This window comes from Curtobacterium sp. PhB142 (assembly GCF_004341255.1).
Classification (GTDB): Bacteria; Actinomycetota; Actinomycetes; order Actinomycetales; family Microbacteriaceae; genus Curtobacterium.
In genome coordinates, this window is record NZ_SLUT01000009.1 from 56,076 (window position 1) to 112,790 (window position 56,715).

54 protein-coding genes and 1 tRNA gene (2 of these 55 running past the window's edge) are annotated in these 56,715 nt (G+C 71.3%); 33 read left to right on the forward strand and 22 right to left on the reverse strand.

Translation table 11 applies throughout. The annotated features are described in order from the left end of the window. On the forward strand, positions 1-746 hold the 3' portion of the coding sequence (locus tag EDF31_RS16705) for an alpha-E domain-containing protein (RefSeq protein WP_165901469.1). Its footprint begins 148 nt before the window's first position; only the last 746 of its 894 coding nucleotides appear in the window; the start codon falls outside the window, past its left edge; the stop codon is at positions 744-746. 177 nt (positions 747-923) lie between these two features. On the opposite strand, the gene EDF31_RS16710 is transcribed toward EDF31_RS16705, so the two are convergent. Continuing rightward, positions 924-2,270: an MFS transporter gene (locus EDF31_RS16710; protein ID WP_347812695.1), complete on the reverse strand. Its 1,347-nt coding sequence runs from the start codon at positions 2,268-2,270 to the stop codon at positions 924-926. After that, the gene (locus tag EDF31_RS16715) at positions 2,267-2,677 is read right to left on the reverse strand and encodes a MarR family transcriptional regulator (RefSeq protein ID WP_111085532.1); all 411 of its coding nucleotides are present in this window, start codon (positions 2,675-2,677) and stop codon (positions 2,267-2,269) included. Before EDF31_RS16715 ends, EDF31_RS16710 begins: the two co-directional genes overlap by 4 nt. 94 nt (positions 2,678-2,771) lie before the next feature. Between EDF31_RS16715 and EDF31_RS16720 the strand changes: the two genes are divergently transcribed. Continuing rightward, positions 2,772-3,524 (forward strand): glucose 1-dehydrogenase, encoded by a 753-nt coding sequence (locus EDF31_RS16720; protein ID WP_131846960.1) that lies wholly within the window; start codon positions 2,772-2,774, stop codon positions 3,522-3,524. Between the two features lie 117 nt (positions 3,525-3,641). On the opposite strand, the gene EDF31_RS16725 is transcribed toward EDF31_RS16720, so the two are convergent. Both EDF31_RS16725 and EDF31_RS16730 read right to left on the reverse strand, forming a co-directional pair. Then, on the reverse strand, positions 3,642-3,911 hold the full coding sequence (locus tag EDF31_RS16725) for a hypothetical protein (RefSeq protein WP_123293687.1): 270 nt from the start codon (positions 3,909-3,911) through the stop codon (positions 3,642-3,644). Positions 3,912-3,922: 11 nt separating this feature from the next. Beyond that, positions 3,923-5,083 (reverse strand): inorganic phosphate transporter, encoded by a 1,161-nt coding sequence (locus EDF31_RS16730; protein ID WP_123937556.1) that lies wholly within the window; start codon positions 5,081-5,083, stop codon positions 3,923-3,925. A gap of 87 nt (positions 5,084-5,170) precedes the next feature. Between EDF31_RS16730 and EDF31_RS16735 the strand changes: the two genes are divergently transcribed. From EDF31_RS16735 to EDF31_RS16745, 3 genes are all read left to right on the forward strand, one after another. Next, positions 5,171-6,049 (forward strand): alpha/beta hydrolase, encoded by an 879-nt coding sequence (locus EDF31_RS16735; RefSeq protein WP_131846961.1) that lies wholly within the window; start codon positions 5,171-5,173, stop codon positions 6,047-6,049. A gap of 85 nt (positions 6,050-6,134) precedes the next feature. Beyond that, positions 6,135-7,184, forward strand: a complete 1,050-nt coding sequence (locus EDF31_RS16740; protein ID WP_131846962.1) for a biotin/lipoate A/B protein ligase family protein — start codon at positions 6,135-6,137, stop codon at positions 7,182-7,184. Positions 7,185-7,337: 153 nt separating this feature from the next. After that, on the forward strand, positions 7,338-7,667 hold the full coding sequence (locus EDF31_RS16745; protein ID WP_131846963.1) for a hypothetical protein: 330 nt from the start codon (positions 7,338-7,340) through the stop codon (positions 7,665-7,667). A 41-nt stretch (positions 7,668-7,708) separates the two neighbouring features. On the opposite strand, the gene EDF31_RS16750 is transcribed toward EDF31_RS16745, so the two are convergent. Next, a complete protein-coding gene (locus EDF31_RS16750) occupies positions 7,709-7,993 on the reverse strand; it encodes a GNAT family N-acetyltransferase (RefSeq protein WP_131846964.1) in 285 nt (94 codons plus the stop codon). A gap of 55 nt (positions 7,994-8,048) precedes the next feature. On the opposite strand from EDF31_RS16750, the gene EDF31_RS16755 reads away from it, so the two are divergent. After that, positions 8,049-8,939, forward strand: coding sequence for a site-specific DNA-methyltransferase (locus EDF31_RS16755; protein WP_207896266.1), 891 nt, complete (start codon positions 8,049-8,051; stop codon positions 8,937-8,939). A gap of 354 nt (positions 8,940-9,293) precedes the next feature. On the opposite strand, the gene EDF31_RS16760 is transcribed toward EDF31_RS16755, so the two are convergent. The 3 genes from EDF31_RS16760 to EDF31_RS16770 all read right to left on the reverse strand — a co-directional run bounded on the left by EDF31_RS16760 (position 9,294) and on the right by EDF31_RS16770 (position 14,234). Next, on the reverse strand, positions 9,294-11,783 hold the full coding sequence (locus tag EDF31_RS16760) for an MDR family MFS transporter (protein WP_279387372.1): 2,490 nt from the start codon (positions 11,781-11,783) through the stop codon (positions 9,294-9,296). Positions 11,784-11,929: 146 nt separating this feature from the next. Then, a complete protein-coding gene (locus tag EDF31_RS16765) occupies positions 11,930-13,174 on the reverse strand; it encodes a glycosyl hydrolase (protein WP_131846967.1) in 1,245 nt (414 codons plus the stop codon). A 13-nt stretch (positions 13,175-13,187) separates the two neighbouring features. Continuing rightward, complete coding sequence (locus EDF31_RS16770) at positions 13,188-14,234, reverse strand: LacI family DNA-binding transcriptional regulator (protein ID WP_111085521.1); 1,047 nt, start codon at positions 14,232-14,234, stop codon at positions 13,188-13,190. A 121-nt stretch (positions 14,235-14,355) separates the two neighbouring features. Here EDF31_RS16770 and EDF31_RS16775 point away from each other — a divergent pair, with 121 nt between their 5' ends. From EDF31_RS16775 to EDF31_RS16795, 5 genes are read left to right on the forward strand one after another with little or no spacing between them, the layout of a single operon-like run. Next, the gene (locus tag EDF31_RS16775; protein WP_131846968.1) at positions 14,356-15,645 is read left to right on the forward strand and encodes an ABC transporter substrate-binding protein; all 1,290 of its coding nucleotides are present in this window, start codon (positions 14,356-14,358) and stop codon (positions 15,643-15,645) included. A 30-nt stretch (positions 15,646-15,675) separates the two neighbouring features. After that, positions 15,676-16,614 carry a sugar ABC transporter permease gene (locus EDF31_RS16780; RefSeq protein WP_123293696.1) on the forward strand — a complete coding sequence of 313 codons (939 nt, stop codon included), beginning with the start codon at positions 15,676-15,678 and terminating at the stop codon, positions 16,612-16,614. Positions 16,615-16,647: 33 nt separating this feature from the next. Next, positions 16,648-17,502 carry a carbohydrate ABC transporter permease gene (locus tag EDF31_RS16785; RefSeq protein WP_123293697.1) on the forward strand — a complete coding sequence of 285 codons (855 nt, stop codon included), beginning with the start codon at positions 16,648-16,650 and terminating at the stop codon, positions 17,500-17,502. Next, a complete protein-coding gene (locus EDF31_RS16790; RefSeq protein ID WP_131846969.1) occupies positions 17,499-19,820 on the forward strand; it encodes a glycoside hydrolase family 3 N-terminal domain-containing protein in 2,322 nt (773 codons plus the stop codon). The genes EDF31_RS16785 and EDF31_RS16790 overlap by 4 nt, the downstream gene beginning before the upstream one ends. Further along, a complete protein-coding gene (locus EDF31_RS16795) occupies positions 19,817-21,091 on the forward strand; it encodes a glycoside hydrolase family 125 protein (RefSeq protein WP_243650108.1) in 1,275 nt (424 codons plus the stop codon). Before EDF31_RS16790 ends, EDF31_RS16795 begins: the two co-directional genes overlap by 4 nt. A gap of 39 nt (positions 21,092-21,130) precedes the next feature. Here EDF31_RS16795 and pgm read toward each other — a convergent pair whose 3' ends face one another. From pgm to EDF31_RS16830, 7 genes are all read right to left on the reverse strand, one after another. Beyond that, positions 21,131-22,750 carry a phosphoglucomutase (alpha-D-glucose-1,6-bisphosphate-dependent) gene (pgm, locus tag EDF31_RS16800; RefSeq protein ID WP_131846971.1) on the reverse strand — a complete coding sequence of 540 codons (1,620 nt, stop codon included), beginning with the start codon at positions 22,748-22,750 and terminating at the stop codon, positions 21,131-21,133. Between the two features lie 104 nt (positions 22,751-22,854). Beyond that, the gene (locus EDF31_RS16805) at positions 22,855-23,100 is read right to left on the reverse strand and encodes a hypothetical protein (RefSeq protein ID WP_131846972.1); all 246 of its coding nucleotides are present in this window, start codon (positions 23,098-23,100) and stop codon (positions 22,855-22,857) included. A 59-nt stretch (positions 23,101-23,159) separates the two neighbouring features. Further along, entirely contained in the window at positions 23,160-23,822 is a 663-nt protein-coding gene (locus tag EDF31_RS16810; protein WP_123293702.1) for a methyltransferase domain-containing protein, read from the reverse strand. Next, the gene (locus tag EDF31_RS16815) at positions 23,819-24,451 is read right to left on the reverse strand and encodes a DUF2064 domain-containing protein (RefSeq protein ID WP_131846973.1); all 633 of its coding nucleotides are present in this window, start codon (positions 24,449-24,451) and stop codon (positions 23,819-23,821) included. Before EDF31_RS16815 ends, EDF31_RS16810 begins: the two co-directional genes overlap by 4 nt. Continuing rightward, entirely contained in the window at positions 24,448-25,233 is a 786-nt protein-coding gene (locus EDF31_RS16820) for a glycosyltransferase family 2 protein (RefSeq protein WP_323742915.1), read from the reverse strand. The genes EDF31_RS16815 and EDF31_RS16820 overlap by 4 nt, the downstream gene beginning before the upstream one ends. 298 nt (positions 25,234-25,531) lie before the next feature. Further along, on the reverse strand, positions 25,532-26,602 hold the full coding sequence (locus tag EDF31_RS16825; RefSeq protein WP_131846974.1) for an NAD-dependent epimerase/dehydratase family protein: 1,071 nt from the start codon (positions 26,600-26,602) through the stop codon (positions 25,532-25,534). Then, positions 26,599-27,570 (reverse strand): MTAP family purine nucleoside phosphorylase, encoded by a 972-nt coding sequence (locus EDF31_RS16830; RefSeq protein WP_131846975.1) that lies wholly within the window; start codon positions 27,568-27,570, stop codon positions 26,599-26,601. The genes EDF31_RS16825 and EDF31_RS16830 overlap by 4 nt, the downstream gene beginning before the upstream one ends. 105 nt (positions 27,571-27,675) lie before the next feature. Here EDF31_RS16830 and glp point away from each other — a divergent pair, with 105 nt between their 5' ends. The 7 genes from glp to EDF31_RS16860 all read left to right on the forward strand — a co-directional run bounded on the left by glp (position 27,676) and on the right by EDF31_RS16860 (position 33,855). Further along, on the forward strand, positions 27,676-28,902 hold the full coding sequence (glp, locus tag EDF31_RS16835) for a gephyrin-like molybdotransferase Glp (RefSeq protein ID WP_131846976.1): 1,227 nt from the start codon (positions 27,676-27,678) through the stop codon (positions 28,900-28,902). A 119-nt stretch (positions 28,903-29,021) separates the two neighbouring features. Continuing rightward, positions 29,022-29,450, forward strand: coding sequence for a cyclic pyranopterin monophosphate synthase MoaC (moaC, locus tag EDF31_RS16840; RefSeq protein ID WP_243650113.1), 429 nt, complete (start codon positions 29,022-29,024; stop codon positions 29,448-29,450). Continuing rightward, the gene (locus EDF31_RS20075) at positions 29,447-29,959 is read left to right on the forward strand and encodes a molybdopterin-binding protein (RefSeq protein ID WP_165901471.1); all 513 of its coding nucleotides are present in this window, start codon (positions 29,447-29,449) and stop codon (positions 29,957-29,959) included. The genes moaC and EDF31_RS20075 overlap by 4 nt, the downstream gene beginning before the upstream one ends. Beyond that, on the forward strand, positions 29,956-30,417 hold the full coding sequence (locus tag EDF31_RS20080; protein WP_165901472.1) for a molybdenum cofactor biosynthesis protein MoaE: 462 nt from the start codon (positions 29,956-29,958) through the stop codon (positions 30,415-30,417). The genes EDF31_RS20075 and EDF31_RS20080 overlap by 4 nt, the downstream gene beginning before the upstream one ends. A gap of 34 nt (positions 30,418-30,451) precedes the next feature. Beyond that, positions 30,452-31,075 (forward strand): hypothetical protein, encoded by a 624-nt coding sequence (locus tag EDF31_RS16850; RefSeq protein ID WP_131846978.1) that lies wholly within the window; start codon positions 30,452-30,454, stop codon positions 31,073-31,075. Positions 31,076-31,150: 75 nt separating this feature from the next. Beyond that, on the forward strand, positions 31,151-31,549 hold the full coding sequence (locus EDF31_RS16855) for a PLDc N-terminal domain-containing protein (protein ID WP_131846979.1): 399 nt from the start codon (positions 31,151-31,153) through the stop codon (positions 31,547-31,549). A 434-nt stretch (positions 31,550-31,983) separates the two neighbouring features. Continuing rightward, positions 31,984-33,855: an ABC-F family ATP-binding cassette domain-containing protein gene (locus EDF31_RS16860; protein WP_123293713.1), complete on the forward strand. Its 1,872-nt coding sequence runs from the start codon at positions 31,984-31,986 to the stop codon at positions 33,853-33,855. 6 nt (positions 33,856-33,861) lie between these two features. Here EDF31_RS16860 and EDF31_RS16865 read toward each other — a convergent pair whose 3' ends face one another. After that, positions 33,862-34,302 carry a VOC family protein gene (locus EDF31_RS16865; RefSeq protein ID WP_131846980.1) on the reverse strand — a complete coding sequence of 147 codons (441 nt, stop codon included), beginning with the start codon at positions 34,300-34,302 and terminating at the stop codon, positions 33,862-33,864. Between the two features lie 10 nt (positions 34,303-34,312). Continuing rightward, a complete protein-coding gene (locus EDF31_RS16870) occupies positions 34,313-34,807 on the reverse strand; it encodes a MarR family transcriptional regulator (protein ID WP_123340195.1) in 495 nt (164 codons plus the stop codon). A gap of 79 nt (positions 34,808-34,886) precedes the next feature. Between EDF31_RS16870 and EDF31_RS16875 the strand changes: the two genes are divergently transcribed. After that, a tRNA-Gln gene (locus tag EDF31_RS16875) sits at positions 34,887-34,958 on the forward strand. A gap of 174 nt (positions 34,959-35,132) precedes the next feature. Here the strand turns inward: EDF31_RS16875 and EDF31_RS16880 are convergent. The 3 genes from EDF31_RS16880 to EDF31_RS16890 all read right to left on the reverse strand — a co-directional run bounded on the left by EDF31_RS16880 (position 35,133) and on the right by EDF31_RS16890 (position 38,415). Then, positions 35,133-36,383 (reverse strand): sugar ABC transporter permease, encoded by a 1,251-nt coding sequence (locus EDF31_RS16880; protein WP_131846981.1) that lies wholly within the window; start codon positions 36,381-36,383, stop codon positions 35,133-35,135. A gap of 53 nt (positions 36,384-36,436) precedes the next feature. Further along, the gene (locus tag EDF31_RS16885) at positions 36,437-37,201 is read right to left on the reverse strand and encodes an ATP-binding cassette domain-containing protein (RefSeq protein ID WP_131847029.1); all 765 of its coding nucleotides are present in this window, start codon (positions 37,199-37,201) and stop codon (positions 36,437-36,439) included. 104 nt (positions 37,202-37,305) lie between these two features. Then, positions 37,306-38,415 carry a substrate-binding domain-containing protein gene (locus EDF31_RS16890; protein WP_131846982.1) on the reverse strand — a complete coding sequence of 370 codons (1,110 nt, stop codon included), beginning with the start codon at positions 38,413-38,415 and terminating at the stop codon, positions 37,306-37,308. Between the two features lie 215 nt (positions 38,416-38,630). Between EDF31_RS16890 and EDF31_RS16895 the strand changes: the two genes are divergently transcribed. The 10 genes from EDF31_RS16895 to EDF31_RS16940 all read left to right on the forward strand — a co-directional run bounded on the left by EDF31_RS16895 (position 38,631) and on the right by EDF31_RS16940 (position 50,791). Further along, positions 38,631-40,109 carry a sugar porter family MFS transporter gene (locus EDF31_RS16895; RefSeq protein WP_131846983.1) on the forward strand — a complete coding sequence of 493 codons (1,479 nt, stop codon included), beginning with the start codon at positions 38,631-38,633 and terminating at the stop codon, positions 40,107-40,109. Between the two features lie 21 nt (positions 40,110-40,130). Further along, positions 40,131-41,162: a LacI family DNA-binding transcriptional regulator gene (locus EDF31_RS16900; RefSeq protein ID WP_165901473.1), complete on the forward strand. Its 1,032-nt coding sequence runs from the start codon at positions 40,131-40,133 to the stop codon at positions 41,160-41,162. 119 nt (positions 41,163-41,281) lie between these two features. After that, positions 41,282-42,511 carry a Gfo/Idh/MocA family oxidoreductase gene (locus EDF31_RS16905; protein ID WP_279387371.1) on the forward strand — a complete coding sequence of 410 codons (1,230 nt, stop codon included), beginning with the start codon at positions 41,282-41,284 and terminating at the stop codon, positions 42,509-42,511. Beyond that, the gene (locus tag EDF31_RS16910; RefSeq protein ID WP_131846985.1) at positions 42,508-43,410 is read left to right on the forward strand and encodes a sugar phosphate isomerase/epimerase; all 903 of its coding nucleotides are present in this window, start codon (positions 42,508-42,510) and stop codon (positions 43,408-43,410) included. The genes EDF31_RS16905 and EDF31_RS16910 overlap by 4 nt, the downstream gene beginning before the upstream one ends. Continuing rightward, on the forward strand, positions 43,407-44,462 hold the full coding sequence (locus tag EDF31_RS16915) for a Gfo/Idh/MocA family oxidoreductase (protein ID WP_131846986.1): 1,056 nt from the start codon (positions 43,407-43,409) through the stop codon (positions 44,460-44,462). The genes EDF31_RS16910 and EDF31_RS16915 overlap by 4 nt, the downstream gene beginning before the upstream one ends. A gap of 59 nt (positions 44,463-44,521) precedes the next feature. Then, on the forward strand, positions 44,522-45,532 hold the full coding sequence (iolG, locus tag EDF31_RS16920; protein ID WP_131846987.1) for an inositol 2-dehydrogenase: 1,011 nt from the start codon (positions 44,522-44,524) through the stop codon (positions 45,530-45,532). Beyond that, on the forward strand, positions 45,529-46,416 hold the full coding sequence (locus EDF31_RS16925) for a sugar phosphate isomerase/epimerase (protein ID WP_131846988.1): 888 nt from the start codon (positions 45,529-45,531) through the stop codon (positions 46,414-46,416). The genes iolG and EDF31_RS16925 overlap by 4 nt, the downstream gene beginning before the upstream one ends. A gap of 92 nt (positions 46,417-46,508) precedes the next feature. Next, complete coding sequence (gene iolB, locus EDF31_RS16930; RefSeq protein WP_131846989.1) at positions 46,509-47,348, forward strand: 5-deoxy-glucuronate isomerase; 840 nt, start codon at positions 46,509-46,511, stop codon at positions 47,346-47,348. Positions 47,349-47,372: 24 nt separating this feature from the next. Then, positions 47,373-49,289, forward strand: a complete 1,917-nt coding sequence (iolD, locus tag EDF31_RS16935) for a 3D-(3,5/4)-trihydroxycyclohexane-1,2-dione acylhydrolase (decyclizing) (RefSeq protein WP_131846990.1) — start codon at positions 47,373-47,375, stop codon at positions 49,287-49,289. Next, a complete protein-coding gene (locus EDF31_RS16940) occupies positions 49,286-50,791 on the forward strand; it encodes an NAD-dependent succinate-semialdehyde dehydrogenase (protein ID WP_131846991.1) in 1,506 nt (501 codons plus the stop codon). Before iolD ends, EDF31_RS16940 begins: the two co-directional genes overlap by 4 nt. 53 nt (positions 50,792-50,844) lie before the next feature. Here EDF31_RS16940 and EDF31_RS16945 read toward each other — a convergent pair whose 3' ends face one another. Together EDF31_RS16945 and EDF31_RS16950 are read right to left on the reverse strand one after the other, a co-directional pair. After that, positions 50,845-51,615, reverse strand: coding sequence for an IclR family transcriptional regulator (locus EDF31_RS16945; RefSeq protein WP_131846992.1), 771 nt, complete (start codon positions 51,613-51,615; stop codon positions 50,845-50,847). Further along, positions 51,608-52,393, reverse strand: a complete 786-nt coding sequence (locus tag EDF31_RS16950) for an IclR family transcriptional regulator (protein WP_131846993.1) — start codon at positions 52,391-52,393, stop codon at positions 51,608-51,610. Before EDF31_RS16950 ends, EDF31_RS16945 begins: the two co-directional genes overlap by 8 nt. 114 nt (positions 52,394-52,507) lie before the next feature. Here EDF31_RS16950 and EDF31_RS16955 point away from each other — a divergent pair, with 114 nt between their 5' ends. The 4 genes in view from EDF31_RS16955 to EDF31_RS16970 are tightly spaced (at most 46 nt apart) and all read left to right on the forward strand, a layout consistent with a single transcriptional unit that may run on beyond the window. Beyond that, positions 52,508-53,398 carry a transketolase gene (locus EDF31_RS16955; RefSeq protein ID WP_131846994.1) on the forward strand — a complete coding sequence of 297 codons (891 nt, stop codon included), beginning with the start codon at positions 52,508-52,510 and terminating at the stop codon, positions 53,396-53,398. Continuing rightward, positions 53,395-54,345, forward strand: a complete 951-nt coding sequence (locus EDF31_RS16960; RefSeq protein ID WP_131846995.1) for a transketolase C-terminal domain-containing protein — start codon at positions 53,395-53,397, stop codon at positions 54,343-54,345. Before EDF31_RS16955 ends, EDF31_RS16960 begins: the two co-directional genes overlap by 4 nt. Beyond that, the gene (locus EDF31_RS16965) at positions 54,342-55,385 is read left to right on the forward strand and encodes a PfkB family carbohydrate kinase (RefSeq protein WP_131846996.1); all 1,044 of its coding nucleotides are present in this window, start codon (positions 54,342-54,344) and stop codon (positions 55,383-55,385) included. Before EDF31_RS16960 ends, EDF31_RS16965 begins: the two co-directional genes overlap by 4 nt. Positions 55,386-55,431: 46 nt before the next feature. Next, positions 55,432-56,715 carry the 5' portion of a phosphoenolpyruvate carboxykinase (GTP) gene (locus tag EDF31_RS16970; RefSeq protein ID WP_131846997.1) on the forward strand. The gene runs 558 nt beyond the window's last position, so only the first 1,284 of its 1,842 coding nucleotides appear in the window; it begins with the start codon at positions 55,432-55,434; the stop codon falls past the right edge of the window.

Here is a 56,715-nt window from a genome sequence, read left to right on the forward strand (position 1 = left end):
CGGTGGTGGGGACCGCCGGACCGGCGAACGACGCCGACCGGTCCGCGACCATCGACGCCCTGGCGCTGGACCGCCACGAGCCGGCGTCCATCGCCGCCGCGGTCGCCGTCGCGCGGGACCACGCCCGTCGAGCCCGCGAGGTCGTCTCGAGCGAACTCTGGGACTGCCTCGACGTCACCCGTTCGCGCATGCCGCGCAAGATCGCCCCGGGCCGCGCGCACGAGTTCCTCGGCTGGGCTCGGGAACGCAGCGCCCTTGCGATCGGCGTGGTCGAAGGGGACGCCAGTCGCGACGAGGTCTGGGAGTTCTTCACCCTGGGCCGCTCCCTGACCCGGGTCGCCTCGACCGCCCGGCTGCTCGCCTCGGGGTTGCTCGAACCGGACTCGGTCACCTCGTGGACGGCGGCGCTCCGGTCCTGCGGTGCGGGCGAGGCCTTCCTGCGTGGCCGGGACCACCATCCGGTGCCGGACGACGCCGCGGCGTTCCTGCTCCTGGACGAGCACAGTCCGCGGTCGCTGCGCTTCACCGTCCGACGGGCCGCCGAGTGCCTGGCCGACGTGGCTCCGTCCTGCGTCGCAGAGGAGGTCGCGGCGTTCTCCGCCGCCCGCGACCGGCTCGAGGCCGTCCCGCCGGACGCAGCGCTCGGCGTCGTCGGCGATGCCGGCGACCGGCTCGCGGCCGCTGCGGACCGTGTCACCGCGGCGCTCGACGAGCGCGTCTTCGCGGTGACCGAACCCGCGCACTGATCGCGGCCCTGGACCGGACCGGCGACGGCCGGGAGGCCCGTGGCGGGCCCGACCCGTGCCTCCCGTCCGCCACGCGAAAGCGTCAGATGCCCGCCAACAGTTCGCGGAGATCTGTCGCTTTCGCGAGGTGGACGCCACCGCGTCGCGGAGATCTGTCGCGTTCGCGGAGTGGACGCGTCAGACGGCGCTGGAGCGGTCGGCGACCGCCTCTTCGCGCTCGAGCTCCTGGCGGAGCGAGGCGCGCGAGGCGCGAGTGCCGACCACCGGCATCGCGTGCGTGACCGCGAGGTGCAGGCGGGTGTCCGCGTCGTACCGGAGTCGGAGGCGTTGGAAGCGGACGAGCCAGACGATCGCGATGGCGAGTGCGACGAAGCCCGACGCCGCGCCGACCGCGATGGCCCAGCGGGGACCCCACGCGTCCGCGATGGCACCGACGATCGGGGCGCCGATCGGGGTGCCGCCGGCGAAGATCGCCATGTAGAGCGCCATCACGCGGCCGCGCATGGCGGGCTTCGTGGTGGTCTGCACCAGGGCGTTCGCGGTGGTCATGAAGGTCAGCGCCGCGAGTCCGACGAACACCAGGACGAACGCGAACGTCCAGTACGTGGGTGCGAGGGCGGCAGCCGTGCACGCCAGGCCGAAGCCCCCGGCGGCGAGCACCAGCGTGCGCATCCGCGGCTTGTCCCGGCGGGCGGACATCAGGGCGCCGAACACCGAGCCGATCGCCATCACCGAGTTGAGCAGGCCGAACTCGCCGGCGCCCTGGTGGAACTCGACCCGGGCCATGGTCGAGGTGAAGATCGGGAAGTTCACGCCGAACGTGCCGACGACGAAGATCATGCAGAGCACGACGATGATGTCCGGCCGGGTCCGCACGTACCGGAAGCCGGCGACGATCTGCCCCTTGCCGCGGCCGGCGTGCACCCGCTCGGCGAGCTGTGCGGGGTCGACGAAGCGCAGCGCGATGAGGACCGCCAGGAACGAGCCGGCGTTGATGACGAACACCCAGCCGGAGCCGATGGCGGCGATGAGCACGCCGGCGACCGCGGGGCCGATCAGGCGGGCGGCGTTGAACGAGGCGGAGTTCAGCGCGACGGCGTTCGCGACGTTCTCGCCCTGCACGACGTCGGAGACGAACGCCTGGCGGATCGGGGTGTCGAACGCGGCGACGATGCCGAGCGCGAGGGCGAAGCCGTACAGCGCGAGCAGCGTCGCGGTGTGCGTGAGGACCATGACACCGAGGCCCAGCCCGAGCAGGCCCATCAGTGCCTGGGTGAGCATGAGCATCTTGCGACGGTCGAAGCGGTCGGCGGCGAGGCCGGTCAGGGGGAGGAGCAGCAGCTGCGGGCCGAACTGCAGCGCCATCGTGATCCCCACCGCGACGGCGTCGTTGTCGGAGAGCTGGGTCAGGACGATCCAGTCCTGGGCGGTGCGCTGCATCCAGGTACCGACGTTCGACACCAGGGCACCGGCGAACCAGATGCGGTAGTTGCGTCCGGCGAGGGAGCGGAACATGGCGGTCACTGCTGGGCCAGCCTCCTCATGATCTCGGTGGCGTCGGCGAGGGTGGCGCGCTCGACGGGGGTGAGTGCGGCGAGCCGCGGGGTGAGCCAGCCGTCACGGCGGCGACGGGTCTCCTCGACGAACGCGGCTCCGGCCGGGGTGGCGCACAGGACGACCTTGCGGCGGTCGTCGTCGTGGCCGCCCTTGGACACCAGGCCACGCTCGACCAGCACCGCGATGGTCTTCGTCATCGAGGGCGGGGTGACGCCGTCCTGGCGACTCAGGTCGGCGAGGGTCATCGCACCGTCGCGGTGGAGCCGGGCGAGCGCCGCGAACTGGGCGTCGGTGACGGTCGTGTCGGCCTTCTGCGCGCGGAGCGTCCGGGACAGCCGGTTCACGGCGATGCGGAGGTCGGTGGCGTCGGTCACAGGTCGTTAGCCTAGCTCATTAGTTCAGTGAACGAACTGGTTTTCGGGTGTACCGTTGTCCTGGACAACAGGTGTTGTTCAGAGAGAAGGAATCATGTCCGAGTTCGAGGGCAAGGTCGCCATCGTCACCGGTGGTGGCAGCGGCATCGGCGAGTCCGTCGCGAAGGAGCTCGCCGCGGCGGGTGCCACGGTCGTCGTCACCGACATCAAGCTCGACGCTGCCCAGCGGGTCGCGTCCGAGATCACGGAGGCCGGCGGCACCGCCAGCGCGTTCGAGGCCAACTCCGCCGTCGTCGCCGACAACGAGCGCATGGTCCAGTACGCCGTCGAGACGTACGGCGCGCTGCACCTCGCCGTGAACAACGCCGGCATCGGCGCCGCCCCGCAGAAGATCGGCGAGTACGACATCGCCGCCTGGGACCGCGTCCGTGCGGTCGACCTCGACGGCGTCTTCTACGGGCTCCGCTACGAGCTGCCCGCGATGGTCGCCGCCGGCGGTGGCTCGATCGTCAACATGGCGTCGGTGCTCGGCACGGTCGGCATCGCGCAGAACGCCGCGTACGTCGCATCGAAGCACGCCCTGGCCGGCCTGACCAAGGTCGCCGCGCTCGAGTACTCGGCGCAGGGCGTCCGCACCAACGCCGTGGGCCCGGGCTTCATCGACACCCCGCTGCTCCGCAACGCCATGACGCCCGAGGCCATCTCGGCGCTGGAAGCGGAGCACGCCACGAAGCGTCTCGGCACCGACAAGGAGGTCGCCGCGCTCGTGCTCTTCCTGCTGAGCGACAAGGCCTCGTTCATCACGGGCAGCTACCACCTGGTCGACGGCGGGTACAGCGCCCACTGACGTCGGGCGCGTAGGCGTTCCGGGCGTACTTGGTCGAAACGGGCGTACCTGGTCGGAAGTTTCGACCAGGTACGCCCGTTTCCGCTTCCCAGCGCGGGGGCTATGGGAAGGAACGTGCTAGTGGAACTGGGGGATCGTGAGCCAGATGCCCGCGAGCACGGCTGCCGCACAGACCGCGAAGCACAGGACGGCGCCCGCCAGTGCTGCCGGCGGCGTGTGCCCGGACCGCGGGGTCTCCTCGGAGTACTGCGTGCGCTCGCCCCCGGTGTCGAGCGGCTGCCCCGTACCGAGCAGCCGCAGGCCGAGCGTGTAGACGAGCACGATGCCCACCGCGGCCACGAAGCCGACGCCCGCGACCAGGCCGATGCTCGTGAAGTCGATCTCCATCGTCGTTCCCCTCAGTTCTGCGCGCCGGCCGGCTGCGGCTCGGCCTGGTCGGTGGGTTCGGTCGATCCGGCGGCGACGTCGTCGTGCGAGATCGGCTTGCGCTTGGCGAGGACGTAGAACGTGAGCCCGCCGGCCAGGGCGAGCACCGCCACCAGCACGAGGCCGACCGCCGAGGTCGAGGCGAGCCAGGTCGCCAACCCGCCGACCACCGCGGCCGCCGGCAACGTGATCACCCACGCGACGACGATGCGGCCGACGACCGACCAGTGCACGTCGGCGAGCTTCTTGCCGAGCCCGGACCCGATCACCGAACCGCTGGTGACGTGCGTCGTCGACAGGGCGAAGCCGAGGTGCGACGAGATGAGGATCGTCGCGGCGGAACTCGTCTCGGCCGCGAAGCCCTGCGGCGACTGCACGTCGGAGATCTTCTTGCCGACCGTCTGCATGATCCGCCAGCCGCCCGTGTAGGTACCGAGGCCGATCGCGAGTCCGCAGGCCAGGATCACCCAGAGCGCCGGGCCGGTCCCGCTGTCCTGGTAGTTCGCGGCGATGAGCGTCAGGGTGATGACACCCATCGTCTTCTGCGCGTCGTTGGTGCCGTGCGCGAGCGACACCAGCGATGCCGAGACGGTCTGGCCGTGCCGGAAGCCCGTCGCCGCACCGTGCGTCGTGGCGTTCTTCGTGAGCACGTACGCCAGGTAGGTGGCCACCAGGGCGATGACCCCGGCGATGACCGGTGAGAGCAGCGCCGGCAGCACGACCTTCGACACCACCGTCGCCCAGTCCACCGAGTTCAGCCCGGCGCCGATGATCGATGCGCCGATCAGCCCGCCGAACAGCGCGTGCGTCGACGACGAGGGCAGCCCGAGGTACCACGTGGCGAGGTTCCAGAGGACCGCGCCCACCAGCCCGGCGAAGATCATCGTGGGGGAGATGTGGACGCCGTCCTGGCCCTCGCGGATGATGCCCTGCGAGACGGTCTTGGCAACCTCGGTGGAGAGGAACGCGCCGACCACGTTGAGGACGGCGGAGATGAGCACGGCGGTCCGGGGCTTGAGCGCCCCGGTGGCGACCGACGTGGCCATGGCGTTGGCGGTGTCGTGGAACCCGTTCGTGAAGTCGAACACGAGGGCCACCACGATCACGAGCACGACGATGACGAGGACGTCCATGCCGGGGACGGTAGGCCCGCCCCGAAGCCCCTGCGTGAACGCCGGATGAACAGGTGCTGGGTCACCCGGTTCTGCGAAGATGCTCACGTGCCCACCTTCTCCGCAGCGCGAGGCGACGCCTCGTTCACCGACGCCCACGGCGTCGAGATCGTCTACTCGACCTGGCGAGCGGCGCGCCCCAAGGGCATCGTGCAGATCGCGCACGGCGTCGGCGAGCACGGGCTGCGGTACGAGCCGTTGGCACAGGACCTCGTGCGTGCCGGGTACACCGTGCACGCGAACGACCACCGCGGGCACGGGCGCACCGGCCTCGGCCAGTGGGACGGCGACCACGCCAAGCTCGGTCGGCTCGGCCCCGGCGGACTGCGCGCCGCGATCGCCGCCGTCGAGCAGATGGGGGAGGTCGCCCGAGCGGACACCCCCGGCGTGCCACTGGTGCTGCTCGGGCACTCGTGGGGCTCGCTCATGGCGCAGCGGATCGTGAACAGCTCGTCGGAGTCGTGGGACGGGGTCGTGCTCTCCGCCACGGCCTACCGGCTGCCCGGCTGGATGAACAGCGGCGACCTCAACGCACGGCACGCGGGCTCCGGTCCGACCAAGTTCGAGTGGCTCACCCGCGACCGGAAGATCATCGACGCGATGTCCGTCGACCCGCTCGCCGTCGAGGCCGACGTCATCGGCCTGTTCGGGCTGCCCGACACACTCCGGCTGCTCGGGGTCCCGCGGCGGGGGATCCCGCACGACCTGCCCATGCTGCTGCAGGTCGGGTCCGACGACGCGCTCGGGGGGCCGCGGTCGGTCGAGCGGCTGGCGCAGGCCTACCGGCGGCGCGGACGACTGTCCGACGTCACGGTGCAGGTCTACGAGGGTGCGCGGCACGAGGTCTACAACGAGACGAACCGCGACGAGGTCGTGGCCGACCTGGTCGCGTGGCTGGACCGGGTGACGGCGCGCGCCGCGTCCTGAGACGGTACCGGCTGGCGGACGGGAGGCCCGTGGCGGCGCCGACCCGCGCCTCCAGTCCGACAGGTGGCGGGCGTAGGCTCGACGCGTGCACGGTGAGTACAAGGTCCCAGGTGGAAAACTGGTCGTCGTCGACCTCGACGTGGTGGACGGGAACATCCAGGAGTTCCGGCTCGCCGGCGACTTCTTCCTCGAACCCGACGACGCGCTGCCGCTCATCGACGAGGCCGTCAACGGGCTGCCGGCGACGACCGACGCCGCCGGCATCGCCGCGGCCGTCCGTGGGGCGCTCCCCGCCGACGCCGTGCTGCTCGGCTTCACACCCGAGTCCGTCGGGGTCGCCGTCCGCCGCGCGCTGTCCCGCGCATCGTCGTGGCAGGACTACGACTGGCAGATCATCCACGAAGGCCCGATCAGCCCGAACGAGCACCTCGCACTCGACCAGGTGCTGACCGAAGAAGTCGGCGCCGGACGCCGCGGTCCGACCCTGCGCATCTGGGAGTGGGACCAGCCCGCCGTCGTCATCGGGTCGTTCCAGTCGCTGAAGAACGAGGTCGACCCGGCCGGTGCCGAGAAGTTCGGCGTGCAGGTGGTGCGGCGGATCTCCGGCGGCGGCGCGATGTTCATGGACGCCGGCGCGATCATCTCGTACTCGCTCTACGTCCCCGCCGACCTGGTGCAGGGCATGACGTTCGCGGACTCCTACGCGTACCTGGACGAGTGGGTGATCGAGGCGCTGAAGTCCCTCGGCATCGACGCGTACTACCAGCCGCTCAACGACATCACCTCAGCCAAGGGCAAGATCGGCGGCGCTGCGCAGAAGCGCCTCGGCACCGGGTCCCTGCTCCACCACGCCACCATGAGCTACGACATGGACGGCGAGAAGATGGTCCAGGTCCTGCGGATCGGGCGCGAGAAGATGAGCGACAAGGGGACCACGTCGGCCGCGAAGCGCGTGGACCCGCTGCGCTCGCAGACCGGGCTGTCCCGCGCCGAGATCATCGACCGGCTGATCGGCACGTTCACGAAGCTGTACGGGGCGACTCCCGGCGCGGTGACCGATGCCGAGCGCGAGAAGGCGCAGGAGCTGGTGCGGACGAAGTTCGCGACGAAGGAGTGGCTCGAGCGGGTGCCCTGAGCGAGCTCGTGGTGGGCGGCCGGAGCAGAGGGGGGACGCTCCGGCCGCCGCTCGACCAGTGTGACGACCGACTCCATGAACCACACGTGCGGATCATGAGAATCCCCCGCGCGGCTGATGTCGTGGCCGGATCGTCCACGTAGCGTCGCTCGCGTGAACTGGTTGATCTTCCTGGGGGCGGTGGCCGCCGTGGCCGTCGTGGTGTGGATCGCCGATCGCGTGGGGTGGATCGACCTGTCGAACAAGTCCACGCGCAGCGGCGGATCCGGAGGCATCGGCGGGATGCTCGACGAGGTGTTCGCGCCGACCCGCCACGAGACGCAAGCCGAGTACGAACGGCAGTCGCGCCTCCCGAAGGAGGCACCGTCACCGGCGGACGACGACCACGACCTGCTCAGCGGCAGCGTGCTCATCAAGGTGCCGACGGTGCGGAGCGCCGGTCGGCACGAAGCGCGCGTCGGGACGCACAACCGGTCGTACTGAACCGCCGGCGGTCGCTCGCCGCTCGCCGCTCGCCGCTCGCGTCAGCGCGTCGTGAGTTCCTGGTAGTCCGGGTGCCGCTCGATCCACGCGTGGACGTAGCTGCACTGCGGCACGACCCGGAGGCTGCCGTCGCGCACGTCGTCGAGCGCGTGCTGCACGAGGATCGACGCGTGCCCGCCACCGCGGTGCGACGGGTCGACTTCGGTGTGCACGAAGCGGATCTCGTCGCCGTCGACCTCGTACGCCGCGAAGCCGATGACCTCGCCGTCCTCGACCAGGGAGTACTGCTGCTTGTCGGTGTCGTTGCGGACCTCGGGTGCTGCCATGCGGTGAGGCTACGCCGCGAGGCCGAGTCGCCGCTGGCTGCGCCAGAATGGTCCCGTGCACACGGGAGACGACCGAGGCCCGGACCGCGTCGTCCTCGGCGACGCCCTCGACGTGACCCCGGCGCTCGCCGACGGCACGTTCACCCTCGTGTACCTCGACCCGCCGTTCAACACGGGGCGGTACCAGCGTCGGCATGCTTCGTCCGCGGTACCCAGCGCCGACGGGCCGGTGATGGGGTTCCACGGACGGACCTACGAGCGGGTCCGCGGCGACCTGATGCGGTTCGACGACCGGTTCGAGGACTACTGGACGTTCCTCGAACCCCGACTGATCGAGGCCTGGCGACTCCTCACCACCGACGGCACCCTGTACCTGCACCTCGACTACCGCGAGTCGCACTACGCGAAGGTCCTGCTCGACGCGCTGTTCGGCCGCGAGTCGTTCCTGAACGAGATCGTCTGGGCCTACGACTACGGCGCCAAGTCCAAGTCGCGGTGGCCGACCAAGCACGACACGATCCTGGTCTACGTAAAGGACCCGTCGCAGTACTGGTTCGACTCGTCGGCGGTCGACCGCGAGCCGTACATGGCGCCGGGGCTCGTCACACCGGAGAAGCGCGAGCGCGGCAAGCTCCCCACCGACGTCTGGTGGCACACGATCGTGTCGCCGACCGGCAAGGAGAAGACCGGCTACCCGACGCAGAAGCCCGAGGGGGTGCTGCGGCGGATCGTGCAGGCCTCTTCGCGCGAGGGCGACTGGGTGCTCGACTTCTTCGCCGGCAGCGGGACGACCGGCGCGGTGGCGTCGGCGCTCGGGCGGCGGTACGTGCTGGTGGACGACAACCCGGCGGCGATCGACGTGATGCGGAAGCGCTTGCCGGGGGCGTCGTTCGAGGTGGCGGGTGCGGCCCCGGGTGGTCGCGCGGGAGCGGTGCCGGCGGGCTGACGGGCGGGGGCGCGGGGGCGCGGGGGCGGCGCGAGTGCGCGGCCGCGCGTGGGTACATGCGGGTGCATCGTGCGACGTTCCACGAGGTGATCGACGCGTGTCCTGTCGGAACATGCGCACGCACACGATGCGGGTGCATGCTGCGACGATCCACGAGGTGATCGACGCGTGGTTCGTCGGAACATGCACACGCACCGAGGGCGCGCGCAGTGCGACACCCTCGACGTCGTACGACATCGAGGTTGACGCAACCGCGCGCCCGCAACAGTTGCACGCGCGCAGAGACGACAAGGTCGACGTCGTGCGACGTCGACCTTGTCGTTCCGAGTCGGCAGGGCCGACCTGCGCCAGCGCCTACTCGGCCGAGTGCCGCCCGTGCGGGTGCGCCGCGTCGTCGGCGTCGTCCAGCCGGGAGGCCCGACTCGCCTCCGCAGCGTCGGCCCCGGTCGCAGGGGCGCCGGCGTCCACCACCGGGGCAGCGTGCGCAGCCCGGGTCCGGATGGCACCGGTCATCGTCGGGGGTTCGTCCACGGGCGCTGCCGCCGAGTGCGCGCCGTGCGTTGTGGCGTCGGGCAGGGGAGCACGGGTGTCATCCGTGGCGACGTCGTTCGGTAGCACCGACACGTCCGAGGATCCCACTGCGCGTGCTGACCGGGGCTGGGCGGGTACGTCGGGCGAGGTCGGCACCGAGTCCGACGACGCGATCGCGGCCGAACCCGATCCGGCGCCGGCAGCACCCGCGCCCGCACCGGCAGCCGCAGCGTCAGCGTCAGCGGTCCGTGCGGCGTCCGCCTGCTCCTGCAGCGCCGAGGTCTTGCGCAGCGGCGGCACCCGGAAGAACCAGGTCAGCACGAACGCGAGCAGGATCACCGCGAGGCCGACGTAGTACACGCGGACGGCCGAGTCGCTGAAACCGACCAGGAACGGACGGGTGAGTCGCTTGTCCGCGCCGTTCAGGAACGAGGTGTCGCTCGTCGCCGCGGAACCGGACGAGCTCGCACTCGAGTCGCCGCTCTTCAGCTGCTTGATGAGCGTCGGGGCGACCTCGTCGACGACGTTCTCGCGCTGTGCCTTGTCCGAGTAGTCGACCTGCAGCGTGCCGTCGACGACGGTCGCGTTCGCCTTGGCCGCAGCCGTCTCGAGGGCCTGCTGCTCGGCGGCCGGCTTGGCGTCGTCGACCTGCTGGGCGATGACGGTGTCGGCTGCGGCGGCGGGGAGCTTGCCGGCCGCGACCTGCTGCTGCACGGCGGCCGTGACCTGCTTCGTGACGGCAGCGTCGGCGGCTTCCTTCGCCTGTACGGCGCCGTTGTTCAGGCCGTCCTGCACGTTCTTCTGCACGGGATCGACGATCTTCGTCCAGATCTGGTCCATCACGCCCTTGTTCTCGGAGGCGTTCGCGACCGAGGGCGTGAGCGCGGCGTTGAGGGCGCTCTTCAGGTCGGTCTCGTTCTGCATCGCCGCGGTGATGTTCGTCGGCATCAGGGTGAACAGGACGGACAGCAGCACGGCGGTGCCCATGGTGCCGCCGATCTGCCGGAAGAACGTCGCGGCGCTGGTGGCGACGCCGATGTCCCGCGGGGACACCGAGTTCTGCGCCGCGAGGGTCAGCGTCTGCATGAGCTGCCCGAGCCCGAGGCCGATGCCGAACATGCCGAGCATCAGGAACCACAGGGGGCGGTCGGCGGTCAGGAACGTCAGGATCGTGAAGCCGATGGCCGTGAACGCCGTGCCCGTGATCGGGAAGACCTGGTAGTTGCCGGTCCGCGAGATGATCTGTCCCGAGGCGATCGACGAGATCATCAGGCCGAGCACCATCGGGAGCATCGCGAACCCGGACTCGGTCGGGGTGACGCCCTTCACGATCTGCAGGTACAGCGGGATGGTCAGCATCGCGCCGAACATGCCGAAGCCGACGAGCACGGACAGGATCGCGGACATCGAGAACACCCGCGAGCCGAACAGCTTCATCGGCAGGATCGCGTCGCTGCCCATCGCCCGTTCGACGATGATGAACGCGATCAGGCCGGCTGCACCGATGCCGTAGCAGGCGAAGGCGCCGGGGGAGCTCCAGCCCCACTCGCGGCCCTGTTCGGCGATCAGCAGCAGGGGCACGAGGGTGACGATGACGAGCGTCGCGCCCCACCAGTCGATCCGGGGCTTGCCGCGGTCGCCGAACTTCGGCAGGTGCAGGAACGTCAGCACCATGAACAGCGCGATGACGCCGATCGGCACGTTGATCAGGAACACCCAGCGCCAGCCGGAGATGAACAGCAGCTCGCTCGCGCCGGCGAAGACGCCACCGACGAGCGGGCCGATCACGGACGAGATGCCGAAGACGGCCAGGAAGTAGCCCTGGTACTTCGCCCGCTCGCGGGGGGCGAGCATGTCGCCCATGATCGCCAGCGGCAGGGACATCAGGCCACCGGCACCGAGACCCTGCAGCGCACGGAACCCGGCGAGCATGAGCATCGAGGTCGAGAACGACGCGGCGAACGACCCGACGATGAAGATGCCGATCGCCGTGATGAACAGCGGCCGCCGACCGAAGATGTCGGAGAGCTTGCCGTAGATCGGCGTCGTCACGGTCGAGGCGATCAGGTACCCGGTGGTGACCCAGGCCTGCTGGTCGAGGCCGTGCAGGTCGTCACCGATGGTACGGATCGCGGTGCCGACGATCGTCTGGTCGAGGGCTCCGAGGAACATCCCGGCCATCAGGCCGTAGATCACCAACAGGATCTGTCGGTGGTTCATCACGACGTTGGACGCCGTGGTGGGGGCCGCGGGTGCGGTCGCCGTCTGGGTCATGAGCAGGGTCTCCCGGTACCGATGCGCTGGCGAAACGATTTTTGCGCTGCCTGCAAAGTTACATCTGCCGCAAGTGCTCGGTTGCTCAGGAGCGGCTTCCTGTGTGGATCGGCAGTCACGGTACGCCCGGATCGCGGGCTCGGTGACGATCCCGGTTAATGGCCAGGAGGCCCGGCTCGGCCCCGTCAGACCGCTGCGGTCTCCACGACCCGGGTCACACCCCGTGCCGCCAGCGCCGCGGGGTCGGCTGCGGTCCGGCTCGTCACGACGGTCACGGCCTCACCGGCGGCGCGCAGGCGGTGCCAGCGCTCGAAGACGGGGCCGCCCGGCGCCAGGTCCGCCCGACGGATCGGCAGGTCGGCCGCGTCGACGTCGACCACGACGGCACTCGTGCGCGGGGTCGGGACCGGGGCGGAGCGCCGTGCGTCGGCGACGACCTCGGCGTAGCGCCGGCCGAGCGGCTTCACGCGGTTGTCGACGTCGAGCAGACCGAGCGAGTACTCCAGGTCCTTGAAGTCGCCCAGGTCGCGGGAGACGTCGTGGGAGCACCACCACGTGACCGCGTGGAGGCGTTCGGTCGTGAGGGCCGCCGCGACCGTGCGCTCGAGGAACTCGGGCATCTCGGACTCGGCGAGGTGCCGGTCGGGTGCCCCGACCTCCTGCAGCCAGACGGGCCGCTCGAGGTCGGTGGCGAAGGCGCGGGCGAGCTCGATCATCCACTCGGCGTGCCGGACGGACTCGTCGGAGAGTGCGCCGTACCGACCGGCCACCCCGTTGAAGATCCAGGAGTGCACGGTCGTGACGTCCCCGAGGCGGCTGGCGTGCGCTGGCACGAACGGGTGGCCGTCGCGGTACCAGAGGTGGTCGTTCTCGGAGTGCGTGACGACGTGTCGCGGGTCCTTGTCGCGGGGTGCGCCGAGCAGGGACTCGAGCCAGTGCGTCACCTGCGCGGTGTCGGCGGGCATCGCGGCGGGGTTCGGTGGCTGGAACTGGTTGAGCTCGTTGCCCAGGGTCAGCCCCGTGAAGTTCGGGCGGTCGCGCACCGCGTCGTACACGGCGGCGACCAGGGCGGCCTGCGCGTCGATCGCCGGCTGGTCCGTGAACATGTTGCCGTCGTGCCAGTTCACGAGCCAGGCGGGGACGAAGTCGAAGCCGGACATGTGCCCCTGGACGACGTCGACACTGGCGTCCAGCCCGAACTCGGCGGCGATGTCGACCACCAGGGCCACGTCGTCGAGGGCCCGTCGGCGGATGAGTGTGCGGTTCGGCTGCAGGGTCGGCCACAGCGGGAACAGCCGGACGTGGTCGAGGCCGAGGGTGGCGATCGCCTCGAGGTCGCGGCGGATCGCGGATTCCTCCACCGACTGCCACTGGAACATCCAGTCGGTCGAGGGCACGTAGTTCACGCCGAAGCGCGTGGCGGTGGTCATCGGTCTCCTTCGGTCAGGGAACGGTGGCGGCGGCTGGGGCGGGGCCGGTCGAGCCGCGGACGTGCAGGGCGCGCCCGCCGACCTCGGCATCGGTGACCTCGTCGCCGCGGACGAGTCGTTCGACCAGGGCGACGGCGGTGCGGGCGGACTCCTCGACGGGGGCGTCCAGGGCGGTCAGCGACGGACGCACGATCGACGAGACCCACGAGTCCTCCCACGCGACGACGGACAGGTCCTCGGGCACGCGGACGCCGAGCTCGGGGGCGTGCGCGATCACCTCGGCCGCGATCGCCTCGCCGTCCAGGACGATCGCGGTGGCGCGGTCCAGTCGGGCGAGCAGGTCGGCCACCGGGTCCTCGGCGTCGGCTCGCCACCCGAGCACGAGCGCGTCCACGCCCCGGCGCGCGGCTGCGGCGGTGAAGCGGGCGTCGCGGGCGCCGGTGTGCGCGAGTGCCGGGCCGTCCCCGACGCGGGCGATCCGGCGGTGGCCGAGCGAACCGAGGTGGTCGAGCAGGGACTCGGTCGCGTCGGCGTCGCCCACCGTGACCGCCGGGACGGTGCTGCCGGCGATCGGTGCGCCGAGCATGACGGCCGGGGCCGCCAGGTGCTGCAGCATCGGGATGCGGGGATCGTCGGTACGGACGTCGACGAGCAGGAAGCCGTCGACCCGCTGCTCGGTCCACCACTGCCGGTAGACGGCGGCTTCGTCGTCGGCCTGCACGAGGGTGACGGACAGCGACCACCCGATCGCGGCGAGGGGTTCGGTCAGCCCGGCGATCAGCCGCATCGTGAACGGGTCGCGCTGGAAGGTGTCGCGTGAGCGGGCGAGGACCAGTCCCAGGCTGTGCCCCGCGTTGCCGGAGAGCTTGCGGCTCGCCAGGTTCGGCCGCCAGTTCAGGTCGTCGGCGGCCTTGCGGATGCGGGCCGCGGTGGCGGCGGACACGTTCGGCCGCCCGTTGAACACGTGCGAGACCGCCGAGGTCGAGACGCCGGCGCGCTTGGCGACCTGCGCGATGGTCACGCGGCGTCGGTCGACGGCTCCGGCGGTGGTGTCGCTCATGCCGTCGAGCGTAGAGGCTTGACCACGTCGTGTAAAGCGGTATACGTTGCTCGTCACCTGAAGTACACCGCTGTACCAAATGCATCGCGATCGCTCCACCATCCACTGCCAGGGAGGCACCGTGACGGACGGCATCAGTAGGCGCACCCTCATCGGGGCCGGGCTCGGCGCCGGCATCCTCGCGCCGATCCTGGCCGGGTGCAGCGCCCTCACCCCGGCCTCGAGCGGCCCCGGCACGCTGAGCGTGCACACCCAGCTCAGCGGCGCGGTCGCGGGCGCGCAGACGTTCACGGACGTCGTCGCCGCCTACCGCCGCTGCACGGACCGCAAGGTCGCCCTGCTGTCGAACGGGTCCGACCTGCCGATCGTCTTCGAGACGAGTTCCCTCGCCGGCAAGGAAGCCGACGTCGCCATCGTGAACATGGTCGGGCGGACGTTGTCCTGGACGGGTGAGGACGCCACGATCGACGTCTCCCGGTACCTCGACGAGTGGGACCTGCGCGACAAGATCATCCCGGAGGCGCTCGAGGAGTGGACCGACGACCAGGGCCGGCTCCGGGCGTTCCCGTTCACCCGGACGAACTGGCCGGTGTCGTTCAACACGGCGCTGCTCGAACAGGCCGGTGTCAGCGAGATCCCGACGACCTCGGACGCGCTCATCGCCGCAGCCGACCGCCTGCGCTCCGCCGGCATCGGGCCGGTCACCGTCGGCGGGTCGGACTGGAGCGGGCAGAAGCTCCTCATGCAGGTGATCCAGGGGTTCGTGTCCCAGGGCGAAGCGGCGAAGGTCTTCTCCACGGGCAGGATCTCGGAGAGCGCCGGTGCGGTCCGCGGCGTCGAGCACTTCGTCGAGCTCCGCGACGCCGGGGTCTTCGTGGACTCGGTGCAGGGGTTCACCTCGGACTCCGAACTGACGCAGTTCACGACGCGCAAGGCCGCGATCGTCCCCGCGATGTCCTCCGCGCTGGCGCTGGTGTCGAAGGAACGCGCGAAGGAGGTCACCGTGGGCGGCTGGCCGGTCCCCTCGCAGCACGCGGCCATCGCGCACCCGAGCGTCATCAAGAGCTACAACGGGCACGGCATCTGGATCAGCGAGAACGGCCGGGCGAAGCTCGACCTCATCAAGCCGTTCGTGCAGTACCTGTACTCGTCGGCGGTGACGACCGAGTTCGTCCTCGACTCCGGCCGCGACATGAGCCGGATCACCGACACCGTCAGCCGTGACTTCCCGCTCGTCGCCCAGGCGTCGAAGCTCACCGACGACCAGGTCACCCCGGTGATGCTGCCCGACCTGCTCGTGCCCGACTCGGCGTACGAGCCGATGATCCGTGCGACCAGCCTGGCGTACGGCTCGGGCACCTCGGCCGACCGCATCATCGACCTCTTCGAGCGCGCCTACACGGCCGCCTGACCCACCCGACCCTGCGAGAAGGAGCTCCCCATGGCAGTGCTCGTCGAGGAACCACCCGTCCGGTCGGCGTCGACCCCGCCCGGGCCCGCCCGCCGCGGATCCCGCGCCGTCGGCAGCAGCCGCGGCAGCTTCCCGACCTTCGCGATCCCGGCGCTCGTCTGGTACGGCCTGTTCATGATCGGGCCGGTCGTCGCGATGATCGTGATCGCCTTCCTGAGTTGGCCCGGCATGCTCGTGTCGCCGACGTTCGCGGGGCTCGACAACTTCCGGGTGCTGTTCTCCGACGAGACGTTCTGGGCCGCGGTCCGGAACAGCACGGTGCAGATCGTGGTGGGGCTGCCGATCATGATCGTGCTGGCGTTCCTGCTCGCCTTCCACGTCGTGCAGAAGCCGCGCGGGCACAAGGTGCTCCGCTACCTGCTCTTCATCCCGGCGCTCATCTCGGCACCGGCCACGGCGATGATGTTCTACGCGATGCTCAACCCCGACGGCCTGGTCAACGGGGTGCTCGCGACGCTCGGCATCGGCGGCAAGGCCTGGCTGGCCGACCCCGCGACCGCCCTCGGCGCGCTCATCGTCGTCGACCTGTGGGCAGGCATCGGGTACTCGGCGGTGCTCATCGCGAGCCGGCTCGACGGCGTCGACACCGAGGTCGTGCAGGCCGCCCGCATGGACGGCGCCGGATCGTGGCGGCTGGCGTGGGGTGTGTACTGGCCGATCGCCCGCGACTTCATCGGGGTGGTGGCGATGCTGCAGTTCCTCTCGATGCTCTTCAGCTCGGCGCAGAACGTGCTCCTGCTGACCCAGGGCGGCCCGGGCACCGCGACCACGACGTTGTCGTACCTCGTGTACCAGAAGGCGTTCGTCGACACCGACCTCGGCTACAGCCAGGCCGTCGGCGTCGTCCTGTTCGTGCTCGGACTCGCCGGGATGTTCGTCATCCGCCGGGTCCTGCGCAAGACCCACTGACCGCCCCTGACCGACAGACCCCGGGAGACCACCATGGCGAAACCCACCGCCGGCATCCGGCTGCGTGACCGGATCGGCTCCATCACGAGCGGCACCGTGGCGTGGATCTACGCCGCCCTGCTGATCCTGCCCTTCTACTACTTCGTGGTGTCGTCGTTCAAGGACAACGACGGCATCTTCGAGTCCCCGTTGGCGCTGCCCGCGTCGTGGGACCTGTCGAACTTCACCGAGGCGATCCGCCAGGCCTCGCTCGGACCGGCCATCGCGAACTCGGCGATCACGACGGTGGCGGCCCTGGTGCTGACCCTCGTCCTCGCGCTGCCGGCGTCGTTCGCCCTCGCCCGGGCCACCGGCCGCGCCGGACGCATCGTCGAGGGACTGTTCTCGCTCGGGTTCCTCATCCCGTCGTTCGCGGCGCTGTTCCCGACGTTCCTGCTCGCGGCCGGGATGGGGCTGTTCCACACCCGGACGTTCCTCGTGCTCCTGTTGCCCGCGACCGCGATGCCCCTGGCCGTCGTGATCCTGACCCAGTTCATGCGAACGATCCCGCGCGAGCTGGAGGAGGCCGCGTCGATGGACGGCGCCTCGGCGTGGCAGGTGATGCGCCAGGTGTACCTGCCGATCTGCATCCCGGGCATCGCCACCGTGCTGCTGCTGAACTTCCTGTCGTTCTGGAACGAGTACCTGTACGCCCTGGTGCTCATCGGGCCGGACACGGCGCAGCGGACGATCCAGGTGGCGCTCCCGACGCTGAAGGTCGACGCCGGCACCGACTACGGGATGCTCATGGCCGGCACGCTGTTCACGCTGCTGCCGGTGTACCTCGTGTACTCGATCCTGCAGCGCCAGATGCAGCGCGCTCTGGTCTCCGGAGCGATCAAGGGATGACCGAGCACCAGACCGCGCACCCGACCGCGACCAGCCTCGACGTCCGCGCCCGCATCGGCCAGCTCAACCAGCGCCTGAAGGGCTGGGAGGCCGTCCGCTGGGTCGACGGCCGCCCGCGGATCACCGACGTCCTGCGCGCCGAGGTCGACCGGTGGGGCGGGATCGGCGCGGTCTACGGTGTGCTCCGCGCCGACCCCTGGTCCGGCGTGCACTGGGGCAACGGCATCCCACCCGAACGCTCCGCCGAGGCCTACGCCGCCGTGCAGGACCACGTCGTCGCGCACAGTGACGGCGGCGTCCCGACGCTCTTCGTGGAAGAGGTCCCGCACGGGCTGCAGGCCCTCGGCGGCACGACAGTGCCGGTGAACCTCGCCCTCGGCGCCGCGATGGACGAGCAGCTCGTCGAGGACCTCGCGGCCGCGGTCGCCGCCGAGGTCCGCGCCCGCGGTACCCACGTCGCCCTCGTCTCCGGGCTCGACGTCCTGCGCGATCCCCGGTGGGGTCGGAGCGAGGAGTGCTGGTCCGAGGACGCCGCGCTCGCCGCGATCATGGTCGCCGCCACCGTCCGGGGCATGCAGGGCGGCGGTCCGGGCCCGATCGACGACCGACACGTCGCGGTCGTCGCGAAGCACCTGGCCGGGCAGGGCGCCGGCATCGGTGGGCGGAACGGTTCCGGCGCCCCGATCGGCCGCCGTGAGCTCGCCGAGGTGCACCTGCCGCCAGCGCTCGCCGCGGCACGCGAACACGTCGCCGGGTTCATGGCGGCGTACAACGACGTCGACGGGGTGCCGTGCTGCGGCAACCGCGACCTGCTCACCACCACGATCCGCGACACGTGGGGCTGGGACGGGCTCGTGATGGCCGACGGCACCGCCATCGACCGGCTGCGCGACGTCACCCCCGACCCGGCCTCGGCGGCTGCGCTCGCGCTCCGTGCCGGGGTCGACCTGAGCCTGTGGGACGAGTCCTACACGCACCTCGACGGGGCACTGGACCGGGGCCTGATCAGCACCGGCGACCTGGACCGCGCGGTGGACCGGGTGCTCGCCCTGAAGCGCCGCGTCGGCCTGCTCGCGACACCGACAGCACCACCGGCGACACCTGCACCTGCACCAGCACCCGGCCCGGCCGAGAACGCCGAGCCACCGGAACGCGCGACCATCGCGCTCGCTGAACGCGCCGCTCACCGCGCCGTGGTCGCCCTGGGCGGAGCGCTGCCCGCGATCGCACCCGACGCCGTCGTCGCCGTGGTCGGCCCGAACGCCGACGACGTCGACGCCCTGCTCGGCGACTACTCACCTCCGCGGCCGCCCGTCGACCCCGGTGCGTCCACCGTCCGCTCCGCCCTGGAGGCCCGGCTCGGCCCCGCCCGGATCCGCACCGCCCGGGGCAGCGGGCTCCGACAGCCCCTGCCGGGCCCCGACGGGCTCCTCGCGGTCCGCACGGCGCTCCTCGGCGCCGACGTGGCGGTGGTGGTGCTCGGCGGCTCGAGTCGTCGCGCGTACGACGACGGCTTCGAGGACAACGGCGCCGTCAGCGGTCCGGCACCGGACACCACGAACGGCGAGGGGGTCGACCTGGCCTCGATCGCCGTGCCCGACGCGCAGCTCGACGTGCTCCGCGCCGCCCGCGAGAGCGGTCTGCCGGTCGTCGCGGTCGTCGTCGACGGTCGACCACGGGTCCTGAGTGAGGTGCTCGCCCTGGCCGACAGCGTGCTCGTCGTGCCGTTCCCGGGGCCCTCCGGCGGTCGAGCCGTCGCGGACGTGCTGTTCGGCGCCCCGGCCGAGGGGCGACTCCCCGCGACGTGGCCCGGCGCCGACGGCGTCCTGCCCGTGGCGCACGACGAACGCCTCGAGACGGCGCGCGGCTACGTCGACGTGACCAGCCGCTCGACCGTGACCGGTGCACCCGGGCCGGGTGGCGGGGTGGACGTCCGCCTGGCGGAGGGGAGCGACGCGGTGACTGCTGTGCGCCTCCTGGCCGGGGGCACGGTGACCGTCCCGGTGACGGTGCGCAACACGTCGGACGCACCCCGTCGGGTCTCGGTGCCCCTGTGGGGGCGGCGGCGTGAACCCGGTGTCCGTCCGCGGCGACGACGACTGCTCGCCCTGGTGACGGTCGACGTGCCCGCCGGTGGGACCGTCGACACCGCGTACGCGCTCGGACTCGATGCGCTCGGCACGTGGGACGCTGGTCTCCGGCTCGGTGCACGGCCGCTCGAACTCGACTGCTGGACGGACGACGTGCTCGATCCACCCGGGTCGACGCGGACCGGCCGCGTCACCGACGGACAGGAGTCAGTGCGATGGGTGTCGTGACGCAGACGCAGCTCGAGGAGATCACGCCGACGCTGGTGGCGGCCGCCGACCGGGTCCGAGCCGCGGTCGGCACCGAGGTCGGCGACCGCGTTGAGCGCGCGCTGGTCCGCACGCTGCGGGACACGATCTCGCTCGACGACGACGGCGCCTTCGTGATCACGGGGGACATCCCGGCGATGTGGCTCCGCGACTCGACGACGCAGATGACGCCGTACCTGCGGTTCGTGGCGGACGACCCGGCGCTCGCGGACCTGCTCTGGGCGGTCGTGCGGCGGCAGTTCCGGCTGATCGAGCACGACCCCTACGCCAACTCGTTCAACCGCGAGCCGAACGGCGCGCACTACGACCCCGACGACCTGAACGCCGACCCGCTGGTGTGGGAGCAGAAGTACGAGGTCGACAGCCTGGCCTACCCGGTGACCTTCGCGTACGCGCTGTGGCGGGCGACCGGGTCGACCGCGGTGCTGGACGAACGGGCGCACCGGGTGTTCCGCACGATCGTGGCGCAGTGGCGGACCGAACAGGACCACGACGCATCGGCCTACCGGTTCGTGCGCGACGGGGCGATCCCGACCGAGACCCTCGCGCGCGACGGCCGCGGCACCCCGGTCGCGGTGACGGGCATGACGTGGTGCGGGTTCCGCCCGTCGGACGACGCCTGCACGTACGGCTACAACGTGCCCGCGAACCTGTTCGCCGCCGAGGCGCTGCTCGCCGTCGCCGCGATCGCCCGGGACGTCTGGTCCGACACGGGCCTGGCGGACGACGCCGACGTGCTGCGCGCGAGCATCCTGGACGGCGTCCGGCAGCACGGCGTCGTGCCCGGGCCGGCGGGGGAGGACGTCTACGCCTACGAGGTCGACGGGCTCGGTGGTGTGCTGCGCATGGACGACGCGAACACCCCGTCGCTGCTGTCCCTGCCGTTGTCGGCGCCGTCGGTGCTCGACGACTCGGTGTGGGCGGCGACGCGGGACTTCGTGCTGTCACCGGCGAACCCGTTCTGGTTCAGCGGCACCGCGGCCGCCGGTGTCGGCAGCCCGCACACGTTGCCGCAGCGGGTGTGGCCGATCGCCCTGGCGGTCGAGGGCCTCGTGTCCGGGTCGCCGGCGCGCCGTCGGGAGCTGCTCGACGTGCTCGTGGCGACCGACGGCGGGACCGGCGACATGCACGAGTCGTTCGACGTCGAGGACCCGACACAGTTCTCGCGCCCGTGGTTCTCGTGGGCCGACGCGATGTTCTGCGAACTGGCACTGGCGGCGGCCGAGGACTGATCCTCGACCGCCGCCAGTGCGGGTCCTGCGGGTGGTCGGCTAGGCGCCGAGCGCGGCGTCCACGATCTCCTTGGCCTCGCGCTGCACCTGCTCCAAGTGCTCCTGCCCGACGAAGCTCTCGGCGTAGATCTTGTAGACGTCCTCGGTACCGGACGGTCGTGCGGCGAACCAGGCCTTGTCGGTGACGACCTTGACGCCGCCGACGGCCGCGTCGTTGCCGGGGGCCTTCGACAGCTTCGCGGTGATCGGGTCGCCCGCCAGGGTCTCGGCGGTGATGGCGTCGCCGTCGAGCTTCGACAGGCGTGCCTTCTGCTCCTTCGAGGCCGCGGCGTCGACGCGCTGGTAGACCGGGTCACCGAAGCGCTCGGTCAGCTCGACGTACAGCTGCGAGGGGGTCTTGCCGGTGACCGCGACGATCTCGGACGCCAGGAGCGCCAGGATGATGCCGTCCTTGTCGGTGGTCCACGCCGTGCCGTCGGTGCGCAGGAACGACGCACCCGCCGACTCTTCGCCACCGAACGCGACGGAGCCGTCGATCAGGCCGGGCACGAACCACTTGAAGCCGACCGGGACCTCCCACAGACGGCGCCCGAGCGATTCTGCGACGCGGTCGATGATGCTCGACGACACCAGGGTCTTGCCGATGGCGGCGTCGTCGCGCCAGGCCGGACGGTGTGCGTAGAGGTACTCGATCGCGACGGCGAGGTAGTGGTTCGGGTTCATCAGGCCGCCGTCGGGCGTGACGATGCCGTGCCGGTCGGAGTCGGCGTCGTTGCCCGTCAGGACGTCGAACTCGTCCTTGTGCGCCAGGACCGAGGCCATCGCCGAGGGGCTCGACGGGTCCATCCGGATCTTGCCGTCCCAGTCGAGCGTCATGAACGACCAGGTCGGGTCGACGTCCGGGTTCACGACGGTCAGGTCGAGCCCGTAGTGGTCGCGGATGAGGTTCCAGTACGGCAGCGATGCGCCACCGAGCGGGTCGGCGCCGATCTTCACCCCGGCACGCTTGATCGCGGCGATGTCGATGATGTTCTCGAGGTCGGCGACGTAGGTGTGCAGGAAGTCGTAGCGGTCGGGGGTGGCGTGCTCGGTGCGCTGCACCTCGGCGTTGCCGCCCTCGATGATCGCGTTCGCCCGGTTGGCGATCCAGCTCGTGGCGTCGCTGTCGGCGGGGCCGCCGTGCGGCGGGTTGTACTTGAAGCCGCCGTCGCGGGGCGGGTTGTGGCTCGGCGTGATGACGATGCCGTCCGCCGTGTCGGGGTTGCCGGCGCGGTTGTAGCGGATGATCGCGTGGCTCAACGCGGGGGTCGGCACGTAGCCGTTGTCGCTGTCGGCCAGGACGTGCACGCCGTTGGCGGCGAGGACCTCGAGCGCGGTGCGCTCGGCGGGGCCGGACAGGGCGTGGGTGTCGCGCCCGATGAAGAGCGGGCCGTCGGTGCCCTGCGACTGCCGGTACTCGACGATCGCCTGCGTGATCGCGGCGATGTGGGTGTCGTTGAAGGCGGAGTCGAGCGAGGAGCCGCGGTGGCCGGAGGTACCGAACACGACCTGCTGCTCGGCGACGGAGACATCGGGCACACGGTCGTAGTAGGCGGCGACGAGCGCGTCGATGTCGACGAGGTCGTCTGCGGTCGCGGGGGTGCCGGCGCGGTCGTTCATGGGTCCATCCTGGCATCGCGCACCCGGACGCGTCCGGCCGGCGCACAGCCCGGGCCGCAGAGCGCGGCCGGAGCCGTGTCCGCCGACCGGGTCGACGGCACGGCTCAGGCGGTGCGGAACGAGCCGGTCGCCGTGCGGAACGAGCCGGTGGCCGTGCGGGTGGAGGCGGTCCAGGTGCCGGGACGCGACCGCTGCACGTCGGTGAAGCGCCCGAGGCGTCCGCTGATCGGCGCACCCGTGTAGGTGCCGACCGAGTCGGTGGAGCGGGTGCCCGTGAAGGACCCGCGCTCGTCACGGCCGCGGAGTCCGGACACGAAGGTGCCGCCGAGCGGGAAGGTGCTGTTCGTCATGCGCTCGACCGTACGTGACTGTCTTGCACGATGCAAAACAAGTGCACGAACGTGCGTGATCAGGCCATGAGCTCGCAGAAGCTCCGGCCCGCGACCGTCCAGCTCTGCCGCGCCACGAGGCCGGCGTCTGCCGCGTGCCGGTGCAGCGCGTCGAGTCCGACCTCGGCCCAGGGGAACCCGGCGCTCTCGTGGCCGTCGGCGTCCACCACGCGGGCGGTGTACACCCGGTCGGCCAGCGGGTCGGGGTTCGTCTCGACGATCACCCGGCCACCGGCGCGGACGATCTCGCCGCAGCGCTCGAGCAGGGCGGCGGGGTCGCCACCGATGCCGATGTTGCCGTCGATGACCAGGGCGGTGTCCCAGTGGCCCTCGTCGGGGACCGCGTCGAACACCGATCCCTGGATCGCGGTGCCACCGGACCGCTGGGCGATCGCCACGGCCTCGGCGGAGACGTCCACGCCGAGTGCGGGGATGCCGCGGTTGCGCGCGGCGACGAGCATCCGCCCGGGGCCGCAGCCGATGTCGATCACGGGGCCGTCGGCGTCGTCGAGCAGCGAGCGGTCGACCCGGTCGGCCGCGGCGCTCCACCGGCCGACGTCCATCGTCGTGACGACGTCGGGACGGTCCGGGTCGGTCAGCCGGAGCCGTCCGTCCGAGCGCAGTGCCCGGGCGTACGGCTCGCCGCCGCCGGCGCCGAAGGAGACGGGTGCGTGCATGGTCATCGGAGACTCCCCGCGGTCTCGGCACGGAGTGCCTGGGTGAAGCCGGAGTCCGGCGCGAGTTCGGCGACGCGTTCGGCGTCGGGCATGGTGTCGACGTCGAGCAGTTCGCCGAGGATCCCGACGTCGAGGCCGGCGTCGGTCAGGCGTGCGAGCTGGACGGCGCCGGTGTCGTCCTGCGACATCGGGACGCCGCGGAGCAGGTCGCCGGTCGGGGCCTGCACGTACAGCGACCAGAAGCCGCCGTCCTCGGCGGGGCCGAACCACGCGTCGCGCTCGGGCCGGTCGAACACCGGGGCGAGCGCGTCCGTGGACACCTGCGGGGTGTCCATCCCGACGAGCAGCAACGGGCCGTCGATCGCGTCGAACAGGAAGCCGAGGCGCTCGTCGAGCCCGCCGCCGGGCTGGTGGAGGACGTCGAAGCCCTCGGCCGACTCCGGGACGACGTCGCCGTCGAAGAACAGCACGCGGCGCTCTGCGGGCAGGGCGCGGACGGTCGACAGGGTGTCGGCGAGGCTCGCGGACGCCACACGGGCGGCACCCTCGGGTGAGAGCGCCGGGGTCAGGCGGGTCTTCACCTTGCCGGGCAGGCACTCCTTCGCGACCACGGCCACGGTGATGCCGGCGGTCATGCGCGCGTCCCCTCGACCGAGGCGGTGACGGGTGCGGAGTCGGGCCGTGCCGCGGAACCGGTCGCGGCGGTGGAGCCGGCCACGTGGCGGACGGACGCCGGGGCGACGACCCGGACACGGGCCTCCCGGCGGTACGCGCGCAGCAGGCGGGTCATGTCGCGGACCGCGTTGATGGTGCCGCGGAGCGTCCCGGTCACCTTGCTGTCGCCGATGCGCTGCGCGTAGCCGATGTCGGACTCGTCGACGCGCCAGCCTGCCGCGTGCGCGGCCAGGACCATCTCGAGCGGGTAGCCGCTGCGGCGGTCCTGCAGGTCCAGGGCGACGAGGTCCTCGCGGCGCATGACGCGCATCGGGCCGAGGTCGCGCAGGCGGTAGCCGGTCGCGCGGTGCATGAGGACGGCGAGGACGCGGTTCGCGAACCGGGCGTGCGGCGCCCACGCGCCCTTGCTCGTCGGGACACGTCGTCCGAGCGCCAGGTCGACGCGGCCGCTCGCGACGCGGTCGACCAGCGGCGGCAGTTCGGCGGGGTCCATCGAGGCGTCCGCGTCGCAGAAGGCGACGAAGTCGGCAGTGGCGGCCGCGACGCCCGCGGCGCAGGCGGAGCCGAAGCCCTTCACCGGTTCCGTGACGACGAGGGCGCCGTGGGCGCGGGCGACGTCGGCGGAACCGTCGGTCGAGCCGTTGTCCACCACGATCGCGCGGTAGCCCTCCGGCAGGCGAGCGATCACCTTCGGCAGGGCATCGGCCTCGTCGAGGCACGGGAGGATGACGTCGACACTCATGTCCGTCATTCGGTGCCGGTCGTCAGATCGACGGGTCTGTCCTGTCATGCACTCGACGTAACACGACGACGCGCGTCGGGGTACAGGAAATCTGTACCCGCTGGTCAGTCAGCGCACTGTTTCGGGGTTGGGTCCCCAGAACGGGGGACAGGCGGACGGGAGGCCCGTGGCGGGCGTTCGTGTCCGGTCACGTCCGCCGCGTGGTCGCGCGGGGCGCGGGGCGCGGGGCGGGCGCTTCGTGAGCAGGAATGGTCGGGTCGCGTCCGGTGACCCGACCATTCCTGCTCACGAAGTGGGGCTACTGGACGGCGCTCCGGAGGGGAGCGGTCGCGAAGTCGCGCATGCCTGCTTCGAAGTCGACCTCGGCGCGCCAGCCGAGCTCGGCGGCGATGCGGTCCGAGCTCGCCGTGACGTGGCGGACGTCGCCCAGGCGGTACTCGCCCGTGACGACCGGCTGGGGGCCGTCGGGGCCCGCGATCGCCGCGGCCATGTCGCCGATCGTGTGCACGACGCCGGACCCGACGTTGTACGCGCGGAACGAGTCGGCGGGCAGGTCGGCGGTCGCGGCGATGGAGGCGGCGTTCGCTCCGGCGACGTCGTCGACGTGCACGAAGTCTCGGCGCTGGGCACCGTCCTCGAAGACGCGTGGGGCCTCGCCACGGGCCAGTGCCGAGCGGAACAGAGACGCGACACCGGCGTAGGGGGTGTTCGCGGGCATGCCCGGTCCGTAGACGTTGTGGTAGCGGAGCGCGATCGCCCGGCCGCCCGTCGCGCGCGCCCAACTCGAGGCAAGGTGCTCCTGCGCGACCTTCGTCTGCGCGTACACGTTGCGGGGGTCGAGCGCGGCGGACTCGTCGATCAGGCCGGGCAGGAGGGGATGACCGTCCGGGTCGATCGGGTCGAAGCGACCGGCGTCGAGGTCCTCGCGGCGGCGGGCCGGCGGCCGGACGGGTTCGCCGTCGGACGTCGTGTACGCACCCTCGCCGTAGACGACCATCGAGCTCGCGACGACAAGTCGGCCGATGTCGTGCCGGTCCATGCCGGCGAGGACGTGGGCGGTGCCGGCGTCGTTCGACGAGACGTAGTCGGGGGCGTCCTGGAAGTCGACGCCGAGGCCGACCTTCGCGGCCTGGTGGCACACGACGTCGATGCCGTCGAGGGCGGCGTCCAGGGCGACCCGGTCGCGGACGTCGCCGTGCACGAACGCGATGCCCTGCTGCTGGTGGGCGCGGATGACCTCGGCGGGGTCGCCGTGCACGTCGTCGCGGAGGGAGTCGAGGACGCGGACCTCGTGGCCGTCGGCCAGCGCACGGCGGACGATCGCGGAGCCGATGAAGCCGGCGCCGCCGGTGACGAGCAGGCGGGTCATGCGGTGGTGCCCGCGGTCGTGGTGGGACCCGTGCTGGCGGCGGTGGGCTGGGTCTGCATGATGCTGGCGCTGGCGCTCGCCGGGACGAGTTCGCGCGGCGTGAAGTCGGCGGGGATCGCGCCGACGATCCCGCCGATCGCGCGGACGATCACCTCGTTGGCGCGGGCGAGACGCTCCATCACGAGGGCGTGGGTGACGGGTGCGCCGGCTGCGTCGGCCGCGTCTGCCGTGGCCGCTCCGTCCGCCGTGGCCGCCGTGGCCGCTCCGTCCGCCGTGGCCGCGTGGGCGGCCGCTGAGGCGGCTTCGTCCTCGGTCGGGGCCAGGCCGGCGTCCGCGTCCGTGACGAACGACAGGTTGACCGTCGCGATGCCGAGCTCGGCGGCGAGCGGGACCTCGGGGGTCATCGTCATGTTGATGGTGTGACCACCGGCCTCGCGCAGCCAGACGGACTCGGCGCGCGTCGAGAACCGGGGGCCCTGGATGACGACGCACGTGCCGGTCGGACGGAACGGCACGTCGAGGGCTGCGATCGCGTCGACGGCTGCGCGCCGCAGCGTCGGGTCGAACGGGTCGGCGAACGACAGGTGCTGGACGTCGTCCTCGAAGAACGTGTCCGCGCGGCCGAAGGTGCGGTCGATGAGCTGGTCGGTCACGACGAAGGTGCCCGGGGCGTAGTCGGGGTGCAGACCACCGACGGCGCTCGAGGACACGATCGCGCGGACGCCCAGGGAGCGGAGCGCCCAGAGGTTCGCGCGGTGGTTGATGCGGTGCGGGGCGACGGAGTGCTCACGACCGTGCCGGGTGAGGAACGCGACCCGACGTCCGGACATCGTGCCGATGCTGATCGGGCTCGACGTCGGGCCGAACGGCGTCGGCACGTCCAGTTCCTCGGCGGTCCCCTCCTCGAACAGCTGGTAGAGGCCGGAGCCCCCGATGACACCGATCGTCACGGCTTCGTCGTTCTCCACAGGTCCTCCGAAAGGTCGTCGGCGCGGTCTGCGCGCTGGATACGCTACTGACGCCGGCCCCGGACGAACCGGGAGCGGCGACACCATCCCTGTTCGGAGGCACCTGTGCGAACGATCGGTCAGCACCGCGACGACCTGGCAGCGCTGCTCGCGCCGGTCCTGGCGGGCCTCGGGGGTGCGTCGTGGCGGATCGACGACCTGGCCGTCGACGGCCGTGCCGGTCACGGGCACCGCGTGCTCGCTGCACCCGTCGCCTCACCGGTCCCGTTGCCGCCCTTCGACAACAGCCAGATGGACGGCTTCGCGGTCCGGGTGGCCGATGCCGGACAGGACGTCCGGGTCGTCGCGCCCATCCCCGCCGGGGTCGTCCCCGCACCGCTCTCCGCCGGCACAGCGGCACCGATCATGACCGGCGCGCGGATCCCCGACGGCGCCGATGCCGTCTTCCCGGTGGAGGCCACGTCGCCGGGGACCTTCCCGGCTGCGCTCGACCTCGGGCACGTCACGGTGCCCGCTGACCTCGTGCCGGGCACCTTCGTGCGAGCGGCCGGCAGCGACCTGGCCCTCGGTGCGTCGATCGCTCCGACCGGTGCGCCGATCACCCCAGCCCTGCTCGGCGCGCTCGCGTCCGCCGGTGTGTCCACCGTGCAGGTCCGTCGACCACTGCGGGTGCTCGTGGTCTCGACGGGGTCCGAGCTGCAGGGAGCCGACACCGACGCGGCGACGATCGGCGACGCGAACGGCATCGCGCTGCGGGCGGCGCTCGCCGAGGTCGGTGCTTCGTCGCGCACGGTCCGGGTCCCCGACGACGTCGACGCGTTCGTCACCGCGCTCGACGACGCCGTGGGGGAGTGGGCCGACCTCGTGCTCACGACCGGGGGCATCAGTGCCGGTGCGTACGAGGTCGTGCGGCAGGCACTCGAACCCCGCGGGCTCGCCGTGACCCCGGTCGCGATGCAGCCCGGTGGGCCGCAGGCGTTCGGCAGCGTGGAACTCGCCGGTCGACCGATGCCGGTGGTGTCGTTCCCCGGCAACCCGGTGTCGGCGCTCGTCTCGTTCGAGGTCTTCCTCCGTCCGCTGCTCGCGCCCCTCGTCGGGCTGCCGGCCGACCGTCCCGAGCTGCACCTGCCCGCTGCTTCGGCTGCGCAGTCACCGGGTGGCAAGCACCAGGTTCGGCGTGGACGGGTGGCCGACGGGGTCGTCCACTTCGTGGGCGGACCGAGCTCCCACTTGCTCGCGCACTACGCCGCCGCCACACACCTCGTGCACGTCCCGGTGGGGGTCGACGTCGTCGAACCCGGTGACGTCCTGACCGTCTGGAGCCTCCGATGACCGCACCCGCCGACACGTCCGATCAATCAGGTCCGTCCGACCAGTCGGGTCCGTCCGAGCAGACCGAACCGTCCGACGCGGCCGAGCTGTCGCACGTGCGCGCCGACGGGTCCGCGCACATGGTCGACGTGTCCGCGAAGGACGTCACCGACCGCTCGGCGACCGCCACCGCCACGCTCGTCACCCGGCCCGATGTCGTCGCTCGCATCCTCGACGGTTCCCTGCCGAAGGGCGAGGTCATCGGCACCGCCCGCGTCGCCGCGATCATGGCCGTGAAGAAGACCTCCGACCTCATCCCGCTCTGCCACCCGCTCCCCATCGCCGGGGTGCAGGTCGACATCACCGGTGCCGACGACCGCGTGCTGATCGAGGTCTCGGTCCGCACGACCTCGCGCACCGGCGTCGAGATGGAAGCGCTGACCGGCGCGAGCGTCGCCGCGCTGACCGTGTACGACATGGTGAAGGCCGTCGACCGGGCGGCCTCGATCACGGACGTCCGAGTGCTCGAGAAGCACGGCGGTCGGTCCGGAGACTGGAGCAACCGATGACCTCGCAGCCGACCAGGGGCCGTGCCGCCGTCGTGGTGGTGTCCACGCAGGCCGCCGCCGATCCGGCACTCGACCGTACCGGGCCCGCCATCGCGGGGTGGCTGCGCGAGCGGGACTTCACCGTCGCCGAGCCCGTGATCGTCCCCGACGGCGGGGCGATCACCGAGACCGTGACCGCCGAACTGCTGGCCGGGGCCCGGATCGTCATCACGACCGGGGGCACCGGCGTCACCCCGACCGACCGGACGCCTGAGGCCGTCGCGCCCCTCATCGACCTGGAGCTGCCCGGTGTCCTCGAAGAGGTCCGCCGTCGCGGGCTCGCGGGGGCCGGTCCGACCGCACTGCTGAGCCGCGGCATCGCCGGCATCAGCACCGGCGGATCCCTGATCGTCACGCTGCCCGGGTCGCGCGGCGGGGTGGCGGACGGACTGGCCGTGCTCGACGGATTGGTCGAGCACGTGCTCGCGCAGGTGCACGGCGAGGGCCACGCGCCGCGGAGCGCGTCATGACCGCGTCGCCGGCGCCGGCGCCGTCCCCGGCACCGGACGCGCGCGTCGTCCTCGCCGACGTCGTCGACCGGGGGATCACCGTCGACGAGGTCTCCGCCGTCGTCGCCACCGACCAGGACGGTGCCGTCGTCACCTTCGCCGGCGTCGTCCGCAACCACGACGGCGGCAAGGGCGTCACCGCGCTCGACTACGAGCGACACCCCAGCGCCGGCGACGTCATCGCCGAGGTCGCCCGCACCGTCGCCGACGCCCATCCCGACGTCCGGATCGCCGTGCTGCACCGCGTCGGGTCGCTCGGCATCGGGGACGTCGCGCTCGCCGCAGCGGTGGCGTCGTCGCACCGGGCGCAGGCGTTCGCAGCGTGCGGGGAGCTGGTCGACCTGGTGAAGGAGCGAGTGCCGATCTGGAAGCACCAGCGGTTCACCGACGGCACGGACGAGTGGGTCGCCGCCCTGTGACGGATGCTCAGGTCGAGCTGGTTCGCTCAGATCGGTGACCGAAGCACAGACGGCCGCCGATCGGCGGTGGGCCGACGCGGAGATCCGGGCGAAGGCGTACCTCGCGCAGTCGCGTGATCGTCGTGACCTGCCCATCCGCGGGTTCGTCCTGGCGGTGGCCCTCGTGATCGCGCTGCTGGTGCTCGTCGGCGTCGCGCTGCCCCCGGACTCCGATGCACGGCTGATGCTCTCGACCGTCGGACTCAGCATCGCGGTGCTCATCCTGGTGGTGGAGATCATCCGAGCCGTCCGGCTCCGGCGCCGTGCAGGACGCACCGTCGTCCGTGAGCAGGTCGTCGCGTCCTTGTTGCAGCGTGAGCAGCGTGCGGTCTCCCGTGCGGCGGTCGGCCAGGCGGACGCGCCGGCGGATCGACGGATCGTGGTCGACGCCGTCGCGACCGACCTGGCGAGCGGTGCCGCACTCCCGATGCAGGCCGGGTTGCTCGTCGTCTGGTCGTCGATCGGCGTCGCGGGGACGGCCTTCTGGCCGGTCTACCTGACCGGAAGTCTGTTCACGGGTGCCCAGTTCTTGTGGTCGGTGCGTCGCACCGTGCTCGCCCGGCGCTGTCTCGCAGCCCAGCACCGCACGGACGTCGACCCTGTACGGCCCCGCAGCTGACCGTGGCCGGATCGCAACACCGGCACGCGTTCGGGGCGTGGCGACAGCCCTCAGGTTCTCCATAGAATCGCGAACATGAGCGTCTTGCTGCCCGGGATCACCGTCATCCTGCTGGTCTTCGCCCTGATCGACATCCTGACGAAGAACGACGACCAGATCCGCGGACTGCCGAAGATCGCGTGGGTGATCCTCGTGATCCTGGTCCCCGTCGTCGGCAGCATCGTCTGGTTCGCCATCGGCCACGACTGGGCCCCGGGTGAGCGAAACCACGGCCGCTACATCGAGCCCGCCCGTCACGAGGACCGGTACGCCACCCTCGGCGATGCCCGCAACGCCCACGGCGCCAAGCGCATCAGCGGCACGGAGCAGGAGCTCGCCGAACTCGAGCGCGAGATCGAGTACTGGGAGGCGCAGGCTCGGCTGAAGCGCGCGAAGGAAGCCGCCGGCGAGGGCGACGCCGCTCCCGCGAGCTGACGTACCCGACCGCCGGAGCCGAACCGGCCTCGGCGAGCTGACCCGGGCCTCCAGGTCGACGCGCCGGCGCACCGACGCGACGGGCGCACCGTGCGCGGTCGGTCGGCCGGTGCGAGGTTGTGCGCTCCGTGCGCCGCTACAACCTCGCACCGAGCGGTCAACCTCGCACCACCTGCCGAAGCCCGCACCGTGCGACCGCGCTGACCCGCGCTTCCAGGCCGACGCACCGATGCGCCGTCGCACCGTCGCACCGTGCGCGGTCGGTCGGCTGGTGCGAGGTTGCCCACTCCGTGCGCCGCTACAACCTCGCACCGAGCGGTCAACCTCGCACCACTCGAACAAGCCCGCACCGTGCGCCCGCCCCGGCCCCGGCCGACCCCACCCACACCCCCCCCCCGCACCGACCACCCCGCCACGCCGCCTACCCTTGACGCGTGGCTCATCTCCTCGGCGCCGAGAACCTGCATCTCGAGTTCCCCACCAAGGTCGTCTTCGACAACGTCACCCTCGGCATCGACGAGGGGGACCGGATCGGCGTGGTCGGACGCAACGGCGACGGCAAGTCGACCCTCCTCGCGCTGCTGTCCCAGCGCCTCGAACCCGACGACGGCCGTGTCACGCACCGCCGCGGGTTGACCGTCGGCTACCTGGACCAGCGCGACATCCTGCCCGAGGGCGCGACCGTCGGCAGCACCGTCGTCGGCGACCTCGAAGAGCACGAGTGGGCCGGCGACCCGAAGATCCGCGACGTCATCGGCGGCCTGGTGTCGGACATCCCGTGGGACGTCAGCGTCGACGAGCTGTCCGGTGGCCAGCGCCGCCGCGTGGCACTCGCGCGGCTGCTCGTCGGCGACTGGGACGTCCTGTTCCTCGACGAGCCCACGAACCACCTCGACGTCGAGGGCATCCAGTGGCTCGCCGAGCACATCAACCGTCGCTGGTCGTCGAACCAGGGCGGGATGGTGGTCGTGACGCACGACCGGTGGTTCCTCGACGCGGTGTCGACCGACACGTGGGAGGTCCACGATGGCGTCGTCGACCCGTTCGAGGGCGGCTACGCGGCGTACATCCTGCAGCGCGTCGAGCGCGACCGGCAGGCAGCCGCCAGCGAGCAGCGCCGCCAGAACCTGGCCCGCAAGGAGCTCGCGTGGCTGCGCCGCGGCGCACCGGCTCGGACGAGCAAGCCGAAGTTCCGCATCGACGCCGCGAACGCCCTGATCGACGACGTCCCGCCGATCCGCGACACGGTCGCGCTGGCGAAGACGGCGACCGCCCGCCTCGGCAAGGACGTCGTCGACCTGCTCGACGTCAGCGTCTCGTTCGACGGCACCCAGATCCTCGACCGCATCGAGTGGCGCATCGCACCGGGGGAGCGGACCGGCATCCTCGGCCCGAACGGTGCCGGCAAGTCGACGCTGCTCAACCTCGTCTCCGGTACGCTCGCGCCGACGAGCGGCCGCGTGAAGACGGGCAAGACGGTGCAGGTCGCGATCCTCGACCAGCAGCTCGCCGACCTGGCCCAGTTCGCGAACGATCGCGTGCGCGAGGTGGTCGCCCGCAAGAAGACGAGCTACGTCGCGGACGGCAAGGAGATGACGCCGGCGCAGCTGCTCGAACGTCTCGGCTTCACGGCGGAGCAGCTCTCCACGCCGGTCAAGGACCTGTCCGGTGGCCAGAAGCGCCGCCTGCAGCTCATGCTCATCCTGCTCGACGAGCCGAACGTGCTGATCCTCGACGAGCCCACCAACGACCTCGACACCGACATGCTCGCCGCCATGGAGGACCTGCTCGACACCTGGCCGGGCACCCTGCTGGTCGTCTCCCACGACCGGTACCTGCTCGAGCGCGTCACCGACCAGCAGTACGCCGTGCTCGGCGGGCACCTGCGGCACCTGCCCGGCGGCGTCGACGAGTACATGCGGCTGCGTGCGGCCGGCACCGGTGGCGGGACCGCTTCTGCGGCTGCCGCCGCGTCTGCCGGGAGGCCCGACACCGCAGGCGGGACCGGCTCGGCCGGTGCCGTGGCCGGATCCAGTGCGTCGGCCGGTTCCGGCGCGTCGGCTGCGGCGGCCTCGGGCCTGTCGGGCGCGGAGCGTCGGACGGCCGAGAAGGAGATGTCGGCGCTGGACCGCAAGATCGCGAAGGTCGGCGCGGACCGGAAGAAGCTGCTCGACGACTTCGCCACCCACGACCAGTCGGACTACGCCGGGCTCGGGGAGCTGCAGGCGAAGCTCGCCGCGCACGAGGCCGAGATCGAGCAGCTCGAGGAGCGCTGGCTCGAGGTCGCGGAGCTGCTCGGGGTCTGAGCGGGTCTACTCCGCTGGCTTCGCATCCTCGGGGGCCCCGCCGCCGGGGTTCGCGACGACCTCCCACAGGTGGCCGTCCGGGTCCTGGAAGAAGCCGGACCACATGCCCCACGGCCGCGTGTACGGCGCCGCGAGCATCGTCGCGCCGGCGATCCGGGCCCGGTCGAGGAACGCTTCGGCGTCGGCCTGACTGTCGACGAAGTGCCCGATCGTGCTGCTCGGTGCCGTCGCGAGTGCCAGCCCGGAGTCCTTCGCCATGTCGTCCCGCCCGTAGACGCTGACGATCAGACCGTCGTCCAGGGTGAACATCGCCGTGGTGCCACCCGCCTCGGTCTCGGTCGGCGGGTACTCGGTGCCGATGACGCCGCTGCCCTCGATCCCGAGCAGGGCGCGGTAGAAGTCCGCCGATCGTGCGACGTCGGCGACGGCCAGGGTGATCGCGTGCATGGCCCGGAGGCTAGTCCCCGAGACCCAGGATGAGTCGGCGGAGCAGCCCGGCCAATTGGCCCTGCTCGTCGGCGGAGACCCCGGACAGGATGTCGCGTTCGGCGGCCAGCAGGTCCGCGATCGCCGCGTCCACCGCCACTCGGCCCTTGCCCGTCAGCGACACGAGGATGCCGCGGCCGTCCCTCGGGTCGGTCCGTCGCCCCACGAAGCCCCGCGCCGTGAGCCGGTCAACACGGTTCGTCATCGTGCCGCTCGACACCAGGGTTTGCTGCAGCAGGGTCTTCGGGCTCAGCTCGTACGGCTCACCCGCCCGCCGCAGGGCCGAGAGGACGTCGAACTCCCACGGCTCCATGTCACCCGCGTCGAACGCTGCTCGCCGCGCGCGGTCCAGGTGCCGCGCGAGCCGGTCGACGCGGGACAGGACCTCGAGCGGGCCGAAGTCGAGGTCGGCACGCTCACGACCCCACGCCGCGACGATCCGGTCGACCTCGTCCTGGTGCGGCATCCCTCCATCTTGGCCGAACCCGGGGCGGACGGCCAGCCTCGTCGGTCATGGGAGGATGGACGTGCACCCACGGGTGCGTTCCGCCTTGGTGTAATGGCAGCACGACGGCCTTTGGTGCCGTTAGGTCCGGGTTCGAATCCTGGAGGCGGAGCCGAGGCTTGATCCGGGTTCGCCGCGTCGGCGTTCTGGGAACGGGTCTCACCGACGCACGTCGCGTGGTGATCGCTGCCGAGGCTCCGGAGCGCTGACGCGCGGACGGGAGGCCCGGTGCCAGCTGGCACCGGGCCTCCCGTCCATCCGCGGCCCGTCTTCGGGCCACGCGCGGTCAGGCGGCTCCGTGGCTCGCTCGGGAGCGGCGGGAGAGGGAGTCGATGATCACCGCGAGGAGCAGGACGGCCCCGGTGACGATGTAGCGGGTGTAGTCCTCGAAGTTCAGCAGGTTCAGGCCGTTCGCGATCGACTGGATCACGATGACGCCGAGCAGTGCGGACCAGATGTTGCCGCGTCCACCGAAGAGGCTGGTCCCGCCGATGACCGCCGCTGCGATCGCGTTGAGGTTGACGTCGCCGCCACCCGAACTCAGCGTCGCGGCCGAGAGGTGTGCCGATGCGAGGAGCCCGCCGATGACGGCGAACACCGAGCAGAGCATGAACACCGAGATGTACACGAGGCGCACCTTGATGCCGGACCGGCGGGCGGCTTCGACGTTGCCGCCGACTGCGTAGATCGACCGGCCCCACTTCGTCCGCTTCACCAGGTAGTTCATCACGACGACCAGCAGGACGAAGAACACGAAGGACGTCCCGGTGCCGCGGTCGGTCGAGAGGTACCAACCGATCGCGCTGAGTCCGATGAGCAGCAGCGCCGCCTTGAGGACGACGAGCGACTTCGAGCCCGTCGACAGCCCTGCCCGGGCTCGTCGGGCATCTCGCCGGAGGTCCGCGAACAGGGTGCCGCCAGCCGCCAGCGCCGCGAGCACGTAGACGAGCCAGGGTGGCAGGTAGGAGAACAGCGCGAACTGCACGATGAAGGACTCCGTCGGCAGGTTGATCGAGCCGTTCTGGCCGAGGACGAGCAGCTGCACACCGAGGAACGCGAGGAGCCCAGCGAGTGTGATGACGAAGCTGGGGACACCGAACCGCGTGTACAGGAGGCCGTACAGCAGGCCGATGAGGGCTCCGACGCCGAGTGCGACTGCGATCACCGCGATGAGCGGCCAGTGCAGCTGTGTGAGCCCGACGCCGAGGATCGCTGCGGCGAGACCACTGACGGAACCGACCGAGAGGTCGATCTCGCCGAGCAGGAGCACCAGGACGATCCCGATGGAGATCGTGCCGGCCGCGGCGCACTGGACGGCCAGGTCGACGAGGTTCGTCGCGTAGAGGAAGCTCCCGCCGGGCGTCAGGAGACCGAAGGCGACCCAGATGACGACGAGCCCCACCACGACCGGGAGACTTCCCAGGTCGCCTGCGCGGACCCGGCGACTGAAGCTGGTGATCGCGCCGCGAACGCCTTCTTCGCGCAACAGCCGTTCGTCCTGCAGGTCTGCTGCGGCGCGGGAGGTCGGTGTGCTCATGGTGACGGGGTCCGGAGAGGTGCCTCGTGGCCGCTTGCTCTGGCGGGTGCTGCTCATCGGTCTGTCTCTCGTTCGGATTGCGCGGCGGCGCGACGGGTGACGGCGTTGTCGGTGGCGCCGGTGATCGCGGCGATGATGTCCTCGTAACTGACGTCGGCAACGGTGAAGTCACCGTTGTTGCGGCCGAGGCGGAGCACTGCGACGCGGTCGGCGACGGCTCGGACGTCGGCGAGGTTGTGGCTGATCAGCACGACGCCGTGGCCGCGGTCGCGGAGGCGTTCGACGAGGTTCAGGACCTCGGCGGTCTGCGCGACGCCGAGCGCGGCCGTCGGCTCGTCGAGGATGACGATCTTCGGGTCGCCGATCAACGACCGGGCGATCGCGACGGTCTGCCGCTGACCGCCGGAGAGCGACGCGATGGGAATGCGGACGGACGGGATCCGAGCCGAGAGCTGTCGGAGCAGCTCCCAGGACTTCCGCTCCATCTCCTCTTCGTCGAGGACGAAGTGCGAGACCTCGCGCCCGAGGAACAGGTTCGACACGACGTCGAGGTTGTCGGCGAGTGCGAGGTCCTGGAAGACCGTCGCGATCCCGAGCGCCTGCGCAGCCGCCGGCGAACCGATGTGGACGGGCTCGCCCTCGAAGGTGATGGTTCCTTCGTCCGGGGTGTAGACGCCGGCGAGGATCTTGACGAAGGTGCTCTTCCCCGCGCCGTTGTCGCCGACGAGGGCGACGACTTCGCCCGCGTGGACGTCGAAGTCGATCCCGGAGAGCGCCTGGACGGCACCGAACCGCTTGCTGATGCCCTGGAGGGACATCACCAGGTCCTTCTGGACGGGGACGGGTGTGGGTTCCGCGATGGTCACGGGGGACTCCTTGGCTTCAGGGGAGGGAGACGGAAGTGCGTCCCCCTCCCTGCGGGTCACTTGATGCCGTACTTCGTGCATGCGTCGGCGAGCTGCGTGGTGCAGATGTCCTTCGCGGTGAAGAGTCCGTCCTTCACGACCGTGTCCTTGATGTTGTCCGCGGTGACGGCCACCGGCGTGAGGATCACCGACGGCACGGTCTTGCCGCTGGCGGTCTTCACGGTGCTCGTGGTGGAGGCCTTCTTGCCCGCCGCGAGTTCCAGTGCCAGGTCAGCCGCTCCCTCTGCCTCCGGCTTGAACGCCTTGTAGACGGTCATGTACTGCTTGCCGGCGAGGATCCGCTGCAGTCCTGCGAGCGTCGCATCCTGGCCGGTGATGGGCGGGAGATCCGTCGCGCCCGCCGCCTGCATCGCGGAGATCACGCCGCCCGCGGTGTCGTCGTTCGCCGCGTAGATCCCCTTGATGTTGTCGACGCCGACCTTGGAGATCTGGCCCGCCGCCCAGCTCTGCGCCTTGGCAGGGTCCCAACCGGGGGTGTCGTACTCGCCGAGGACGTCGTAGCTGGTGGTGGAGAGCACCGATTGCGCGCCGGCCTTGAACTGGGAGGCGTTGTTGTCAGTCGGCGAGCCGTTGACCTCGAGGACGCCCGCATCGTCTGCGATGCCGAGGTCCTTCATCCGGTCGACGAGCGCGGTCGCCTGCAGTTCGCCGACCTTGTTGTTGTCGAAGGAGATGTAGGCGCTGACATCGCCCGAGTTGATCAGCCGGTCGTACGAGATGACCGGGACGTTCTTCGACTTCGCCAAGCTGACGATCGAGGCGGCTGCCTCGCCGTCGAACGCATCGAGGACGAGCACCTTGACGCCCTGCGTGAGCATCGCCTGGGCCTGCTGTTGCTGCTTCGACGCGTCGCCGCCGGCATTCTGGTAGAGCACCGAGCAGTCCGGGCACTTCTCCTTGATGCGGTCGGTGAAGAGCGGACGGTCGGCACTGGCGAACCGTGCCGTGACCGAGTCGGGCAGCAGCAGCCCGATCTTCGCGTTCGTCGCGGATCCGCCGCCTCCCGACGACGATGCCTGGGATCCGTTCGAGCACGCGGTGAGCGACCCCGCGAGGAGCGTGATTGACGCGGCAGCGATCGCTGCTCGTGTGACGACTTTCTTCATTGAAGGCCTCCATCTGCCACCTCCATTGGTGGCCTGGATCCGCTGGTTACTACCCAACGAACAACTTGTCCGCCGAACGATACGACACGCGCTCACCCCTCCACAAGCACCAAATCGAGAACTGGCCGGGCTGCGACGAAAACCGCCGCCTGCTACCGTGTGAACAGTCCGTCCGCGAAGTGATAACTGCGGGAGTCGATGACGAAGGAGTCAACATGTCTGGACAGGGTCAACCGCGCGAGGCGCTCGAACTACCTCCCTTGACAACGGGACCGCACCGGAAACGGATCGGCCTCATCTCGGTCGTCGCCTGCCTCGGGGGGCTCCTGTTCGGCTACGACACCGGCGTCAGCAACGGTGCCGAGATCTCGATCCAGTCGCAGCTCGGGCTCGACGACATCGGGCTCGGCGTCGTGATCTCGTCCCTCGTCTTCGCCGCGGCCGTTGGCGGGCTGATCGGGGGCCCGGTGTCCGACCGCATCGGCCGGCGCTCCACGATCCTCGCGATGGCGGTCTTCTTCTTCTGCGGCACGCTGCTCGCCGTGTTCTCGCCGAACTTCGAGGTGCTGCTTGCCGGGCGCATCGCCGTCGGCCTGGCGGTGGGAGCCGCGTCGATCGTCGTCCCCGTGTACCTGGCTGAACTCGCGCCGCTCGAGATCCGCGGCATGATCACCGGCCGCAACGAGCTCGCGATCGTCAGCGGGCAGCTCGCGGCGTTCGTCATCAACGCGATCATCGGGATCATCCTCGGCGACGAGGGTGGCGTGTGGCGCGTCATGTTCTTCATCTGCGCGATCCCGGCCGCCGCACTGTTCATCGGCATGCTCCGGATGCCGGAGTCCCCGCGCTGGCTCGTCGAGCACGGTCACGACGAGCGTGCGCTCGCGATCCTCAAGACCGTCCGCAACGAGGGCCGCGCCGAGGTCGAACTCGAGGAGATCCGTCGCGTGACGGCCGAGGAGCCGAGCGAGACCCGCCTGAACGGTCTGAAGGCCCTGCTCTCCAGTCGTTGGCTCATCCGCATCGTCCTGATCGGGTGCGGCGTCGCCATCGCCCAGCAGGTCACCGGGATCAACTCGATCATGTACTACGGCCAGCGCATCCTGATCGAGTCCGGGTTCGGGGCGAACGCCGCTCTGATCGCGAACATCGCCCCGGGCATCCTCGCCGTCGTCGGCGGGCTCATCGCCCTCCGGAACATGGACCGCGTCGACCGCCGGAAGACGTTCATCCTCGGGCTCTCCCTGACGACCACCTGCCACATCCTGATCGGCGTCTCGTCCCTGGTCATCCCGGACGGCAACCCGATCCGCCCCTACGTGCTCCTGTTCTTGATCTGCGCCTTCGTGCTGTCGATGCAGTCATGCCTCAACATCGCGGTCTGGGTGTGGTTGGCCGAGATCTTCCCGCTCAACATGCGCGGCCTCGGGACCGGGATCGCGGCGTTCGCCGGCTGGCTGATGAACGGTGTCCTGGCGCTCTACGTGCCGTCGCTCATCGAAGGCGTCGGCATCACCGGAACGTTCTTCCTGTTCGCCGTGATCGGTGCGATCGCGTTGGCCTTCATCGTGACGCAGGTGCCGGAGACCCGAGGTTGGTCGCTCGAGCGGCTCGAGGAGGAGGTCACGACCGGCGCGATCTACATCGACACGATCAAGGGCAAGGCGAAGCGGGCAGTTCGCGACGAGCGGTGACCGTGCTGCAAGATGTGGAGCATGGCTGACGACGGGTCCACCACGGCGGCGCGGCGCGCGACCATGCGGGACGTCGCCGACCGTGCCGGGGTGTCGAAGTCGCTCGTCTCGCTCGCGTTCAGCTCGCCCGCTTCGGTCAGTCCGGAGCGGCGCGCACGGATCCTCGACGCCGCCGACGCGCTGGGGTTCCGGCCGAACCGCGTGGCGCGCTCGCTCAACGGTGCCCGGGATGACTTCGTCGGCATCCTGGTCGCAGACTCGCGGAACCCCGTGCTCGCCGAGGTCGTCGACGCGGCGCGGGTCTCCCTGGCGGCGGGCGGTCGCCTCGGGCTGATGACCAGTGCGGTGCTGCCGAACGGTTCCTCACGCCCGCGCCTCGACCTCGATGCGGTCGCCATGCTCGGGGACCTGCAGCCGTCGGGGCTCATCGTCGTCGGGTCGGTGCCCACCATGGACCGGGTGGTGCAGGTGATGGGTGCCGCACGCATCGTGATCGCCAGTGCCCGACCCGGTCGACTCGCGGGAGCGGCCACGGTCCGGGGGGACGACGAGGTCGGGATCCGGCTCGTCGTCGACCACCTGGTCGACATCGGGCACCGGCGCATCGGGCACGTGGGCGGAGCCGGGGGTCGCGTCGCCACCGGACGGGCGGAGGCCTTCCGTGCCGCGGTCCATGAACACGGGCTCGACGGGGCGCTGGACGGGGGGCTGGTTGCCGAGAGCGACTTCTCCGAGGCCGCCGGCTACCGAGCGGCCCTCGAGCTGCTCGACCGGGACGAACCGCCGACGGCGATCACGGCCGTGAACGACCTGGCCGCGATCGGCGTGACAGCGGCCGTCCGGCAGCGCGGACTCTCCGGCTCGGTCGCGGTCACCGGGTACGACAACACGTACCTGGCGGCGCTCGGGGCAGTGGACCTGACGTCCGTCGACCCGGACAACGCTGCGATCGGGCGGCGTGCCGCGGAACTCCTGCTCTCGGAGGAGAACCCCGGCGAGGTGCTCATCGCGCCGACGCTCCGCGTCAGGTCGTCATCGGTGCCGCGCGACTGACAGTGCGCGACCGGCGCGTGATGCGCCGAGGTTGACACCGGCGAAACCGCGGTCGTACATTGAACCGGTCCAGATTTTGGACCGGTTCAAAATCCTCGCCAGGAAGCAAAGGAGCACCCGTGGCAGAGAACAGCGCACCCCGCTCGGTCGGAGTCGGGCTCATCAGTGTCGGCTGGATGGGGCGCCTCCACTCGCGCTCCTACGCCCTCCTCCCACTCGTCTACCCGGAGCTCGGGATCCGTCCCCGCCTCGTCGTCGCCGCCGACGTGGCACCGGCCGGTCGCGACTACGCGAAGGACGTCCTCGGCTACGAGAAGGTCGTCTCCGACTACCGCGAGGTCCTGAACGACCCCGAGGTCGACGTCGTGTCGATCTGCGCTCCGAACTCGCTGCACGCCGAGATCGGCATCGCCGCGGCCGAGGCCGGCAAGCCGTTCTGGATCGAGAAGCCCGTCGGCCGCGGGGCCTCCGAGACCGAAGCCGTCGCCGCAGCCGCCGACGCCGCCGGTGTCGCCACCACGATCGGCTTCAACTACCGGCACGTCCCGGCCGTGCAGCACGCACGCCAGCTCGTCCTCGACGGTGCCCTCGGCCGGATCACGAACGTCCGTGGCCGGTTCTTCGGCGGCTTCTCCTCGAACCCGGCGGACCCGCTGACGTGGCGCTTCGTCCGGGCGACCTCGGGCAGCGGGGTCCTCGGTGACCTGATGGGGCACCTCGTCGACCTCATGCACTACGTCCTCGGCCCGATCGGCTCGATCTCGGCTGCGACCGGCACCTACCTGACCGAGCGCCCCGGGCTGCCCGGCACGCCCGACGCCGGCAAGCTGCTGCCCGTCGAGAACGAGGACTACGCCACGATGCTCGTCCGATTCGGCGACTCCGCCGTGGGCGCGGGCGCGATCGGCAACCTCGAGGCCTCCCGCATCGCCGTCGGTCCGCGTTCTGAGTACGCGTTCGAGATCTTCGGCACCGAGGGGTCGGTCCGCTGGGACTTCGAGCGGCTCAACGAGCTCGAGGTGGCCCTCGCCCGCACCGGGCAGCACGTCGGCTACACCCGCGCGTTCGCCGACGGGTACTTCCCCGACTACTCCCGGTTCCAGCCGAGCTCCGGCACGAGCATGGGCTACGACGACCTCAAGGTGATCGAGGCGGCGAAGTTCCTCACCGCGGCCACCGGCGGCGAGGCCACCGGATCGAACATCCACGACGCCGTCGCCTCGGCCCGCGTGCTGAGCGCCGCCGAGGAATCGGCGGAGTCGGGTCTGTGGGTCGACCTGCCCGTCGAACCGGGCACCACCGCCAACACCAGCGCCGTCGCAGCCGAGATCGACGGGGTGCGCGCATGAGCCTCCGCATCGCGACCGCACCGATCTCCTGGGGTGTCAGCGAGGTCGACGGCTGGGGCCACCAGCTGCCGCCGGAGCGCGTCCTCGCCGAGATGACGTCCCTCGGCTTCGAGGCCACCGAGCTCGGCGCCCAGGGGTTCCTGCCCCCGGCGCCCGAGGACAAGGCGGCCCGGCTCGCCGAGTTCGGCATGACGGCGATCGGCAGCTTCGTGCCGGTCATCGCACACCAGCCCGGCACCGACCCGCTGCCCCGGATCGAACAGGAACTCGCCGACTACGCGGCCTCCGGAGCGACCGTGCTCGTGGTCTGCGCGGACAGCGAGCAGACCGGCTACGACGCCCAGCGCGAGCCGCTCACCGACGAGCAGTGGGCGACGCTGTTCACCAACCTCGACCGGATCACCGAGGCTGCGGCCGCGGTCGGCGTCACGGCGACCCTGCACCCGCACGTCGGGACCGTCGTCGAGACGAAGGACGACGTCGACGCCGTGCTCGCCGGCTCGACGATCCCGTTCTGCTTCGACACCGGGCACCTGTTCCTCGGTGGCACGGACCCCGTCCGCTTCGCCGCCGAGCACAGCGACCGCATCGCGTACATGCACCTCAAGGACGTGTCCCTCGAGGGTGCGCAGTGCGTGGCGGACGGCGAGATCAGCTACTTCGACGCGATCAAGGCCGACCTGCTCTACCGGCCGGTCGGACAGGGCGACGTGGACATCCGCGCGATCCTGACGAGCATGGTCGAGGCCGGCTTCGACGGCTGGATCGTCCTCGAGCAGGACAAGGTCGTGCTCGACGAGCCCGCTCCCGGCACCGGCCCGATCGAGGACGCCCGTGCGAGCGTCGATTTCGTCCGTGCCCTCGTCGCCGAGCTCGAGGCCGCCGAGGTCACCCGGTGAGGGTCGGCGTCGCCGGCCTCGGCCGCATCGGAGCGATGCACGCTCGGAACCTCGCCAGGACCCCGGGCGTCGACGAGGTCGTGCTGATCGGCCGCGACGCCGGCCGGACCGAGGGCGTGCGCACCCGGCTCGACGAGCAACGCGGGGCCGAGACCGGCTGGGCGTCGGTGTCGACCACCGTCGATCCGCTCACGGACGTCCTGCCCTCGCTCGACGGTGTCCTCGTCGCGTCGGCGACGGACACCCACGCCGACCTGGCCCGCGTCGTCGCGGACTCGCACACCCCGCTCCTGATCGAGAAGCCCCTCGCGCTCGGCGTGGACGAGCTCACCGAGCTCTCCCGCGACCTCGACGCGACGGGGACCCCGATCATGGTCGCGTTCCACCGCCGCTACGACCCGGGGTACCAGCGGTTGCGGCAGCACGTCCTCGACGGTGACGTCGGCACGCTGCGACTCGTGCAGGCGACGGAGAACGACCACCACGCCCTGCCGGTGGACTACATCCCGCAATCGCACGGCATGTGGCTCGACCTGCTCGTCCACGACTTCGACATCATCCCGTGGGTCGTCGGCGACCCCGTCGTCGAGATCTCGATGATCGGGTCCGTCCTGGACGAGCCCGTGTACGGCGACCACCAGGACACCGACACGGCGATGGTGACCCTGCGGTTCGCGTCGGGTGCCGTCGGCAGCATCGGAGCGCTCCGCCGGAGCGGCGCCGGCCAGGACGTCCGGCTCGAGGTCACCGGCACGAACGGCGCGTTCGGCGCGGGCTACGGACCGCGCACGCCGATCACGTCGACCGAGCCCGGCGGCGTCGCCCCGGCGAACCCGTACGACACCTTCGGCGACCGGTTCGTCCCGGCGTTCGAAGAGGAGATCGCGCACTTCGTGCGGATGATCCGTGGCGAGTCGGAGAGTCTCACCCCGCCCGCGGCCGGGCTCGTCGCCACGGCGCTCGCCGAAGCGGCTGCTGAGTCGTTCCACACCGGTCGTCCCGTGCGACCACGCAGTACCGCGTCGACCACGCGGACCACCACCACCGCGTAGACCACGCGGACCACCACCACCGCGTAGACCACGCGGACCACCACCACCTGGAGATTGCAATGACGCAACAGATCCGGATCGGCCTCTTCGGCACCGGGCGCATCGGACAGGTCCACGCCATGAGCGTGGCCGCCATCGAGGACGCGGAGCTCGCGTGGGTCTGCGACCCCTTCGTCGAGGGCGCCGAGCGAACGGCCGCCGAGTACGGCGGCAAGGTCAGCACCGACCCGGCCGAGGTCTTCGCCTCGGGGGAGGTCGACGCGGTCATCATCGCGGCACCGACCGCCACCCACGTCGACCTCATCGACGCCGCGATCGACGCGGGCGTCCCGGTGCTCTGCGAGAAGCCCATCGACCTCGACCTCGAGCGGGTCGACCGGCTCCGCGCGAAGGCCGCGGCGGCCACCGTCCCGATCGTGCTCGGCTTCAACCGGCGGTTCGACCGACACTTCGCCGAACTGCACCGCCGGGTGAGCGCGGGGGAGATCGGCACGCTGGAGCAGGTCCTCATCACGAGCCGCGACCCCGCTGAGCCACCGGCCGGGTACCTGGCGTCGTCCGGCGGGATCTTCCGCGACATGACGATCCACGACCTCGACATGGCGCGCTTCTTCGTGCCGGACATCGTCGAGGTGACCGCCCGCGGCGCGAACACGTTCAGTGCGACGGCCCGCGAGCTCGGCGACTTCGACTCCGCGGTCGTCACGCTCCGCGGTGCGGGCGACGAGCTCGTGGTGATCACGAACTCGCGGCACGCGGCGTACGGGTATGACCAGCGCTTCGAGGTGTTCGGGTCCGAGGGGCTCCTGCAGGTCGGCAACCAGACCGACACCCTCGTCCGGCACTGGGGTGCCGGTGCCGTCGAGGCACTGGAGCCGTACCAGAACTTCTTCCTGCAGCGGTACGCCGAGGCGTACCGGCTCGAGGTCGTCGAGTTCCTGAAGGCGGTTCGGGGTGAACCCTCCCGCAGCCCCGGGTTCGAGGACGGCCGCGCCGCGCTCGTCCTCGCCGACGCCGCCGACCGATCGGCCCGCACGGGCGGATCGGTCACGGTCGACCTGTCGCGATGACCGGGATCAGCCACGACCTCGTCGCCACCTGCTGGACGACGTCGGGGACCGCGGTGCCGGACGGCCCGTCGGAGCGCAGCTCGTTCTCGGCACGGGACCGGGTCAGTGCCACGGCGGACGCCGGGTTCACCGGGCTCGGGTTCGTCGTCGACGACCTCGAGGTCGTCCGGGACACGATCGGGTTCGACGCGCTCCGGGCCCACGCCGACCGCCTCGGCATCGGTCACCTCGAGGTCGAACTCGTCAAGGACTGGTGGCGCGACCCGTCGGACGCGCCGTGGCGTGCCCGATGGGACCTGCTCCGCGACGCCGCGCAGGCCTTCGACAGCCCGATGGTGAAGATCGCGCCGCCACCGGCGCCGACGGTCGCCTCGGTCGAGCCCTACGTCGGACCGTTCCGCCGGCTGGCCGACGAGGCCGCGGCGATCGGCACGCGACTCGCGCTCGAGCCGCTGCCCTTCGCCGGGATCTCCTCGCTGCCGCAGGGATCCGAACTGGTCAGGGCGGTGGACCATCCGCACGCCGGCCTGGTCGTCGACTCCTGGCACGTCTTCCGCGCCGGGACCTCGCTCGACGAGCTCCGCCGCACCCTGGACCCCGCGACGGTCGTCGGGGTCGAGGTGAACGACGCGGACGCCCTGCCCGAGGCCGGCCGCACCCTGTTCGAGGACACCCGGGACAACCGGCGCTACCCGGGCGAGGGTGCGCAGGACGTCGTCGGCTTCTTCCGCACGATGGCCGAGGTCGGCTGGTCCGGCCCGTGGGGCGTCGAGATGCTCTCGATCGAGCACCGCGCGAAGTCGCTGGCCGACGCCCTGGACGCCGCACGCGACACCACCCTGCGGTGCATCCGGCTCGCTGAAGCCGGTCTCCGCCTCGCCTGAGCACTTTTCTCACAGCGGACGATTCGTCCGGCCAGCGAGAAAAGCGGTATGCTCTTTCCATCCGAACGCAACGACGCAGAGAGGATCACAACATGGTCGACCCGCAGGTGCTCAAGCACGGCGCATGGGACGTCATCACCCCGGAGATCGCCGGTTGGGAGTTCATCACCTTCCAGGTGAAGACCTTCGGCGACGGCGAGACGGTCGAGCTGCCCGCCGACGGCAACGAGCGGGCGTTCGTGAACCTGCACGGCGACCTCGTCCTCACGGTCGCCGGCGAGGAGTACCGCCTCGGTGGCCGGGACACGGTCTTCGACGGACTCGGGCACACGCTCTCCGTCCCGCGCGACACCGCGGTGACGATCACCGCCACCCCCGGAGCCGAACTGGCCATCGCGACCGCGCCGGCCACCGAGCAGCACGAGGTCGTCCTGGTCACGCCGGACGACGTCGGATCCGCCACCCGTGGTGCCGGCAACGCGACGCGGCAGGTCTCCACGCCGATGTCACCCGACTTCCCGGCCGACCGCCTGCACATCGTCGAGGTGTGGACCCCGGGCGGCAACTGGTCGAGCTTCCCGCCGCACAAGCACGAGCACGACGTCGACGGCGAAGCGCAGCTGGAGGAGGTCTACTACTACCGCCTCCGCGACCCGGAGAACGGCTGGGCGCTGCAGCGGGTCTACAGCCCGGAGCGCGACTTCGACCTCGACGTCCCCGTCCGCGACGGCGACATCTGCCTCATCCCCTGGGGGTACCACACCACCGTGGCCGCCCACGACCAGGACCTCTACTACCTCAACGTCCTCGCCGGCCCGGCGCTGAAGCGCACCCTGCAGGCCGCAGAGGACCCCGCGCTCGCCCCGGCCCGCGCCAGGTGGGAAGCCCTCGGCACCGATCCGCGTGTGCCGTTCGTCCCCGTCCGCCCCTGACCCACCACGAAAAGGAAGTTCGCAATGGTGCAACACCCTCAGCCGACCCGCCGCCTCACGGTGGGCCAGGCGATCGTCGAGTTCATGCAGGCCCAGCACGTCGAACGTGACGGGGTGACGCAGCCGTTCTTCGGCGGCGCGTTCGGCATCTTCGGCCACGGCAACGTCGCCGGGCTCGGACAGGCGCTCCTGCAGTACCAGGACGTGTTCCCCTACTACCAGGGCCGCAACGAGCAGGGCATGGTCCACATCGCGACCGGCTACGCGAAGACGAAGAACCGTCTCGGCGCGCTCGCCGTCTCGACCTCGATCGGGCCCGGCGCGACCAACATGGTCACCGGTGCCGGTACCGCGACGGTGAACCACATCCCCGTCCTGCTCTTCCCGTCGGACGCCTTCGCCACCCGGTCCACCGGCGCGGTGCTCCAGCAGCAGGAGCACCCGTACGCGATGGACGTCACCGCGAACGACTCGTTCCGTGCGGTGTCGCGGTACTTCGACCGGATCAGCCGACCGGAGCAGCTCGCCTCAGCCTTGCTCGAGGCGATGCGCGTGCTGACGAGCCCGGCCGACACCGGCGCCGTCACCATCGCCCTGCCGCAGGACGTGCAGGCCGAGGCGTTCGACTTCCCGGAGACGCTGTTCTCCGAGCGGGTCTGGCACGTCGCCCGCAACCGTCCCGACGCCGCGGCGATCCAGCGTGCGGCCGAGCTCATCAAGGGTGCGAAGAAGGCCGTCGTCATCGCCGGCGGTGGCGTCGTGTACTCCGAGGCGACCGGGGAGCTCGTGCGCTTCGCCGAGTCGACCGGCATCGGCGTCGGTGTGACGCAGGCGGGCAAGGCCGGCATGCCGTGGGACCACCGGCTCGCCCTCGGCGCGCTCGGTTCCTCCGGCTCCGCGTACGCCAACGCCATCGCGAACGACGCCGACGTGGTCATCGGCATCGGGACCCGCTACACCGACTTCACGACGGCCTCGAACACCATGTTCCAGAACCCCGACGTGGCGTTCGTCAACATCAACGTCGCCGAGATCGACGCGTTCAAGGAATCCGGCATCCCGCTGGTCGGCGACGCCCGCGAGACGCTCGCCGAACTCCGTGCCGCGCTCGACGGCTTCACGCTCGACGCCGACGTCGTAGCCGCGAACGAGCAGGCCGCCGCGGACTGGCGTGCCGAGGTGGACCGCATCATCGAGGTCCAGGACAGCCGGACGCTGTCCCAGGCCGAGATGCTCGGGCTCCTCAACGCCTCGGCCGAGCCGGACGACGTCGTGGTCAACGCCGCCGGCTCGATGCCGGGCGACCTGCACCGCCTGTGGCGTCCGGGCAGCCCGAAGGGCTACGACATCGAGTACGGCAACTCGTGCATGGGCTACGAGGTCGCCGGTGGCGTGGGCGCACAGCTCGCCGCACCCGAGCGCCGCGTGCACGTCCTGGTCGGTGACGGCTCGTACCTGATGATGTCGCAGGAGATCATGACCGCGGTGCAGGAGCACCTGCAGATGACCATCGTCATCGTCGACAACTTCGGCTACGGCTCGATCGCCGCACTGTCCGAGACCCTCGGCTCGCAGACGTTCGGTACCCGCTTCAACGAGCGCGGTGAGGCGCTCCGCCACGACGGCCGCCGGCTCGAGGTCGATTTCGTCGCCAACGCGGCGAGCTACGGTGCCGAGGTCTTCTCCGCCGACACCGCGGACACCTTCCGCTCCGCACTCGACGCGGCCCGTGCACACGACGGCACCAGCGTCGTGTACGTCCGCGTCGACGCCCAGGGCCGCTTCGGCGGCTCCGGCGCCTGGTGGGACGTGCCGGTCGCCGAGGTCTCGACGCTCGACAGCACGAAGGACGCTCGCGCCACCTACGACGAGCACAAGCGCGAGCAGCGCCTCTACCTGACGCAGTCCGCACCCCGCGTCCGAGAACTGGAGCACTCATGACCGACGTGACCGACGTCCGCGGCGCCACCGACGCCGTGGACTCGACGACCGACCGGGCGATCATCACCGCCGGGGTCCCCACGGGCCTCCTGATCGGCGGGGTGGAACGCGCAGCGTCCGACGGCGCGACGTTCGACGTCCACGACCCCGTGGACGGCCGCGTCATCGCCACCGTCTCGAGCGGGACCCGGAACGACGCCCAGGCGGCCGTCGACGCCGCGGCGGACGCCGCTGCCGACTGGGCCGCGACCCCACCCCGCAAACGGTCTGAGGTGCTGTCGCGGGCGTACGACCTGATGGTCGAGCGCGCCGACTGGTTCGCGCGGCTCATCACGGCGGAGAACGGCAAGGTCTTCGCCGACGCCCGTGGCGAGGTCCTGTACGCCGCCGAGTTCCTCCGCTGGTACGCAGAAGAGGCCGTCCGGATCCCGGGTGCGCTGCAGACCGCACCGGGTGGCACGAACAAGATCCTCGTCGAGCACCGTCCGATCGGCATCGCGATCCTCGTCACCCCGTGGAACTTCCCCGCGGCGATGGCGACCCGCAAGATCGGACCGGCGCTCGCCGCCGGGTGCACGACGGTCTTGAAGCCCGCGAGCGACACCCCGTTGACGGCCCTCGCGATCGGTGCACTCTTCACCGAGGCGGGACTGCCGGCCGGGGTCCTCAACGTGCTGCCGAGCCGGTCCTCCGGCACCGTGGTCGAGCAGATGGTGCGCGACCCGCGCGCCCGGAAGCTCTCGTTCACCGGCTCCACCGAGGTGGGCGTGAAGCTCATGAAGCTCGCCGCGGAGTCCGTCGTCAACACGTCGATGGAGCTCGGTGGCAACGCGCCGTTCGTGGTCTTCGACGACGCCGACCTCGACGAGGCGGTCGCCGGCGCCATGATCGCCAAGATGCGGAACGGTGGTGAAGCGTGCACCGCGGCGAACCGCTTCTACGTGCAGGAGGGCATCGCCGAGGCGTTCTCGGCACGTCTCGCCGAGGCGATGGGCGCGCTCCGGACGGGCGACGGCCTCGACCCGCAGGTCCAGCTCGGCCCGATGGTGAACGAGACCGCCCGCGACGACATCGCCCGGCTCGTCGACGGCGCGAAGGAGGACGGCGCCACGGTGCTGACCGGCGGAGCGTCCCCCGACGGCCCCGGCTGGTTCTACCCCGCGACCGTCCTGACCGGGGTGCCGGAGCACGCGCGCATCCTCAAGGAGGAGATCTTCGGGCCGGTCGCGCCCGTCGTCACCTTCCGCACCGAGGACGACGCCGTCCGGCTCGCGAACGGGACCCCGTTCGGCCTGGTCTCGTACGTGTACACGCAGGACCTCGCGCGTGGGCTGCGGGTCAGCGGACGGATCGAGTCCGGCATGGTCGGGCTGAACCGTGGTCTGGTGTCCGACCCGGCGGCGCCGTTCGGCGGGATGAAGGAGTCCGGCATCGGTCGCGAGGGCGGCGCCGAGGGGCTCCTGGAGTACATGGAGTCGCAGTACATCGCCGTGAGCTGGTAGCGCTCGCGCCACCGCAGGCCCGGCCCGGGCCCGCCGACGGCACTGCGTGCGCGTCAGGACAGCGGGGTCGCCAGTTCGCTGGTGGCCCCGCTCGTCAGTTCCGCGACGGCCGCGCGCGCGGCGTCGGTGAACTCCTGCTGTCGGTCTCGGACGTCTACCGACCGTCCGGCGACCGACAAGCACCCGAGCAACGCCCCGTCGGCCCCGAGCACGGGGAACGCGAGCGCGCCGATCCCGATCGTGGCGTCGTCGAGTGAGAGCGTGTACCCCTGGGACCGCGTGCGCTCGACGTCCTCGCGGAGCGCGTCGGCTTCCACGATGGTCGCACTCGTCAGCGGTCGGCGCTCGGGCCCGTCGGCCAGGTACTCGTCGACGTCGCGGGTGTACGCGAGCACGAGGCGTCCGGCTCCGCCGGCGTACAGCGGCAGGGAACGGCCGGGCGCCAGGGTCAGGACGCCGATGCCACGGCCGGGCGCCCAGTCGACGCACACCGCCTCGTCGCCGCGTGGCACGGTCAGGAACGCGGTCTGCTCGGTGCGCTCGGCCAGGGCGTCGAGGATCCGTCGGGCGCCGGACCACTCGGTCATGGCGTCCCGTGCGGCGTCGGCCAGGTGCAACCACTTCACGCTGAGGCGTGCACGGTTCTCGTCCGTGGTGGTCGCCATGCCGACGGCACGGAGCCCGTCGATGAAGCGGTAGACACTCGGGCGGGGGAGGCCCGTCGCCTCGGCGAGTTCAGCGGGCGAGAGGTCCCCGCGCTCGGCGAGGGCCTCGACCACCGCCATCGAGTTGGCGAGCACCCGCATCGGTTTCCGCTCAGCCACGTCGACCTCCGTCGTGCCCCAGGTCCGCACTGATCGCGGCGGCGGTGGACATCACCAGTTCCGCGAGCTCGGACTCGCGGTCGACGAGCCGTTCGCGGAGCCCGCTGATGGACACCGCGGCGACCAGCTCGCCGCGGTGGTTGAAGACGGGGCTGCCGAAGGCGGCGATGCCGATCGTGACGTCCTGGTCGGACCGGGCGTAGCCACGCGTCCGGGTCGCCTCGAGCTCCGTCTGCAGCTCGCTCCGGGGTGGGACGGCGTACGGCAGGTCGGGCGTCGCCAGGAGTTCGTCGACCACGGCGTGCTGTTCGCCGGCGGCCAGGAACGCCAGGAGTGCGCGGGGTGCCCCGCCCACGTGGAGCGGCAGCGAGTCGCCCACCTGCATCGCCACCGAGCGGACGTCGTGTCCCTCGAGGCGTTCGACGCACACGGCACGCGTCCCTCGGCGGTAGCAGAGCAGTGCGGCAACGCCGACGCTCGACCGGAGTTCGCGGAGCCGCGGCAGTGCGAGCCCGCGCACGTCGAGCGAGTCCTCCAACACGCCGCCGATCTGCATGCAGGCGAGCCCGAGCCGGTAGGTCCCGCGTGCCGGGGCGGCGTCGACCCAGCCCATGGCGGTGAGGCTCTGCAGCAGGCGGTAGGTCGAGCTCGTGGGTTCCCCGACCGCATCCGCCAGCGCGCTCACCGTCAGCGCCTCGGTGTCGGCCAGTGCGTCGATGATCGCGCCGGCCTTGCTGAGGATCTCGATCCCGCCGTCGTCGGAGGCGCCGTCTGCCATGTCGTCATCCTCCCACGCCGACCCTGCTGATCGAATCCACTTAATCTCACGCAGTAGACACACCGTTCACCGAGTGATAGTTTAGTGGCACCACCGCAGAACGAAGGAGTCGCCGTGACACGCAACGACGCGAGAGACGTCGAACACCTGGAGACCGTCGCCCGAGAAGGACGCTGGCGTGTCCTCGAGACGGTCGCGACGAGCAAGGCGGGGCACATCGGTGGCCCGATGTCCGCCATGGACCTGATGGTCGCCCTCTACTTCCACCAGCTCCGGATCGACCCCGAACAGCCGCAGGACCCCGACCGCGACCGGTTCATCCTGTCCAAGGGGCACTCGGCGATCGGGCTGTACTCGGTCCTGGCCCTCCGGGGGTACTTCCCCGTCGAGGAGCTCGCCACCTTCGACCATGGCGACTCCCGACTGCAGGGCCACCCCGACATGAAGCTCACGCCGGGGGTGGACTCGTCCACAGGGTCCCTCGGGCAGGGGCTCTCGGCTGGCTCCGGCATGGCGATCGCCGCGAAGATGCAGGGTAAGGACTTCCACACCTGGGTGGTGCTCGGCGACGGCGAGATCGAGGAGGGCATGGTCTGGGAGACCGTGATCCACGCCCCCCGCTACGGCCTCGACAACCTCACCGCGATCGTCGACCTCAACGGCCTGCAGCAGTACGGCTGGCCGGCCGGCGACCACGACCGCTACGACCGCAGCGAACCGATGGGGCACGTGAACCTCCCCGCCGTGTTCCGCGGGTTCGGCTGGAACGTCATCGAGATCAACGGCCACGACTTCGAGGAGATCCTCGACGCGTACGCCGAGGTCGACGCCGCCCGCGGCACGTCCGGCAAGCCGACGGCGATCATCGCCCACACCGTCAAGGGCAACGGTGTCTCGTTCACCCGCGCCACGTTCAAGTGGCACAACGGCGTGCCGACCGCGGAGCAGCTGGACACCGCCCGCACGGAACTGCTCATCGACCAGAAGACGGAGGCCCTGGCATGAAGGCGCAGCGCGCAGTGTGGGGGGACACCCTCACCGAACTCGCACGGACCGACGACCGCATCGTCGTCGTCGACGGCGACCTCGCGACCTCGACCATGGCGGTCACGTTCGCCGAGGCCCACCCGGACCGCTTCGTCCAGGCCGGCATCGCCGAACAGAACATGGTCGGTATCGCGTTCGGCATGTCGACCCTCGGCTACCGCCCCTGGCTCTCGTCGTTCGGCGTCTTCCTGACGAACCGCGCGCTCGACCAGGTGCGCATGCTCGTCTCACAGACCAAGGCCCCCGTCCGCCTCGCCGCCGCCTACGCCGGGCTGCTCAACGGTGCGAGCGGCAAGACCCACCAGGACATCGAGGACCTGTCGGTGATGCGCGCGCTGCCGAACATGACCGTCCTCGCGCCGGCCGACGAGACCGAGGCCGCCGCGATGATCCGCTGGGCCGCCGACCACGACGGCCCCGTGTACCTCCGTCTCGCCCGCGACGCGGTCGCCGACGTCTTCGACGACGGCTACGAGTTCCGCGTCGGTGCCCCGGTGCTGCTCCGCGACGGGGGGAGCGACGCTGACGTGACGGTCGTCTCGACCGGCGTCCAGACCTCCCGCACCGTCGAGGCGATCACCGCCGTCGAGGCCGAGGGACACCGCGTCCGACACGTGCACCTGCCGACGATCAAGCCCCTCGACGACGACGCCCTCTGGGCGCTGCTCGACGGCGCGGCCCAGGTCGTCACGGTCGAGGAGCACAACGTCGTCGGCGGACTCGGTGACGTCGTCGCGGCGGTCCTCGCCGGCCACGCCAGCGGAGCCCGCCTGCACAAGGTCGGGCTCGCCGACTCCTGGGCCGAGTCGGGACCGAACGACTTCCTGCTCGACAAGTACGGACTGTCGGTCGAGCGCGTCGCGGACCGCATCCGTGCCGTCCTCGGGGAGCGAGTCGCCGCATGAGCACGCTGCGTCCGGACGCTGCGGCGTGGACGGGGACCCGGACGGGACGCACGATCGTCACGCTCACCCCGGCGCCCGCGATCGACCGGACGTACTCCGTCGACACCCTGCGGGGCGGGGCCGTGCACCGCGCCCACACCGTCACCGAGACACTCGGGGGCAACGGCGTGAACGTCACCCGTGCGCTCCTCGCGCACGGCGCGGCGTCGCACGCGGTCGCCCCGTTGTCGCCGGAGGCGCTCGCGCCCCTCGACGACGACGCTCGCACCGGCCTGACGCCGGTGGACCTCGGGGTGCGCACCCGGGTCAACACCGTCGTGACCGGGTCGGACGGCGTCACCACGAACGTCAACGAGGCCCCGGCCCCGCTGACACGTGCGCAGTGGACGACGCTGACCGTGGCCGTGCTCCGCACCACGCTGGAGACCGACGCCCGATGGCTCGTGGTGACCGGGTGCCTCCCGACCGTCGCCGGTGGCGACCACCTCGTCGACGTGCTCCCGCTCGTCGTCGCGGCCCGCGCCGTCGGACTGTCGGTCGCGTTCGACGTCCCCGGGCACCAGCTGACGGCGGTGCTCGACCCGCTCGCGCCGGTTGATCTCGTGAAGCCGAACGTCGACGAACTCGCGCAGGCCGTCGGACACCCCGTCACGACGGTGGACGAGACGGTGCGTGCAGCGCGCGCCCTCCTCTCGCGGGGCGCACGACGCGCCCTCGTCACGATGGGTGCCGACGGGGCGCTCCTCGTCGACGCCCACCGACACGAACTGGTACCCGGGGTCGCGACCGACTGCGTCGACACGACCGGGGCCGGTGACGCGGCGCTCGCCGGGTACCTGTCCGCCGAGGCCGACGGTGCGACGCCGTCGGCCGCCGCACGACTCGCGGTCCGCTGGGGCGCGGCGGCGGTCGCCCAGCGGGGTGCTGCACTCCGCGCCACACCGGCCACCCGTGGCGACGGCGCTCCGCCGTCCCGCGCACCCCACCTCACCGACCACTCCGCCTGGCTCCGCGTCGACTCGCTCGCCGCGACCGGCTGAGCGCCGTCCGCAGGACCCCGCGGGCGCCCGACCTCGAAGGACCAGCATGACTGTCATCACCGAGACGATCGGATCGACCATCGAGCCAGGAGCCGGTCTGGAGGCCCTGCGCCGGTGGGTGGACCAGGTCGCGTCCCTGACGGAACCGGACCAGGTCGTCTGGTGCTCCGGCAGCGAGGCCGAGAACCGCGGACTGCTCGCCGAGATGGTCGCCGCCGGCTCCCTCATCGCGTTGGACCAGGGCCTGCGCCCGGGCAGCTTCCTCGCCAGGAGTGACCCCGCGGACGTCGCACGGGTCGAGGACCGCACCTTCATCTGCTCCGCCACCGAGGCCGACGCTGGCCCGACCAACAACTGGCGGGCACCCGACGTCATGCGCACCGAGCTCACGGCGCGCTTCCGGGGCGCGATGCGCGGGCGGACGCTCTACGTCGTACCGTTCTCGATGGGGCCGGTCGGCGGGGCGATCTCGCAGGTCGGCGTCCAGATCACGGACTCGCCCTACGTCGTGGTGTCCACCAGGATCATGACCCGGATGGGCGCTGAAGCCCTGGCGCAGATCGCGCCGGACACGGTCTGGGTCCCGGCCCTGCACACCGTGGGCATGCCGCTCGTGGACGACGACGGAACCAGGATCCCGGACGTGCCGTGGCCGTCGAACTCGACCAAGACGATCGCGCACTTCCCGGAGACCCGCGAGATCTGGTCGTACGGCTCGGGGTACGGCGGCAACGCGCTGCTCGCGAAGAAGTGCTTCGCCCTCCGGATCGCGTCGTCGATGGCCCGCGCGGACGGCTGGCTCGCCGAGCACATGCTGCTCATCCGCGTCACCACGCCCGCGGGGAAGGTCCTGCACGTCGCGGCCGCGTTCCCGTCGGCCTGCGGCAAGACGAACTTCGCGATGATGACGCCGACGCTGCCCGGTTGGAAGGTCGAGACCATCGGTGACGACATCGCGTGGCTCCGCCCCGGTGCCGACGGCCGTCTGTGGGCGATCAACCCCGAAGCCGGGTTCTTCGGCGTCGCGCCCGGGACCGGCCCGGACACGAACCCGGCGGCGATGACCACCGTCCGCTCGAACACGATCTTCACGAACGTCGCGATGACGCACGACGGCGACGTCTGGTGGGAGGGCGCCTCGGAGGAGCCGCCGCGGCACCTCATCGACTGGCGCGGACAGCCGTGGGAGCCGGGCAGTGCGACGCCGGCGGCGCACCCCAACGCGCGCTTCACGGTCGCCGCCGACCAGTGCCCGACGATCTCGTACGACTGGGACAGCCCCGACGGTGTGCCGATCGACGCCATCGTCTTCGGCGGTCGCCGCGCCACC

Coding starts and splice junctions, on each gene's coding strand:
- iolB (WP_131846989.1), top strand. CDS start 46,509: ATGGTCGACCCGCAGGTGCTCAAGCACGGCGCATGGGACGTCATCACC.
- EDF31_RS16900 (WP_165901473.1), top strand. CDS start 40,131: ATGGCTGACGACGGGTCCACCACGGCGGCGCGGCGCGCGACCATGCGG.
- EDF31_RS16890 (WP_131846982.1), bottom strand. CDS start 38,415: ATGAAGAAAGTCGTCACACGAGCAGCGATCGCTGCCGCGTCAATCACG.
- EDF31_RS16910 (WP_131846985.1), top strand. CDS start 42,508: ATGAGCCTCCGCATCGCGACCGCACCGATCTCCTGGGGTGTCAGCGAG.
- EDF31_RS16880 (WP_131846981.1), bottom strand. CDS start 36,383: ATGAGCACACCGACCTCCCGCGCCGCAGCAGACCTGCAGGACGAACGG.
- EDF31_RS16965 (WP_131846996.1), top strand. CDS start 54,342: ATGAGCACGCTGCGTCCGGACGCTGCGGCGTGGACGGGGACCCGGACG.
- EDF31_RS16750 (WP_131846964.1), bottom strand. CDS start 7,993: ATGGCAGCACCCGAGGTCCGCAACGACACCGACAAGCAGCAGTACTCC.
- EDF31_RS16820 (WP_323742915.1), bottom strand. CDS start 25,233: ATGAGTGTCGACGTCATCCTCCCGTGCCTCGACGAGGCCGATGCCCTG.
- EDF31_RS16805 (WP_131846972.1), bottom strand. CDS start 23,100: ATGACGAACAGCACCTTCCCGCTCGGCGGCACCTTCGTGTCCGGACTC.
- EDF31_RS16940 (WP_131846991.1), top strand. CDS start 49,286: ATGACCGACGTGACCGACGTCCGCGGCGCCACCGACGCCGTGGACTCG.
- EDF31_RS16895 (WP_131846983.1), top strand. CDS start 38,631: ATGTCTGGACAGGGTCAACCGCGCGAGGCGCTCGAACTACCTCCCTTG.
- EDF31_RS16950 (WP_131846993.1), bottom strand. CDS start 52,393: ATGGCAGACGGCGCCTCCGACGACGGCGGGATCGAGATCCTCAGCAAG.
- EDF31_RS16725 (WP_123293687.1), bottom strand. CDS start 3,911: ATGGAGATCGACTTCACGAGCATCGGCCTGGTCGCGGGCGTCGGCTTC.
- moaC (WP_243650113.1), top strand. CDS start 29,022: ATGGTCGACGTGTCCGCGAAGGACGTCACCGACCGCTCGGCGACCGCC.
- EDF31_RS16730 (WP_123937556.1), bottom strand. CDS start 5,083: ATGGACGTCCTCGTCATCGTCGTGCTCGTGATCGTGGTGGCCCTCGTG.
- EDF31_RS16780 (WP_123293696.1), top strand. CDS start 15,676: ATGGCAGTGCTCGTCGAGGAACCACCCGTCCGGTCGGCGTCGACCCCG.
- EDF31_RS16810 (WP_123293702.1), bottom strand. CDS start 23,822: ATGACCATGCACGCACCCGTCTCCTTCGGCGCCGGCGGCGGCGAGCCG.
- EDF31_RS16825 (WP_131846974.1), bottom strand. CDS start 26,602: ATGACCCGCCTGCTCGTCACCGGCGGCGCCGGCTTCATCGGCTCCGCG.
- EDF31_RS16885 (WP_131847029.1), bottom strand. CDS start 37,201: ATGTCCCTCCAGGGCATCAGCAAGCGGTTCGGTGCCGTCCAGGCGCTC.
- EDF31_RS16925 (WP_131846988.1), top strand. CDS start 45,529: ATGACCGGGATCAGCCACGACCTCGTCGCCACCTGCTGGACGACGTCG.
- EDF31_RS16770 (WP_111085521.1), bottom strand. CDS start 14,234: ATGAGCGACACCACCGCCGGAGCCGTCGACCGACGCCGCGTGACCATC.
- EDF31_RS16870 (WP_123340195.1), bottom strand. CDS start 34,807: ATGCCGCACCAGGACGAGGTCGACCGGATCGTCGCGGCGTGGGGTCGT.
- EDF31_RS16790 (WP_131846969.1), top strand. CDS start 17,499: ATGACCGAGCACCAGACCGCGCACCCGACCGCGACCAGCCTCGACGTC.
- EDF31_RS16785 (WP_123293697.1), top strand. CDS start 16,648: ATGGCGAAACCCACCGCCGGCATCCGGCTGCGTGACCGGATCGGCTCC.
- EDF31_RS20080 (WP_165901472.1), top strand. CDS start 29,956: ATGACCGCGTCGCCGGCGCCGGCGCCGTCCCCGGCACCGGACGCGCGC.
- EDF31_RS16855 (WP_131846979.1), top strand. CDS start 31,151: ATGAGCGTCTTGCTGCCCGGGATCACCGTCATCCTGCTGGTCTTCGCC.
- EDF31_RS16815 (WP_131846973.1), bottom strand. CDS start 24,451: ATGACCGCCGGCATCACCGTGGCCGTGGTCGCGAAGGAGTGCCTGCCC.
- iolG (WP_131846987.1), top strand. CDS start 44,522: ATGACGCAACAGATCCGGATCGGCCTCTTCGGCACCGGGCGCATCGGA.
- iolD (WP_131846990.1), top strand. CDS start 47,373: ATGGTGCAACACCCTCAGCCGACCCGCCGCCTCACGGTGGGCCAGGCG.
- EDF31_RS20075 (WP_165901471.1), top strand. CDS start 29,447: ATGACCTCGCAGCCGACCAGGGGCCGTGCCGCCGTCGTGGTGGTGTCC.
- pgm (WP_131846971.1), bottom strand. CDS start 22,750: ATGAACGACCGCGCCGGCACCCCCGCGACCGCAGACGACCTCGTCGAC.
- EDF31_RS16865 (WP_131846980.1), bottom strand. CDS start 34,302: ATGCACGCGATCACCCTGGCCGTCGCCGACGTCGCACGATCGGCGGAC.
- EDF31_RS16960 (WP_131846995.1), top strand. CDS start 53,395: ATGAAGGCGCAGCGCGCAGTGTGGGGGGACACCCTCACCGAACTCGCA.
- EDF31_RS16720 (WP_131846960.1), top strand. CDS start 2,772: ATGTCCGAGTTCGAGGGCAAGGTCGCCATCGTCACCGGTGGTGGCAGC.
- EDF31_RS16765 (WP_131846967.1), bottom strand. CDS start 13,174: ATGACCACCGCCACGCGCTTCGGCGTGAACTACGTGCCCTCGACCGAC.